The 56656-nt window shown below is 73.9% G+C and carries 52 protein-coding genes (1 of these 52 cut by a window edge); 22 read left to right on the forward strand and 30 right to left on the reverse strand.

Going from position 1 to position 56656, the window contains the following annotated elements; genetic code table 11:
- Positions 1-72: 72 nt before the first annotated feature.
- Positions 73-678, reverse strand: coding sequence for a TetR/AcrR family transcriptional regulator (locus O2W15_RS22720; protein WP_269181104.1), 606 nt, complete (start codon positions 676-678; stop codon positions 73-75).
- A 24-nt stretch (positions 679-702) separates the two neighbouring features.
- Between O2W15_RS22720 and O2W15_RS22725 the strand changes: the two genes are divergently transcribed.
- Positions 703-1866, forward strand: a complete 1164-nt coding sequence (locus O2W15_RS22725) for an MFS transporter (protein WP_269181105.1) — start codon at positions 703-705, stop codon at positions 1864-1866.
- Here the strand turns inward: O2W15_RS22725 and O2W15_RS22730 are convergent.
- Entirely contained in the window at positions 1841-2716 is an 876-nt protein-coding gene (locus O2W15_RS22730; RefSeq protein ID WP_269181106.1) for an oxidoreductase, read from the reverse strand. The two genes, O2W15_RS22725 and O2W15_RS22730, sit on opposite strands and share 26 nt — an antisense overlap.
- A gap of 53 nt (positions 2717-2769) precedes the next feature.
- Here O2W15_RS22730 and O2W15_RS22735 point away from each other — a divergent pair, with 53 nt between their 5' ends.
- The 4 genes from O2W15_RS22735 to O2W15_RS22750 all read left to right on the forward strand — a co-directional run bounded on the left by O2W15_RS22735 (position 2770) and on the right by O2W15_RS22750 (position 6282).
- On the forward strand, positions 2770-3894 hold the full coding sequence (locus O2W15_RS22735) for an amidohydrolase (RefSeq protein ID WP_269181107.1): 1125 nt from the start codon (positions 2770-2772) through the stop codon (positions 3892-3894).
- 101 nt (positions 3895-3995) lie between these two features.
- On the forward strand, positions 3996-5270 hold the full coding sequence (locus O2W15_RS22740; protein ID WP_269181108.1) for a YibE/F family protein: 1275 nt from the start codon (positions 3996-3998) through the stop codon (positions 5268-5270).
- The gene (locus O2W15_RS22745; RefSeq protein ID WP_269181109.1) at positions 5267-5890 is read left to right on the forward strand and encodes a class I SAM-dependent methyltransferase; all 624 of its coding nucleotides are present in this window, start codon (positions 5267-5269) and stop codon (positions 5888-5890) included. Before O2W15_RS22740 ends, O2W15_RS22745 begins: the two co-directional genes overlap by 4 nt.
- A 59-nt stretch (positions 5891-5949) precedes the next feature.
- Positions 5950-6282 (forward strand): TraR/DksA family transcriptional regulator, encoded by a 333-nt coding sequence (locus O2W15_RS22750; protein ID WP_269181110.1) that lies wholly within the window; start codon positions 5950-5952, stop codon positions 6280-6282.
- A gap of 13 nt (positions 6283-6295) precedes the next feature.
- On the opposite strand, the gene O2W15_RS22755 is transcribed toward O2W15_RS22750, so the two are convergent.
- Positions 6296-7735 carry a M1 family aminopeptidase gene (locus O2W15_RS22755; protein ID WP_269181111.1) on the reverse strand — a complete coding sequence of 480 codons (1440 nt, stop codon included), beginning with the start codon at positions 7733-7735 and terminating at the stop codon, positions 6296-6298.
- A gap of 371 nt (positions 7736-8106) precedes the next feature.
- On the opposite strand from O2W15_RS22755, the gene O2W15_RS22760 reads away from it, so the two are divergent.
- Positions 8107-9153, forward strand: coding sequence for a hypothetical protein (locus O2W15_RS22760; protein WP_269181112.1), 1047 nt, complete (start codon positions 8107-8109; stop codon positions 9151-9153).
- A gap of 88 nt (positions 9154-9241) precedes the next feature.
- Here the strand turns inward: O2W15_RS22760 and O2W15_RS22765 are convergent, their stop codons facing one another.
- The 3 genes from O2W15_RS22765 to O2W15_RS22775 are packed head-to-tail and all read right to left on the reverse strand — an operon-like array spanning position 9242 to position 15314.
- The gene (locus O2W15_RS22765; protein ID WP_269181113.1) at positions 9242-9949 is read right to left on the reverse strand and encodes a BPL-N domain-containing protein; all 708 of its coding nucleotides are present in this window, start codon (positions 9947-9949) and stop codon (positions 9242-9244) included.
- A 2-nt stretch (positions 9950-9951) separates the two neighbouring features.
- Positions 9952-11304, reverse strand: a complete 1353-nt coding sequence (locus O2W15_RS22770) for a heparan-alpha-glucosaminide N-acetyltransferase domain-containing protein (protein WP_269181114.1) — start codon at positions 11302-11304, stop codon at positions 9952-9954.
- A 2-nt stretch (positions 11305-11306) separates the two neighbouring features.
- Positions 11307-15314, reverse strand: coding sequence for a Pls/PosA family non-ribosomal peptide synthetase (locus O2W15_RS22775; protein WP_269181115.1), 4008 nt, complete (start codon positions 15312-15314; stop codon positions 11307-11309).
- A gap of 390 nt (positions 15315-15704) precedes the next feature.
- Here O2W15_RS22775 and O2W15_RS22780 point away from each other — a divergent pair, with 390 nt between their 5' ends.
- Together O2W15_RS22780 and O2W15_RS22785 are read left to right on the forward strand one after the other, a co-directional pair.
- Positions 15705-16439: a 4'-phosphopantetheinyl transferase family protein gene (locus O2W15_RS22780; RefSeq protein WP_269181116.1), complete on the forward strand. Its 735-nt coding sequence runs from the start codon at positions 15705-15707 to the stop codon at positions 16437-16439.
- A 223-nt stretch (positions 16440-16662) separates the two neighbouring features.
- Positions 16663-17271 (forward strand): TPM domain-containing protein, encoded by a 609-nt coding sequence (locus tag O2W15_RS22785; protein WP_269181117.1) that lies wholly within the window; start codon positions 16663-16665, stop codon positions 17269-17271.
- A 16-nt stretch (positions 17272-17287) separates the two neighbouring features.
- On the opposite strand, the gene O2W15_RS22790 is transcribed toward O2W15_RS22785, so the two are convergent.
- The 5 genes from O2W15_RS22790 to O2W15_RS22810 form a co-directional block, all read right to left on the reverse strand.
- Entirely contained in the window at positions 17288-18223 is a 936-nt protein-coding gene (locus O2W15_RS22790; protein WP_269181118.1) for a glycosyltransferase family 2 protein, read from the reverse strand.
- Positions 18220-19071, reverse strand: coding sequence for a glycosyltransferase family 2 protein (locus tag O2W15_RS22795; protein WP_269181119.1), 852 nt, complete (start codon positions 19069-19071; stop codon positions 18220-18222). The genes O2W15_RS22790 and O2W15_RS22795 overlap by 4 nt, the downstream gene beginning before the upstream one ends.
- Before the next feature lie 63 nt (positions 19072-19134).
- Positions 19135-20196 (reverse strand): prenyltransferase, encoded by a 1062-nt coding sequence (locus tag O2W15_RS22800; protein WP_269181120.1) that lies wholly within the window; start codon positions 20194-20196, stop codon positions 19135-19137.
- Positions 20189-20962 (reverse strand): class I SAM-dependent methyltransferase, encoded by a 774-nt coding sequence (locus tag O2W15_RS22805; RefSeq protein WP_269181121.1) that lies wholly within the window; start codon positions 20960-20962, stop codon positions 20189-20191. Before O2W15_RS22805 ends, O2W15_RS22800 begins: the two co-directional genes overlap by 8 nt.
- Positions 20956-22230, reverse strand: a complete 1275-nt coding sequence (locus O2W15_RS22810) for a glycosyltransferase family 4 protein (protein WP_269181122.1) — start codon at positions 22228-22230, stop codon at positions 20956-20958. Before O2W15_RS22810 ends, O2W15_RS22805 begins: the two co-directional genes overlap by 7 nt.
- Positions 22231-22294: 64 nt before the next feature.
- Here O2W15_RS22810 and O2W15_RS22815 point away from each other — a divergent pair, with 64 nt between their 5' ends.
- Both O2W15_RS22815 and O2W15_RS22820 read left to right on the forward strand, forming a co-directional pair.
- On the forward strand, positions 22295-22588 hold the full coding sequence (locus O2W15_RS22815) for a Dabb family protein (RefSeq protein ID WP_269163856.1): 294 nt from the start codon (positions 22295-22297) through the stop codon (positions 22586-22588).
- Between the two features lie 152 nt (positions 22589-22740).
- Positions 22741-23841: a DUF4192 domain-containing protein gene (locus tag O2W15_RS22820; protein ID WP_269181123.1), complete on the forward strand. Its 1101-nt coding sequence runs from the start codon at positions 22741-22743 to the stop codon at positions 23839-23841.
- A gap of 29 nt (positions 23842-23870) precedes the next feature.
- Here O2W15_RS22820 and O2W15_RS22825 read toward each other — a convergent pair whose 3' ends face one another.
- Together O2W15_RS22825 and O2W15_RS22830 are read right to left on the reverse strand one after the other, a co-directional pair.
- Positions 23871-25967: a S9 family peptidase gene (locus O2W15_RS22825; RefSeq protein WP_269181124.1), complete on the reverse strand. Its 2097-nt coding sequence runs from the start codon at positions 25965-25967 to the stop codon at positions 23871-23873.
- Between the two features lie 92 nt (positions 25968-26059).
- The gene (locus O2W15_RS22830) at positions 26060-26779 is read right to left on the reverse strand and encodes a metal-dependent transcriptional regulator (protein WP_269163859.1); all 720 of its coding nucleotides are present in this window, start codon (positions 26777-26779) and stop codon (positions 26060-26062) included.
- Positions 26780-26974: 195 nt separating this feature from the next.
- Between O2W15_RS22830 and O2W15_RS22835 the strand changes: the two genes are divergently transcribed.
- A complete protein-coding gene (locus tag O2W15_RS22835; protein ID WP_269181125.1) occupies positions 26975-28159 on the forward strand; it encodes an acetoin utilization protein AcuC in 1185 nt (394 codons plus the stop codon).
- Between the two features lie 94 nt (positions 28160-28253).
- Entirely contained in the window at positions 28254-30929 is a 2676-nt protein-coding gene (locus O2W15_RS22840) for a bifunctional acetate--CoA ligase family protein/GNAT family N-acetyltransferase (protein WP_269181126.1), read from the forward strand.
- A gap of 103 nt (positions 30930-31032) precedes the next feature.
- Here the strand turns inward: O2W15_RS22840 and sigB are convergent, their stop codons facing one another.
- Together sigB and dtd are read right to left on the reverse strand one after the other, a co-directional pair.
- Positions 31033-32016 carry an RNA polymerase sigma factor SigB gene (gene sigB / locus O2W15_RS22845; RefSeq protein ID WP_206330605.1) on the reverse strand — a complete coding sequence of 328 codons (984 nt, stop codon included), beginning with the start codon at positions 32014-32016 and terminating at the stop codon, positions 31033-31035.
- A 263-nt stretch (positions 32017-32279) separates the two neighbouring features.
- On the reverse strand, positions 32280-32711 hold the full coding sequence (dtd, locus tag O2W15_RS22850) for a D-aminoacyl-tRNA deacylase (protein WP_269181127.1): 432 nt from the start codon (positions 32709-32711) through the stop codon (positions 32280-32282).
- A 176-nt stretch (positions 32712-32887) separates the two neighbouring features.
- Between dtd and O2W15_RS22855 the strand changes: the two genes are divergently transcribed.
- Both O2W15_RS22855 and O2W15_RS22860 read left to right on the forward strand, forming a co-directional pair.
- On the forward strand, positions 32888-33841 hold the full coding sequence (locus O2W15_RS22855) for a DUF808 domain-containing protein (protein WP_269181128.1): 954 nt from the start codon (positions 32888-32890) through the stop codon (positions 33839-33841).
- A 39-nt stretch (positions 33842-33880) separates the two neighbouring features.
- Complete coding sequence (locus tag O2W15_RS22860) at positions 33881-34636, forward strand: hypothetical protein (protein ID WP_269181129.1); 756 nt, start codon at positions 33881-33883, stop codon at positions 34634-34636.
- Positions 34637-34649: 13 nt separating this feature from the next.
- Here O2W15_RS22860 and O2W15_RS22865 read toward each other — a convergent pair whose 3' ends face one another.
- The 3 genes from O2W15_RS22865 to O2W15_RS22875 all read right to left on the reverse strand — a co-directional run bounded on the left by O2W15_RS22865 (position 34650) and on the right by O2W15_RS22875 (position 37562).
- Positions 34650-35264: a DUF305 domain-containing protein gene (locus tag O2W15_RS22865; protein WP_269181130.1), complete on the reverse strand. Its 615-nt coding sequence runs from the start codon at positions 35262-35264 to the stop codon at positions 34650-34652.
- A 244-nt stretch (positions 35265-35508) separates the two neighbouring features.
- Positions 35509-36888 (reverse strand): sensor histidine kinase, encoded by a 1380-nt coding sequence (locus O2W15_RS22870; protein ID WP_269181131.1) that lies wholly within the window; start codon positions 36886-36888, stop codon positions 35509-35511.
- Positions 36885-37562, reverse strand: coding sequence for a response regulator transcription factor (locus O2W15_RS22875; protein ID WP_269181132.1), 678 nt, complete (start codon positions 37560-37562; stop codon positions 36885-36887). The genes O2W15_RS22870 and O2W15_RS22875 overlap by 4 nt, the downstream gene beginning before the upstream one ends.
- 168 nt (positions 37563-37730) lie before the next feature.
- Here O2W15_RS22875 and O2W15_RS22880 point away from each other — a divergent pair, with 168 nt between their 5' ends.
- Positions 37731-38264: a PepSY domain-containing protein gene (locus O2W15_RS22880; RefSeq protein ID WP_269181133.1), complete on the forward strand. Its 534-nt coding sequence runs from the start codon at positions 37731-37733 to the stop codon at positions 38262-38264.
- Between the two features lie 99 nt (positions 38265-38363).
- On the opposite strand, the gene katG is transcribed toward O2W15_RS22880, so the two are convergent.
- Positions 38364-40625: a catalase/peroxidase HPI gene (katG, locus tag O2W15_RS22885; protein WP_269181134.1), complete on the reverse strand. Its 2262-nt coding sequence runs from the start codon at positions 40623-40625 to the stop codon at positions 38364-38366.
- Positions 40622-41098, reverse strand: coding sequence for a Fur family transcriptional regulator (locus O2W15_RS22890; protein ID WP_269163870.1), 477 nt, complete (start codon positions 41096-41098; stop codon positions 40622-40624). The genes katG and O2W15_RS22890 overlap by 4 nt, the downstream gene beginning before the upstream one ends.
- Positions 41099-41253: 155 nt before the next feature.
- Between O2W15_RS22890 and O2W15_RS22895 the strand changes: the two genes are divergently transcribed.
- On the forward strand, positions 41254-41409 hold the full coding sequence (locus O2W15_RS22895; RefSeq protein WP_269181135.1) for a hypothetical protein: 156 nt from the start codon (positions 41254-41256) through the stop codon (positions 41407-41409).
- Positions 41410-41531: 122 nt separating this feature from the next.
- Positions 41532-42401, forward strand: a complete 870-nt coding sequence (locus O2W15_RS22900; protein WP_269181136.1) for a DUF368 domain-containing protein — start codon at positions 41532-41534, stop codon at positions 42399-42401.
- 175 nt (positions 42402-42576) lie between these two features.
- Here O2W15_RS22900 and O2W15_RS22905 read toward each other — a convergent pair whose 3' ends face one another.
- Positions 42577-43224: a TetR/AcrR family transcriptional regulator gene (locus tag O2W15_RS22905; RefSeq protein WP_269163873.1), complete on the reverse strand. Its 648-nt coding sequence runs from the start codon at positions 43222-43224 to the stop codon at positions 42577-42579.
- 62 nt (positions 43225-43286) lie between these two features.
- Between O2W15_RS22905 and O2W15_RS22910 the strand changes: the two genes are divergently transcribed.
- The 3 genes from O2W15_RS22910 to O2W15_RS22920 all read left to right on the forward strand — a co-directional run bounded on the left by O2W15_RS22910 (position 43287) and on the right by O2W15_RS22920 (position 45108).
- A complete protein-coding gene (locus O2W15_RS22910) occupies positions 43287-43892 on the forward strand; it encodes a class I SAM-dependent methyltransferase (RefSeq protein ID WP_269181137.1) in 606 nt (201 codons plus the stop codon).
- A gap of 118 nt (positions 43893-44010) precedes the next feature.
- Positions 44011-44610, forward strand: a complete 600-nt coding sequence (locus O2W15_RS22915; protein ID WP_269163876.1) for an HhH-GPD-type base excision DNA repair protein — start codon at positions 44011-44013, stop codon at positions 44608-44610.
- A gap of 162 nt (positions 44611-44772) precedes the next feature.
- Entirely contained in the window at positions 44773-45108 is a 336-nt protein-coding gene (locus O2W15_RS22920; protein ID WP_269181138.1) for a DUF3099 domain-containing protein, read from the forward strand.
- Position 45109: 1 nt separating this feature from the next.
- Here O2W15_RS22920 and O2W15_RS22925 read toward each other — a convergent pair whose 3' ends face one another.
- Together O2W15_RS22925 and O2W15_RS22930 are read right to left on the reverse strand one after the other, a co-directional pair.
- Complete coding sequence (locus O2W15_RS22925) at positions 45110-45994, reverse strand: carbohydrate kinase family protein (protein WP_269181139.1); 885 nt, start codon at positions 45992-45994, stop codon at positions 45110-45112.
- A gap of 8 nt (positions 45995-46002) precedes the next feature.
- Positions 46003-46941, reverse strand: a complete 939-nt coding sequence (locus O2W15_RS22930) for a pseudouridine-5'-phosphate glycosidase (protein WP_269181140.1) — start codon at positions 46939-46941, stop codon at positions 46003-46005.
- A gap of 70 nt (positions 46942-47011) precedes the next feature.
- On the opposite strand from O2W15_RS22930, the gene O2W15_RS22935 reads away from it, so the two are divergent.
- Complete coding sequence (locus O2W15_RS22935; protein WP_269163880.1) at positions 47012-47242, forward strand: DUF3039 domain-containing protein; 231 nt, start codon at positions 47012-47014, stop codon at positions 47240-47242.
- Positions 47243-47315: 73 nt separating this feature from the next.
- Here O2W15_RS22935 and O2W15_RS22940 read toward each other — a convergent pair whose 3' ends face one another.
- The 5 genes from O2W15_RS22940 to ppgK all read right to left on the reverse strand — a co-directional run bounded on the left by O2W15_RS22940 (position 47316) and on the right by ppgK (position 54181).
- A complete protein-coding gene (locus tag O2W15_RS22940) occupies positions 47316-48401 on the reverse strand; it encodes a YihY/virulence factor BrkB family protein (RefSeq protein ID WP_269163881.1) in 1086 nt (361 codons plus the stop codon).
- A gap of 55 nt (positions 48402-48456) precedes the next feature.
- Complete coding sequence (locus O2W15_RS22945) at positions 48457-50934, reverse strand: VanW family protein (protein WP_269181141.1); 2478 nt, start codon at positions 50932-50934, stop codon at positions 48457-48459.
- 146 nt (positions 50935-51080) lie between these two features.
- Positions 51081-51305, reverse strand: a complete 225-nt coding sequence (locus tag O2W15_RS22950) for a DUF7455 domain-containing protein (RefSeq protein WP_231558401.1) — start codon at positions 51303-51305, stop codon at positions 51081-51083.
- Between the two features lie 482 nt (positions 51306-51787).
- Positions 51788-53134, reverse strand: a complete 1347-nt coding sequence (locus O2W15_RS22955; RefSeq protein ID WP_269181142.1) for an RNA polymerase sigma factor — start codon at positions 53132-53134, stop codon at positions 51788-51790.
- Between the two features lie 303 nt (positions 53135-53437).
- Complete coding sequence (ppgK, locus tag O2W15_RS22960; RefSeq protein WP_269165215.1) at positions 53438-54181, reverse strand: polyphosphate--glucose phosphotransferase; 744 nt, start codon at positions 54179-54181, stop codon at positions 53438-53440.
- A 63-nt stretch (positions 54182-54244) separates the two neighbouring features.
- Between ppgK and O2W15_RS22965 the strand changes: the two genes are divergently transcribed.
- Positions 54245-55072 (forward strand): inositol monophosphatase family protein, encoded by an 828-nt coding sequence (locus tag O2W15_RS22965; protein ID WP_269181143.1) that lies wholly within the window; start codon positions 54245-54247, stop codon positions 55070-55072.
- A gap of 18 nt (positions 55073-55090) precedes the next feature.
- On the opposite strand, the gene O2W15_RS22970 is transcribed toward O2W15_RS22965, so the two are convergent.
- Entirely contained in the window at positions 55091-55639 is a 549-nt protein-coding gene (locus tag O2W15_RS22970; protein WP_269165213.1) for a LytR C-terminal domain-containing protein, read from the reverse strand.
- 58 nt (positions 55640-55697) lie between these two features.
- A protein-coding gene (locus O2W15_RS22975) for a phosphotransferase family protein (RefSeq protein WP_269181144.1) crosses the window boundary here: on the reverse strand, positions 55698-56656 show its 3' portion. Its footprint extends 88 nt past the window's final position; 959 of the gene's 1047 nt are visible here — the last part of the coding sequence; the start codon falls outside the window, past its right edge — the gene reads right to left on this strand; the stop codon is at positions 55698-55700.

Genomic DNA, 56656 nt, shown 5'->3' on the forward strand with positions numbered 1-56656 from the left:
CCACGGCATCCCGGTCGCGCACCACGCGAGGTCGGCCGTGCGTGCACCCCGGCCACGAGGTGGCGGCGTGGCTCAGGCAGCCGGGGTGTGCCCGCGCATCGCGAGCCAGGCGGCGGCGAGCTCGCGGGCTCGCTGGATCGGGTCTCCGGCGTGGAGCTCCGGGGTGGTCCACTCCCGGGCCGAGCGGGCCAGTGCGCCGTCGTAGCAGAGCAGCACGGTGGCGGCGGCCTCGTCCGGGTCGGCCAGCCCGGTGGCGACGGCGAACTCCCGCAGCCGGTCGGTCAGCAGCCGGGAGTCCGCCTGCAGCCACGCCTGGCCCGGGTGGTCGGCCGGTAGCTCGGTGGCCGCCGCGAGGAACCCGCACCCGCGCCTGCTGCCCTCGCGTTCGCGGTACCGGACCACGGCGTCGAAGAGCGACAGCAGCCGGTCGACCGGGTCGGTGCGCTCGGCGAGGACCTCGTCCCAGGTCCGGCGCCACACCTCGTACCGCTGCTCCAGGTAGGCCGCCACCAGCCCGTCCTTGCCGGCGAAGTGCGCGTACATCGTCGCCGGGGCGACCTGTGCGCGGGCGAGCACCGCGTCGACCCCGGTCGCGGCGATGCCGGACTCGTAGAAGAGCTCGCCGGCGGCGGCGAGCAACCGATCGCGCGCGGGCCGGGTCGCGGAACGTGGGGTCATGCGCCTACTGTAACGCTCGTTATGATGAAACGATCGTTACAGTCACCGTCGGAGCACCGGTCGGCCGCCCTGGTCGTGCCCGGGCTGGCGGTCATCGCCGTCACCTACGGGCTGGCCCGCTACGGCTTCGGCCTCTACCTGCCGCAGTTCCGCGCCGCCTTCGGGTTGTCCCCGGGGACCGCGGGGGCCATCGCGGCGGCCAGCTACCTGGCGTACTGCCTCGCCGCCCATGTCAGCCAGCGACTGGCCGGGCGCGCCCGGGCGCGACAGGCGCTGTGGCTGGCCGGCGGTACCGCTGCCCTGGGCTCGCTGCTAGTGGCTGCCTCCTGGTCGGTCCCGGCCCTGGCGGTCGGGGCGCTCGTCGCGGGCAGCGGAGCCGGGGCGGCCAGCCCGGCGCTGGTCGCTGCTGTGGCCTCGACCGTGCGGCCGGAGGCGCAGCCGCGTGCCCAGGCCCTGGTCAACAGCGGCACCGGGGCCGGCGTCGTCGTCGGCGGGCTGCTGGTGCTCGCCGTGCCGGACGCGTGGCGGGCGGCGTGGGCCGGGTTCGCCCTGGTGGCCGTGCTGGTCACCGCGTGGGCCGACCGGAACAGCCGCTGGCCCACCGTCCCGGAGAGCCGTCCCGAGGCGCCGCTGCGCGACCTCGTCCGGCCGCTGGTCGCCGCCGGACTGGCGGGCGCGGGCTGCGCCGCCGTGTGGACCTTCGGGCGGGACCTGATGACCGTCGCCGGCGGGCTGTCCGCCGGCACCACCGGGCTGCTCTGGTGCGTGCTCGGCGGTGCCGGCCTGATCGGTGGGCTCAGCGGCGACCTGGTGCTGCGGGTCGGGCTGCGCCGGGCCTGGGCGTGCTCGGCCGGGACCGCGGCGGCCGCCACCCTGGCCCTCGCCGTCCTGCCCGGGTCACCCGCCGTCGTGGCACTCGCGCTGGCCGGATTCGGTGCCGCGTTCGTCGCGCTCAGCGGCGTGCTCATCGTCTGGGGTGGCCACCGGCTGCCCGCGGCAGCGCCGCAGGCCGCGGCGGTGCTGTTCATCGGCCTCACCGTGGGACAGGCGGCCGGTGCCCTGGTGCTCGGCGCGGTCGCGGACGCGACGAGCACCCGGACGGCGTTCGTGGTGGCCGCGGCCCTGGTCCTCGCGGCGGCGCCGGCCGCGGAACGGGCGGTGGTCAGGTCGGGGAGTCGACGCCGGTGAGCTCGACGGACGCAGTCCACAGCCGGCCGGCCATCACCGGGTCCGAGGCGGCGGGGCTCCGGCCGGCCAGCGTCGGCGCACCGCGCATGGTGGTGCCGTCCGGCCCGGCGAAGCTCCCACCCGGCAGGTCGGCGACGGCGGCGAACAGCGTGGGAAGCGCGCCCTGCTGGGCGCTGGTGGCCAGCGCGCGGTTGGCGACCGCCATCGCGGCGTCCTTCACCCGGTTGCCCGTGCGGCCCTGCAGGTTGGTGGCCGCCCAGCCCGGGTGTGCCGCGAGGGCGCGCACCGTCGAGCCCGCCGCGGTCAGCCGGCGCTGCAGCTCCAGGGTGAACAGCAGGTTCGCCAGCTTGGACTGCCCGTAGGCGCCGGTGGCCGAGTACGTGCGGCGCTCCCAGTTCAGGTCGTCGAGCACGATCTCCCCGGACCGGTGCAGCATCGAGGAGACCGTGACCACCCGGTCGGTCAGGTGCGGCAGCAGCAGGTCGGTCAGCGCGAAGTGACCGAGGTGGTTGGTGCCGAACTGCAGCTCGAAGCCGTCGGTGGTGCGCCCGGCCGGCACCTGCATGATCCCGGCGTTGTTGACCAGGACGTCGAGGTCGCCGGTCCACCCCGCGGCGAACTCCCGCACCGAGGCGAGGTCGGCCAGGTCGAGCCGGCGCACCTCCACCTCACCCGGCAGGTTCGCCGCGGCCTGGGTGCCGCGGGCGGTGTCCCGCACGGCCAGCACCACCCGGGCGCCGGCCACGGCCAGGGCGCGCGCGGTCTCCAGGCCTAGGCCGCTGTTCGCGCCGGTCACGACGACGGTGCGACCGGTCTGGGAGGGGATGTCCGCGGTGCTCCAGGAGGGCATGCCCCGACTGTAGGCAGGCGGCGCGCGGCCGGCGCGCGGTCCAGACTGGCCCGGTGAGCGACCTGGACCCCGACCTCGCCGGCCTGCCGCTGGTCGACCACCACTGCCACGGTCTGGTGCGCCGGGACCTGACCCGGGCCGGGTTCGAGTCGATGCTGACCGAGGCGGCCGGGCCGAGCGCGCTCGGTGGCTCGCTGTTCGACTCGCAGGTCGGTCTCGCCGTCCGCCGGTGGTGCCCCCCGGTGCTCGACCTGCCCGCGCACGCCCCGGCCGAGGAGTACCTCGACCGTCGGGCCGAGCTCGGCGCCGACGAGGTGAACCGCCGCATGCTCGCGGCGACCGGCACCGGCACGTTCCTGGTCGACACCGGGTACCTGCCCGAGCCGATCACCTCCCCGGCCGAGCTGGCCGCGCTGGCCGGCGGGCGGGCACGGGAGATCGTGCGGCTGGAGGCGCTCGCCGAGGAGGTGCTCGCCGACGGCGGCGCAGCCGCGGACTTCCCCGAGCGGCTCCGCACCCGGCTGGCCGCCCGCACCGCCGAGGCCGCGGGGGTGAAGTCGATCGCCGCCTACCGGGTCGGGCTGGCCCTGGAGGGCACCCGGCCGGACGACGCCGAGGTCGCCAGGGCCGCCGACCGGCTGCTGGCCGGGGGCGGCCCGGTCCGGATCGCCGACCCGGTGCTGCACCGGTTCCTGATCTGGTCCGGCATCGACCTGGGGATGCCGGTGCAGTTCCACGTCGGGTACGGCGACGCCGACGTCGACCTGCACCGCTGCGACCCGCTGCTGCTGACCGACCTGCTGCGGGCCACCGAGCCCGCCGGGGTGCCGGTGATGCTGCTGCACAACTACCCGTTCCACCGGCACGCCGGTTTCCTCGCCCAGGTGTTCGGCCACGTCTTCGTCGACGTCGGGCTGGCCACCCACAACGTCGGGCACCGGTCGGGGGCGCTGCTGCGCGAGCTGCTCGAGCTGGCGCCGTTCGGGAAGGTGCTGTTCTCCTCCGATGCCTTCGGCCTGGCCGAGCTCTACCTGCTGGGCACGCTGCTGTTCCGCCGCGGGCTGGGCCGGTACCTGGCCGAGGGGGTCGCCGAGGACGCCTGGACGACGGCCGACGCCGTCCGGATCGCCGGTCTCATCGGCGCCGGCAACGCCGAGCGGGCCTACCGGCTCGGCTGACCTGCGGCGCCGCGGGGGGACGCCCGGGAGGCGAGGGGCGGGTGCGACGCCGTCCGCCCGTCCGGCCGGAGATCGGCCGACCGGCCACCTAGCCTGTCCGGGTGTCGGCCCACTCCCACGTCCACGGACCCGAGGGCGAGGTCCGCCCGCCCGACCCGGCCGCGGTCGCACGTCGCCGCACCGCCGTCCGGCTGATGCTCCTCGTGCTCGTGCCGGTGGGCATCGCCACGCTGGTCGGCCTGCTGGTGCTGTGGCCCAGCAGCGAGCAGACCGCGGCGCAGCGGGCGGCGGAGTCGTTCCAGCCGCCGGGCACGACCTACCCGGAGGCGACCATCGTCTCGCTGGAGACCTACGAGTGCGCCGCGGCGACCGGCAACGCGCCCGCGCAGGTCTGTGCCCGGGCGGTCCTGGTCGTCGCCGAGGGCGACAGCTCCGGGGACTACGTGCAGGTCGAGCTGTCCTCGGAGGTGGTGGCCGAGGGCATCGAGGTGGGCGACGAGCTGGTGCTCAACCGCGACCCCGGCATCGACACCGGGCAGGTCACGTACTCCTTCCAGGACTTCCCGCGCAGCACCCCGATCATCACCCTGGCGCTGGCGTTCACCCTCGTGGTGGGGGCGGTGGCCCGGTTGCGCGGCCTGCTCGCCCTGCTCGGCCTGGTGTTCGCGTTCTTCATCCTGCTGCAGTTCATGCTGCCCGGTCTGCTGGCCGGGTCCTCACCGATCTGGGTCAGCCTGGTCGGCTCCTCGGCGATCATGTACGTCGTCCTGTACCTGGCGCACGGCTTCAACGCCCGGACGACGACGGCGCTGCTGGGCACCCTGTTCGGGCTCGCGCTCAGCGCGGTGCTCGGGACGATCGCCGTCGCCGCCGCGCACCTCACCGGCCTGGCCAACGAGGAGGCCGTGCAGCTGCTCCAGTTCGACCCGACCCTGGACTTCTCCGGCCTCGTGCTGGCCGCCCTCGTCGTGGCCGGGCTGGGCATCCTCAACGACGTCACCATCACCCAGGCGTCCGCGGTCTGGCAGCTGCACGAGGTCTCGCCGGAGATGGGCTGGGTGCAGCTGTTCCAGCGCGGCATGGCGATCGGGCGCGACCACATCGCCTCGACGATCTACACGATCGTCTTCGCCTACGCCGGCGCCGCGCTGCCGCTGCTGCTGCTGTTCGACATCTACGAGCGCCCGTTCTGGACGACGCTGACCGGCTCGGTGGTGGGCGAGGAGGTCGTCCGTACGCTCGTCGGCGGGATCGCGCTCGTGCTCGCCGTCCCGGTGACCACGCTGATCGGCGCACTGGTCGCGGCCGCGGCGACGTCGGCGACCCCCATGGCCGCCGAGCTGCCGGCCGACCGCAGCGGAGGAGCCGCCCGATGACCACCGACCTGCTGGCCGCTGCGGCCGCCGCACCGGGGTTCATGCCGCCGGACGAGGGTCGGGCGCTCTACGCCGCGGCCCGGGCGGTGCGGGTGCCCGGGCCGCTGCTGGAGATCGGCAGCTGGCTGGGCAAGTCGGCGCTGTACCTGGCCGCCGCCGCCCGGGAAACCGGCCGGCAGGTGGTCACCGTCGACCACCACCGCGGCTCGGAGGAGCACCAGCCCGGCTGGGAGTACCACGACCCGTCGCTGGTCGACCCGCTGGTCGGGCGGATCGACACCCTCCCGGGCTTCCGGCGCACCGTCGCCGCCGCCGGCGCGGAGGACGTCGTGGTCGCCGTCGTCGCCCGGTCGGAGGCGCTGGCACCGCTGTGGTCGACCCCGCTGGCGCTGCTGTTCCTGGACGGCAGCCACACCGAGGAGTCCGCGCGCCGCGACCAGGACGCCTGGGTGGCGAAGCTCGCCGTCGGCGGCACGCTGGCCGTCCACGACGTCTTCCCGGACCCGGCCGACGGCGGGCAGGCGCCGTTCGGGGTCTACCAGCGGGTGCTGGGGTCGGGGGAGTTCACCGAGCTGCCCGGCACCGGCTCGCTGCGGCTGCTGCGGCGCACGTCGTCCTGACGGGCCACGTCCTGACGGGGCCACGTCCTGACGGGGTCACGGTGCGCGACGATGGCGCGATGACGGTGACCGACGAGCTGGCCCGCGCCCGGGCCGAGACCCTCGCGCAGATCGACGCGCTGAGCCGGGAGTTCGACGAGGTGGTCGCCGCGTCCCGGTCGTCCAACGCCGACGACGAGCACGACCCGGAGGGCGCGACCATCGCCTTCGAGCGCCAGCAGGTCGCGGCGCTGCTGGACCAGGCCCGCCGTCGGCTGGCCGACGTCGACGACGCCCTGGCCCGCGCGGAGACCGGGGACTACGGCCGGTGCGCCGACTGCGGGCAGCCGATCGCCCCGGAGCGGCTGGCTGCCCGCCCGCAGGCCCGCACCTGCATCGCCTGCGCCCGCTGACCCGGGCCGCGGGTCAGGGGAGCGCGCCGACCTGCTCCAGCTCGGTGAGCACGTCGGGCAGCTCGGCGAAGGCCTCCTGGACGTCGTCCGGGGTGGCGATCGACCAGGCGTTCGCGCCCAGGTAGTCCTGCAGCGCGGCGTCGAAGGCCTCGGCGCCGACCCGGTCCCGGGCGGTGACCAGGGTCGCCCCGCCGACGGTGTAGACGGTGTCGTAGTAGGTGGCGCTCGGCCGGCGGAACTGCTCCCAGTACTGGATCGGCTCGCCCACGCCGTGCCGGCGGGACCCCGGCAGGTCGGCCATGCTGGCCGAGCCCTGCCCGTGCACGACCATCTGCGCGAAGGTCGCGAACGACTCGTCGAGCCAGGGGTGCACGGCCTGGTTGTTGCCGACCAGGCCGTAGAACCACATGTGCGCCAGTTCGTGGGTCACCAGCGCCCGGCGGAAGTCCGGGTCGGTGTCGCCGAACTGGATCGCCCCGGGGAACTCGATGCCGCTGGTCTGGCTGGACAGCACCGAGACCCAGAGGTCGTCGTAGGGGAAGGGGCCGAGCAACGCGACGAGGGCGGCCATCGACTCCTCGAGCCGGGCCAGCCACTCCGCCGCGCTCGCCTCCTCCACCCCCTGGTCCAGGCCCACGTGCACCCGGACGCCGCCGATCTCCGCCGACTGCACGTCGAGCTCCCCGACGGTCACCGCGACGTCCCGGACGGACGGGGCGGTGAACTCGTGGACCGTGGTGTCGCCCGGGCCGTCGGAGGTGCCGACCGCTTGGCCGGTGCCCAGCACCTCGTACCGGGAGTCCGCGACCACCTCCAGCGAGGCCAGCTCGAAGTCCTCGCTCACCGCCATCTCGCCGGCGACGGCGACGGCGGGGCTGCGGTCCCATCCCCGCCCGCGCTCCCAGGCGAGCAACGGGAAGGCGGTGGCGAACCAGGCGACGTCGACGTCGCCGGCGGTGCCCACCCGCTCGTTGACGTCGGTGCCGAGCTCGACCTCGAACTCGAGGTCGATGGTGATCTCTTCGCCGGGCTCCGCGCACTCGGTCAGCGGCACCTCCTGCAGCGTGCCGGCGGGCGCGCTCTCGGGGGCTCCGGCCGGCACGTCGCGCACCTCGGCCGGTTCGCCGTCGACCCGGACCTCGGACACGGTCAGCCCGCTGCCCGCCCGCGCGGTGGCCGGCTTGTTGGGCCAGGAGCGGAAGACCAGCACGCAGGTGTCGAGATCAGGGGTGAAGACCACCCGTTCCGCACCGGCGATCGTCTCCAGGTCCTCGGCGACGTCGAAGCGCAGGTCGACCACCGGCCGGTCGGCGCGGGGCTCGGGCCAGCCCGCGGCGTCCGGGGTGGACGGCGGCCGGGGCGCGGGGTCGGGGGAGTCGCTCGTGGAACAGCCGGCGAGCAGCAGGGCTCCGGTGAGCGCGGCGGCCGCGGCCCGACGACGACCCGCGCGCATCACTGCCCTTCGAGATGGACGACGGGATCCTCCCGTCTCGTCCCATTCTCTCGGTTGTGCGCAACTCGGGCCAACCCGCTGTCCTCGGCAGTGCCGGGCGACGGGGAGACCCCACTCACGAGGCGGTTGTTACTGCTGTGACGAACGAGTCAACTGTGAACCGAGCGTGACCTTACGGATGCACAAAGTGCGTGTAACGATCAGTTCCGTAATCACCGCACACCGTCCGCACCCAGATGGCGGACGCTCGGAGAGGGCTCTTCTTGTCCAGACGTCACACCCGGAGTGGCCATGGCCGCCGCTTCCTGTCCGCCCTCACCACCCGCAGCGGCCGGCGTGCGCGGACCGGCCTCGCCGCCGCCTTCCTGTGCGTGACCGCCACGTTCGGGGCCACCAGCGTCGCTGACAACTCACCCGTCGCGTCGCCGGTGAGCAACGTCCAGCCGCAGGCGGAGACCGCGGTCCAGGTCGAGGCCGCCCGAGCCGAGAAGCCTGCGCGGAACTCCGAGCGGGCACGTCGGGGCACGCAGAAGCCGGCGCCCACGGCGACCGCCCCGGCCCCGGCTCCGGCACCCGCCCCGGCTCCGGCCCCCGCCCCGGCCCCGGCTCCGGCCCCGGCACCCGCCCCGGCCCCGGCCCCGGCTCCCGCTCCGGCACCCGCCCCGGCTCCGGCCCCTGCCCCGGTCGCCACCACCCCGACGAAGTCGGCTCCCACGGCGCCGCTGACCAACCGGACGACGTCCTTCAGCGCCGCCGGGTACACCGCCGACTACCGCGTCTTCGCCGAGGGCATCGACCCCGCGAAGCCGATCGGCCTGCTCGTGTACGCCGACGGCACCGGCGAGTACGGCGTCGAGAACCCGACCCAGTCCTACGCGATCGGCGGGGCGAAGGGGCTGGCCGCCGTGGCCAAGGCGCGCAACATGGTGCTCGTGGCGCCGTTCAGCCCGAACCGTTCCTGCCAGTGCTGGGAGCAGGGGGACGCGGTTGGGTACGCGAAGTACCTGGCGGCGCTGATCGCCGAGACGAAGGCCCAGTACGGCGCCGGAGAGCTGTGGTTCTCCGGCTACTCGTCGGGTTCGCAGGCGGCGACCCGATTCGTCTTCCCCGCCCACCCGGGGTTGTGGTCCGGCGGCGGCGGGGTCATCGCGATCGGCGGCGGTGGCGCACCGGCAGGTCGGGTCACCATCCCCGCGGACGTGAAGGCGAAGGTCGCGCTGCGCTGGGACACCGGCGCCCTGGACACGGGCGCCGGCGGTGGGTTCAACGCGCTGTCCGGTCCCTACGGTGCGCAGGCCGGGGAGCGGTGGTACGCGGCCCAGGGCCTCGACACCCGACTGGTCGCCCCCGCCGGGGTCGGCCACAACCGGTCCGGGCAGTTCGGCGCCATCGTGGCCGCCTTCCTCGACGAGCGCTGAGCCGGCAGCTCCACCACGTCGCACGACACAGGCCACCGCAGGGAGCTCGGGCTCCTTGCGGTGGCCTGTGTGCTGTGCTGGGTCGTGCTCAGCGGGCCGGGGCGACCTGACCGAGCTGCATCACCCGGTCGACGAGGTCCTGGGTGAGGTCGGCCCCCAGGTCCGCCGGCACGGGCAGGCCACAGTCGGTGAACCAGTCCGGCGTCGCCTCCGGGTGCGGCCCCACGACGCCGACCGCACCGGCTCCGAAGGGTGCGACCACCGCGGCGGGCAGCCCGTTCTCGTAGGTGGCCAGCACCTCGGCCGGCCCCCGGGTGGGGTCGAGGTCGAACCAGGCGCCGTCCTGGAAGAACACCTCTCGGCGGCGGCCGTCCCAGATCACGGTGGCCACCGTGTCGTCGGTGTGCGTCGGCCACGCCCCCGGGGAGGCGATGAACTGGTCGGTGTCCCCGGGCAGGAGCCCGAAACCGGGGGTCTCCCCGGCGAGGTAACCGCCCAGGCAGAAGCCCAGGTAGCGGCCCCCACCGGCGACGTAGTCACGGACCGCCGGGGCCTGGCGGCGGAGCTTGCGCCAGGCCTTGTCCAGCTCGCCGCCGCCGGGCTGGGCGTACAGGACGGCGGAGGCGAGCACCGTCGGCTCCAGCGCGAGGCGCTCCTTGGGCCCGACGAACCGGACGTCGAGGTCCCACCGGCTCCGCGTCAAGGCACCGGCCACTGCCTCCGGGCACCCGGCCGTGGAGGCCGGGCCCCGGTAGACCAGCGCCAGCCGCCGGTCACCGCCGCCGCGCCCGAACACGATCAGCTGCCGGTCGTGGTGGCCGGCACTCGGTGGGCGCGCGATGACCCGAGCACCTTCCGGCGCACGGCGTCGGTGACCCGCCAGACGAGCTCCTCCAGGGGCCCGCGCAGGTGGCTCCGGTTCCAGACCAGGGCGAAGGCCACCAGGACGGCGACCTGCACGATCAGGTTGAGGACTCCGCGGGGCAACGGCGAGGCGACCAGCAGCAGGTGGGCGCTGTACAGGGTCAGCGTCATGCTGCCGGCGGCGGCCAGCGGGCGCAGCAGCGGCTGCAGGCCCCGGCCGAGCAACAGGCACGCGCCCAGCACCGCCAGCGCCACCCCGATGGTGAAGGCCAGGTCGAGCGGGCTGCCGCTGTGCGGTGCCATGGCCGCCAGCCACCACGGGCTGTTGGTCGGCGTCGCCCCGGACGGCCCCCAGGTCAACGTGTCCTGGTAGAGCTCGAACTCCATGGTCTGCAGCGCCTCCACGCGCAGCCGGCTGCCGAGACCGCCGGCGGTCAGCAGCAACATCGACACCAGGCTCGAGGCGAGTGCGAGCCCCAGGCCGATCAGGGTGAGCTGGCCGACGACCCGCCGCGAGGCGAGCACCGCCCGACCCACTGCCATGCCGGCCAGCAGGTAGGCGATCCAGACCAGGGCGGGGAACACCCCGGTGAGGGTGAGCCGCGACAGCAGCCCCAGCGGGTCGGTGACCAGGTCGGTCAGCGTCGGGTTGGCCTCGGCGACCGGCGTCATCTCACTGCGCAGCCCGTAGCTGACCAGCGGCATGACCGTCGCTGCGATGGCGGCCGCCACCACCAGGCCGCGGGTGGACAGCCGCAGGAACGGGATGGCGAGGGCGAACAGCACGCCGTAGTAGGCGAGGATCACCGCGGCGTCGCCCGTGCCGACGACGTAGCCGAGCGCGAGGCCGATCGCCGCGATGATCACGGCGCGGGTCAGCAGCGACAGCGCGCCGGCCCGCCAGGCCAGGCCACTCGGCGGCCGGCGCCCACCGGTGGAGAAGGCGATGCCGACGCCGGCGAGCAGGGCGAACAACGCCGAGGCCTTGCCGTTGGACAGCAGCCAGGCCCACGACACGTCCCCGTCGGCGGTGGCCGCGGGGATCAGGTGGACCGACATCATGCCCACCAGGGCGACGCCGCGGGCGGCGTCGATCCCGACCAGGCGCGCCTTCGGGCGCCGGGGCGCCGCGGCCGGCGGACCCGCGGGGGTGCCCTCGGCCGGGGTGCCGGCGACGTCACCCGGCTGCGTGGGGGCACAGCTGTGCGGCAGGGCCGCCGCCGTCGCCGTCGGGACCTCCGGGGGCAGCGGGGCCACGATGTTCTGGTGCGTGCTGGTCTGGGACACGGTCACACCTCCCGACTGTTCGACGCGGTGCTGAGCTGACGGCTCTCGGTGGTCGGGTTGTCGACCGCCGGGCTGTCGAGGGACGGGTCGTCCCGCACCGGCAGCGTGCTGGCCGGGGCGCGGCCGACCTTCTGGGCGGGGATGCCGCTCCAGGCGGTGCCGGCCGGCAGCACCTCGCCCTTCATGACCAGGGAGAGGTCGGCGATCGTGGCGTCCTCCTCGACGGTGGAGCCGTAGAGGACCACGGACTTGTCCCCGACGCTGGCCCGGTCCCGGATGATGACGTGGTCCATCTTCATCACCCGGTCCTCGAACAGGTGGGTCTGCAGCGAGGCGTTGGTGCCCACGGACACGTCGTCGCCCAGGGTCACCAGGTCGAACTCGGTGAGGTAGGTGGTGTCGATGAGCGTCCGCCGCCCGATCTTCGCCCCATAGAGCCGCAGCAGCGGGCCGAGCAACGGGGTGCCGGTCAGCCAGGTCAGCAGCGCCGGGACGGCGGCCGCCTCGTATATGCCGGTGACGAACTCGGTGCGGCGCACGAACCCGCTCCAGAGGGGACGGACCCGCGGCTTGTACCGGCCGACCATGGCCCACTTGAGCAGGGCCACCGCCACCACGACGGTGAGGCTGGACAGCAGCGCGATCAGCGGTGCCACCACCACGGTGACGAACGCGTTCTGGTTCGCCGCGAGCAGTGAGACCCCGTACAGCGTGGCGAACATCGCCAACGCGAGGATCGAGCTGGGCAGCACGATCCGCAGGAACTCGATGGCGTACCGAGCGCGGACCCGGCGGCGGCTGGGCGTGAAGGTCTGCGCCTCGGTGTACTCCTCGAACATCTCCCGGCGCGGCAGGTTGATCGGCGGGGAGCCCAGCCAGGAACTGTTCGCCTCGACGCCGGTGGTCGGCGGCACGCTGCGCACGCCGATCAGCGAGCCCTCGCCCAGGTGCGAACCGGAGGGGATGAAGGCGGCGTTGCCGACGAAGGCGCGCGCGCCGACCTCGGTGACCTGGAAGGCCACGTGCCCGTTGGCGTAGGTGGCGCTGCCGACGCTGGCCATGTCGGCGACGAAGCTGCCCTCGCCGAGGGTGAGCAGGTCGGGGTCGATGTTGGCGATCGTGGAGACCTCGGCGCCACGACCGACCTTGGTGCCCATGGCCCGCAGCCAGATGGAGGTGTACAGCGTCGCGTACATGCTGTTGTTGAGCATCAGGCTCATCTCGAGGAGCTTGTCGCCCAGCCACTTCTCCAGCCCGAGCTTGGAGCGCACGTGGTGCACCCCCGGCGGCGTCTCCGTCAGGGCGAGCCGACGGGAGCCCAGGATGAGCGCGCAGGAGGCCGCCACGAAGACCGGCCCCGACAGCGCGGTGGCGAGGATGGCGGCGCCCAGCCCGAAGGTGAGCAGCACCCACCAGACCAGCGCCACCACCGGCAGCAGCACGAGGAAGGGCAGCAGCTCCAGGAGCCCGATGCCGGCGGCGAAGCCGGTCCGCAGCTGACGCGACCAGGTGGTCGGTGCCGCGGTGCAGCCGGTCATCAGCGCGAGCACCGGGTCGGTCGGCTCGGTCGAGGCCTGGGCCGGTGACCCGGCCCAGGTCGCCCCGGCGGGGACGACCTGGCCGGCGGGTAGCAGCGACTGCTCGCGCAGCATGCCGCGGTCCTCGACCGCCGAGCCGGCCTCCAGCAGCGACTGCGAGCCGAGGGTCGCACCGGCACCCACGGAGACGACCCCGAGGGAGAGGACGCCGTCGGCGATGCGGTGGCCGTGCAGCTGGGTGCCGTAGCCGAGGGTCGCCCCGGGGCCCACGTCCAGCATCGCCGGGATGCTGATCTCCGACGTCCCGATGTGGCAGTCGTCGTCGATCCGTGCGCCGGCCAGGCGCAGGTAGGTGGCCGCCCACGGCGATCCGCTCAGGACCGTGAGGGGGGAGATCACCATCAGCTTCTGGATCGTCCAGACCCGCAGGTGGGTCCAGCTCCACAGCGGGTGGTCACCGGGCTGCAGGCCACGGGAGAGCAGCCGGGAGCCGACGACCGGCAGCACCCAGCGGACGACGAGGAAGAACGCCGGCAGTGCGAGGGCCAGCTGGAGCACGAGGGCGACCGAGGGCTCCCCGTCGTTCACTGCGTAGACCACCGCGGCCGGGAACAGGAAGAGCAGGACGATGCCGTAGAAGGTGGCGAGCTGGGCGCTGCCGAAGGCGGCGACCCGGCGGCGGGAGGACTGCACCGGGCGGCGCAGGTGCGGCTCGGCAACGGCCTCTCCGGCCCGGGCGTCCTCCTCCAGGTGCGCGGCCAGCGAACGGACCGTCGGGTGCCGGTAGAGCTCGAGGATGGACAGCCCGGCGCCCAGGTCGCTGGAGCGCATCGTGGAGATGATCCGCGCGGCGAGCAGCGAGTGGCCACCCAGCGCGTCGAAGAAGTTGGCCTCCACCGACACCGATCCGCCAGGCAGACCGAAGGCCTCCTCCCAGATCCCGGCCACCCACGCCTCGGTGGGGGAGTCCGGGGGCACGTGGGCCCCGGTGTCCCGCATCAGGCGCGGGCCCTGGGGCTCCGGCAGCGCCTTCCGGTCGGCCTTGCCGCTCGGCAGCATCGGGATGGTGTCGACGACGTCGAGGAAGGCCGGGACCATGTAGGGCGGCAGCTGCGCCAGGACCAGGTCGTGCAGCTCGGCGACGAGGCCCTCGGCATCGTCCCCAGGGCGGGGGATCACGTAGGCGGCGAGCTCCCCGCCGGTCTCCGCCTCCAGCAGCGTGACGACCGCGGCGGTGACCCGGTCGTGCTGCAGCAGCATCCCCTCGATCTCCTGGAGGTCGACGCGGTGGCCGCGGACCTTGACCTCGCTGTCGGCGCGGCCGAGGTACTCCAGCTCCCCGTCGGGCAGGAAGCGCCCGAGGTCGCCGGTGCGGTAGAGCCGCTCGCCGGGGAAGCCGTTCGGGTCGGGGAGGAAGCGGTCGGCCGTCAGGTCGGGGCGGTTGACGTACCCGAGAGCCACCCCGGGGCCGCCGACGCAGATCTCGCCGACCTCACCGTTGGCCACCGGCCGGCGCTCGTCGTCCAGCAGGGTGACGCGGTAGGTGGGCAGCGGCCGCCCGATCGTCACCGGCTTGCCGGGGTACAGCTCGGCCATCGTGCAGGTGACCGTGGTCTCCGTCGGCCCGTAGGTGTTCAGGATCCGGCGGCCGGGGCCCCACCGGTCGACGAGCTCGCGCGGGCAGGCCTCGCCGCCGACGTTCACCGTGCGGATCAGCGGGAGCGTGCGGTCGAGGGTGGCCAGCACGGTGGGGACGCAGTAGATCATCGTGATCTCCTGCTCGGCCAGGAAGTCGGCCAGCCCCGAGCCCACCCGGCGCCCGTCGGTGGGCCCGGCGACGAGGGTCGCGCCCACCGCCCAGGTCGGCCAGATCTCCTCGATGGAGAAGTCGAAGGCGATCGTCATGCCCTGGTAGACCCGGTCGGTCGGCTCGACGCCGTACAGGACGGGCACGATGCCGATGAAGTTGCAGATGCTCGACTGGGCGATCTCGACGCCCTTGGGGCGGCCGCTGGAGCCCGACGTGTAGATGATGTAGGCGACCGGGTCGCCGCCGGTCTCCAGGCCGGGGCGCCAGCTCGGGGCACCTGCGAGGGCGCCACCCAGCTCGTCCAGGTACACGGGCGGGCAGGGGATCCCGGCGCAGGTCGCCGCGAACGACGAGGTCGTGACCACCATCCCGAGTTCGGAGTCCTCGGCGATGTACTGCACGCGGTCTGCCGGGGCCGCCGGGTCGATGGGGACGAAGGTCGCCTCGGTCTTCGTCACCGCGAGCAGGGCGACGTAGGTGTTGACCGAGCGGTCCAGCAGGATGCCGACCCGGACACCGGCCCGCACACCGAGGCCGAGCAGGTGGTTGGCGAGCCGGTTGGCCCGCTGGTCGAGGTCGGCGTAGCTCAGGCGCTCGCCGTCGCACTCCAGTGCCGTCGCCGAGGGTCGCTCGTCGCAGGTCCGCTCGAAGAACTGGGACATCCGCGTCGTGTCGTGCTGCGGTCGGGACGGAGCCCCAGCGACGTTGTCGGAGAAGGAGAAGCGTCGGCTCGTGGAGTCGACTCCCGGGTCTCTGGGGGTGGTGAAGCCTGGGATGAAGTCCCGGCTGTCGCTCTCCGTCGCCATCGACTCGCTCTCATGGTTGACAATCAGGAATTGTGTCCGACGCTAGGGAGAAGCACAGGCTCCTGCCACTCATTCCGGGTGAACTCACATTTATTTCTGCCGTGTTAACTCACCGTGTTCGACCAATTCCTGAGCGTTCAACTTCCTTAAACACAACTGTGAAGATCAATCCTTTTCGCAATTGACCGTGTTCGTACAGTCACAGCACGCGTCGCTGCGCCGACGTGTCGGCCGGGAGGGGGACTGGTGTTCGCTCGCCTGCGCCGGGCACCTGCTCGGCGACCCCTGGTCGTCGTGGCCACCCCCACCGAGGTCCTCGCAGACAGCGACGCCTGCCTGCTCGGAGCCGCCGAACGGCAGCGCAGTGCGTCCCTGCGGGACCCGGCGGACCGGGCCGCCTACGTCGCCGCGCACCTGCTGGTGCGCCGGTGCGCCGCTGCGCTCAGCGGACGACCGGTGGTCGACCTGGCCGTGCAGCAGTGGTGCGCCGACTGCGGGACGGCGGGACACGGACGTCCCTCGATCGCGGGCTCCCCGGACGTCCACGTCAGCTGGGCGCACAGTCGCGGCGTGGTGGTGGCGGCTGCGTCGTGGCACCCGGTCGGGGTGGACGTCGAGACGTTCCCGCCGAACGGGTCCGTGGTCGGCCGGTTCCCCGGGCTCACCCCGGCCGAACAGTGGCAGCTGCGCTCGGCGGCGGACCCGTCCCTGCTCGCCCTCCGCCACTGGGTCCGCAAGGAGTGCTTGGTGAAGGCCGGGGCGGCGACGCTGGACGGGGTGCACCGGATCGACCTGTCCCGGGTGGTCGAGCGCCACGACCGGGCCGGACGGTCGGTGAGCCGGTACCGCGGCCTGCGCCTGGTCGACTGGTGCGACCCGACGCGACGGGCGCTGGTGGCCGTCGCGGGGGCAGGCGTCCCCGCGGTCCGTCCATCCACCGATCTGGCGGCGGTGCACCGGAAAGGACCCGTCGGGCACTGAGTGAGCCCGGGCACATTACCAGGACATTTCGCTCACTGGTGGTCACCGAATGCTGACTCGATTGCGCGGGCGCTCCGCGTGTTCGCGAAATGGACGACCATTCGCTGCAGCGCACTCCGCAGTCGATCAGGCTCGCCGACAGGGGAACGACCTCTCCGGCCGCACGTCGCCGAGAGCCGTCGTCCACCCCGCTGTCCGTTCCATCGATCCAGAGGAAGTGTGTGTGCGCACGCGCATCGCGTTGTTGGTCGTCCTGATCACCGGGTCGTTGCCCGCCGGGATCGCGATGGCCGAGCAGCCGGTGGCGGTCGACGCACCGATCACGGACGAGGCGGGCGTGCTCGGCGCGGACGCCCGAGCGGCCGAGCGCGCCGTGGCCGAGCTCCGCCGGGAGGCCGGCATCGCGCTGTCCGCCGTCTTCGTGCCCTCCTTCGACGGCGCGACCGACGACGCCGACTGGGCCGAGCTGACCGCGATGCGGTCCGACCTCGGTGCCGAGGAGGTGCTGCTGGCCGTCGCGACGGACACGGCCGCCTACGAGTGGTGGATCGGGGAGGAGTCGACGTTGCAGCCGGACGCCGTCGAGGCCCTGATCGACGAGGACGTCGAGCCCGCCGTCGTGGCGGGGGACTGGTCCGGTGCGGTGGTGGCGCTGGCCGACGGGCTGCAGTCCACCGACGTCGTCGACCCGGCCATGCCGTCGTGGTCACCGGCGAGGACGGCAGTGGTCGTGGTCGTCCTGGCCGGCGTGCTGACCGCGCTCTACCTCGTCTCCCGTCGCGGCTCCCCGGCGGGCCGGGACTCCGACGCCACGGCGGCCCAGCCGAGCTGACCGGCTGGGTCGTCGCTCAGCTCACGTAGCGGCGCGCGCTGGAGCTGCGCTGAGCGTGTTCCAGGGCAGCGAACCGGGCCTCCGCGTGCGGGGGCAGCACCCTCCGCTCGCGCAGCACCCAGGGCAGGCCGCGGGCCGCGGCGAGCAGCCCCCGGGCGGTGACCCGGTCGCGGGGGACAGTGCGCAGCAGGTGCACGGTGCGTCGCAGTGCTGGCCAGAACGGGCGGCGCAGCCACGTCGTCCACAGCGTGTTGCGGATGCCGTCCTGCCTCCGCTTGTGCGGGTCGCGGGCGGTGCTGGCCTGGTGGTGGATCGCGATCGTGGACAGGTAGCAGAGCTCCCAGCCGGCCGCGGCCAGATCCCCGGCCATCAGCTCTTCCTCGCCGCCCAGCCACAGGCGCTCGGAGAAGCCGCCGACCTCGGTGAACGCCTCCCGGCGCAGCACGCTGGCACCGGCCAGGAAGCTGCCCAGCGCCGGTCCGGGCAGCCAGTCGGCGCCGACCACGGGGGAGTCGCGCAGCTCGGCGACGATCGGGTCCTCGACACCGCCGGGCTCGACCAGGATCCGGGCGGTGACCACGGCCAGCCGCGGGTGGGCGTCCAGCGCGTCGGCCGCGGTGCGCAGTGAGCCCGGGTCCCACCAGGTGTCGTCGTCGCAGAAGGCGACGTACGGGGTGTCCAGCCGGGCCACGCCCAGGTTGCGGCCGACCGCACCCAGGTTCTCCGGGCTGGCGATCAGCTCGACCCAGGCGTGCTGGGTGCGCACCGCGTCGGCGGTTCCGTCGGTCGAGCCGTTGTCCACGACGACCACGTGCGGCTGCTCGGGCAGCTCCCGCAGCCGGGACAGCGCCAGCACCAGCTCGTCCCGGCGGTCGTGGGTGATGACGACGACGGCGACGCGGGGGTCCCGGCCGCTGTCCGGGGCCACCGGTCCGGTCGGCTCGCTCGTCATGCCGCCAGCTCCCGGACCCCGGCCATCACGTGCCGGGGGAGCACCCGCCGGTTGCGCAGGGCGGCCGGGACCCGGGGGACCGCCCCGGCGAGTCCCCGCCAGCCCGGACGGCCGGCGCGCGCGCTCCTGACCAGCTGGCCGGCGACGTCGCGCAGCGGGTAGCGCATGAGTGCGGTGAGCACGCGGCTGCGCCAGATGCCCGCCTGCCGGGCGGTGCTGGGCTCCCGGTGGGTGGAGGGGTGGTGGTGGACGGTGACCTCGTCGACGTAGGCCAGGCCCCAGCCGGAGGCCGCGAGGTCCAGCGCCAGCCGCTCCTCCTCGCCGGGGAAGCGGACGACCCGGTCGAAGCCGCCGACCGCGGTGAACGCCTCGGTGCGCACCAGCGCGGCGCAGGCGACGAACCCGAGCAGCGACGGGCCGGGCAGGTCGGGCTCGGTGCCCAGCGGACTGTCGGCCATCTCGGTGCAGACCGGGTCGAGCTGCTCCGCGGAGCCCACCAGGATCCGGGCGGCCAGCAACCCCAGCCGCGGGTGCGCGCGCATGATCTCCACGCCGCGGGCCAGGTCGCCCGGTGCCCACCAGGAGTCGTCGTCGGTGAAGGCGACGAACGGCGTGCCGGCGCGGGCGACGCCGAGGGTGCGGGCGACGGCGCCGGTGTTGCGGTCCAGGGGGACGACGGTGACCTCCGGGTGCGCGGCCCGCACCGCGGCGACCGTGTCGTCGGTGGAGGCGTTGTCGACCAGCACCACCGGGGCCTCGTGTCGGGGCAGGCTGGCCAGCAGGTCGTCGCGGCGGTTGCGGCTGGCCACCACGCAGGTCACCGCCGAGGTCCCGGGCTCTGTGCGCACCGGGTGATCGTGCCCGACGGGTCGGAGCGTCAACCCAGGGCCTCCGTCACCCGAGGGCCTCCGTCACCCGAGGGCCTCCGTCACCACAGCGCGGTCCAGCGCAGCCGGGTCGGCGAACAGTGCGGCACCCGGCCCGGTGCCGGCGATGGCGTCCGCGGCCAGCACCACGGCGGCCGCCGTCCAGGTGGTGCGCTCGACCGGCCAGCGGGCGTCGTCGGCGTAGACCAGGCCGGTCCAGTACGAGCCGTCCTCGGCCCGCAGGTGCTGCATGGCGGCCAGCTGCTCCGTCGCGTCGGCCGGCCGGCCGGCGGCGGCGAGCGCCAGCGCCAGCTCGCAGGTCTCCGCACCGGTCACCCACGGCCGGTCGGCGACGCACCGCACGCCGAGCCCGGGGACGACGAAGGTGTCCCAGCCGGCGGACAGTCGCGCCTCGGCCGCGGGACCGGTGAGCGCACCGGCGAGCACCGGGTAGTACCAGTCCATCGAGTACCGGGACCGGTCGGCGAACGCAGCGGGCTGGTGTCGCAGTGCCCGGCCGAGGTCCGCGGCGGCCAGCTCCCAGTCCGGCCGGGCCGCACCGACCAGTTCGGCCAGGGCGATCCCGGCGCGCAGCGCCTGGAACAGGCTCGCGTTCCCGGTGAGCAGGGCCGTGTCGTCCGGCGTCCCGTCCGGGCGCAGCGCCCAGCTGATCGCCCCGGTGGCCAGTTGCATCGTCGTCACCAGGTCCAGTGCCCGGCGCACCGTGGGCCACAACCGGTCGACCGTCCCGGCGTCACCTGTGCACAGCCAGGAGTGCCAGACCCCGACGGCGAGGTAGCCCGCGTGGTTGCTCTCCACCGCCGGGGCGACGACGGCGCCGTCCCGGTACTCGGCGGCCCAGGAGCCGTCGGCGCGCTGCCGCCCGGCCAGCCAGTCGTAGGCGGCGACGGCACGGTCGTGCTCCCCGCCGACGTCGAGCGCCATCGCCGCCTCGACGGAGTCCCAGGCGTCCAGCTGCCCACCGCGGAACCACGGCAGGGCGCCGTCGGCGGACTGCTCGGCGGCGATCGCCGCCACGGTCCGGCGCACCTGGTCGGCGGTGAGCACGCCGGGGACCTCGGGCAGCGCCGGTGTGCCCTCAGGCACTCGCGAGGGCCCCGCCGGTGGTGGCGGCCTCTCCCGCGGCCGTCCCCGCTGCCGAGGCTGCCGGCTTGTCGGCGTAGAGGACGAGGCTCTTGCCGAGCAGCGGGTCCAGCAGCCGTTCGGCGGTCCGGGTCAGCCAGGGGCGGCGCACCAGGTCCCAGACCAGCAGCCGGTGGTAGCCGCGGACGAGCGCGGTGTCCCGGTCGACCCCGACCGCGCACTTGAGCCACCAGTACGGGGCGTGCAGGGCGTGGGCGTGGTGGGTGTCGGTCGGCCGCAGCCCGGCGCCGGCGAGCCGTTCCCACAGCTGGTCGCCCCGGTAGATGCGGATGTGCCCGCCCTCGTTGGCGTGATAGCCGTCCGACAGGGCCCAGCAGATCCGCTCGGGGCCGTACCGGGGCACGCTCACCGCGACCCGACCACCGGGCTTGAGCACCCGGGCGATCTCGGCCAGGGCCGTGCGGTCGTCGACGATGTGCTCGAGCACCTCCGAGGCGATGACCCGGTCGACGCTGGCATCGGGGACCGGCAGGCAGCGCAGGTCGCCGCGTGCCACCCCGGCGGACGCGCCCGCTGGGGCCTCGCCGGCGGCGGCGATCGCACCCAGCCACTCGGCGGTGGTGACCACCTCCTGCTGCCCCCAGTCGACCGCGAGGACGCTCGCCCCGCGCCGGTAGGCCTCGAACGCGTGCCGGCCCTCGCCGCACCCCAGGTCCAGCACCCGCATGCCCGGCCGGACGTCGAGCAGGTCGTAGTCGACGGTCAGCACGGACGGCCTCCCCGGGTGGTCGCGAGCGCTCGGCGGTCGAGCACCTCGCCGTACCACTCGGCCGTGCGCTCGGCCGTACGCCGCCAGGTGTAGGAGCCCAACACCCGGGACCGCCCCGCGCGGCCCAGCTGGTCGCGCAGCGACGGGTGGTCCAGGACCAGCCGCAACGCCTCGGCGAGCCGGCCGACGTCACCCGCCGGCACCTGCACCCCGGCGTGCGACCCGACGACCTCCGGGAGGGCGCCTGCGTCGGTCGTCACCAGCGGCGTGCCGCAGGCCATCGCCTCGACCGCCGGGAGCGAGAACCCCTCGTACAGCGACGGGATGGCCACCACGGTGGCGGTCTGCAACAGCCGTACCAGCTCCTCGGTCGGGATGGACCCGGTGAAGTGGACCGCATCGGTCAGGCACAACCGGTCCAGCGCGGCGGCCGCGGGCCCGCCGGGCCGGGCCGTGCCGACCACGGTGAGCCGCACGTCCTGCTCGGTGCGCAGCTTGGCCAGTGCCTCCAGCAGGTGGACCAGGCCCTTGAGCGGGACGTCGGCGCTGGTGGTCACCACGATCCGGGCGGCCTCCCGGACGGCGGGCTCGGCCGGGGGTCGGAACACGTCCGGGTCGATGCCCACCGGGATGACCTCGACGTCGGCGGCCGGGACGCCCATGTGCCGGGTGATGTCCCGGCGGGAGCTCTCCGAGACGGTGGTGAGGCCGTCGAGCCGCTGGGCCACCCGGCCCTGCATGGTGGTGAAGCCGTACCAGCGGTGCAGCGTCAGCCGCCGGCGCAGGCCGGGCGCCGCGGCGAGGTCGAGGTCGCGGTCGATGGCGACCGGGTGGTGCACCGTGGCGACGGTGGGCAGCCCTCGGCGACGCAGCTGCAGCAACCCGTAGCCCAGCGACTGGTTGTCGTGCACCAGGTCGAAGTCCGCGGTGCGGCGGCCCAGGAGCCGGGCGGCTCGCAGGCTGAAGGTCAGCGGCTCGGGGAAGCCGGCCGTGCACATCGCCAGCCACTCGGCCACGTCGACCGGGCTGGTGAACTCGCTGGGCCGCGGGGTCCGGAACGGGTCGGGCTCGCGGTAGAGGTCCAGGCTGGGCACCCGGGTGAGCGGCACACCGTCGGCCAGCTCCGGGTAGGGCTGGCCGCTGAGCACCTCGACCCGGTGCCCGAGCTCGCGCAGCTCCCGCGACAGCGCCTGGACGTACACGCCCTGCCCGCCGCTGTGCGGCTTGCTGCGGTAGGACAGCAGTGCGACCCGCAACGACCGTCCCATGACCGGACTGTAACGAGGGCGCTCCGGTTGGCCGGTGCCCGGACCGGCCTGGCAGGGTGCGCTCATGCTGCGCCACGTCGTGCTGTTCACCTGGACCGAGGACACCTCCCCGCAGACGCGCGAGGCCACGGTCGCCGCGCTCGGCCGGTTGCCCGAGGAGGTCGGTGGGATGACCTCCTTCGCGGTCGGTCCCGACGCCGGGCTCGTGGACGGGAACGCGCACACCGCACTGGTGGCCGACTTCCCCGACGTCGAGGCGTTCCGCGCCTATGCCGCCGACCCCCGGCACCTGGCGGTGATCGCCGAGCACGTGAAGCCGCACCTGGCCAGCCGGTCGGCGGTCCAGTACGAGGTCTGAGGCCGGCAGCCCGGCCGCTGGGGTGAGGTGCACGCCGGGAGGGTGCGCCGCGCGGTGGCCGTGCTGCCGGCCGCCGTCCACAGTCCGCGCCGCCGTCCACAACCTCGCTCCGGCGGGCCCGGATCGGCACCGAGCGCACCAGGGTCGAGCTCATGGCCGATCCGCAGGAGCCCCTGACCATCCGTCTCTCCGACCCCGGGGAGGTGGTCGCGGCGCTCCCGCACTTGCTCGGCTTCCGGCCGCGCGAGTCACTGGTGCTGATGAGCCTGCGCGGGTCGCCGGACCAGCGGGTGGGGCTCACCGCCCGGGTCGACCTGCCGCCGCCCGAGCACCGCAACCAGGTCGTCTCAGGCCTGGTGCGCTCGCTGCTCACCGACGGGCCGACGGCGGCGCTGCTCGTGGTCGTCTCCGAGGCCGCCGACGAGCCGGCGACCCCGCTCGGCCGGCCTGACGCCCTCCCTCAGGCCCCAGCCGAGGACCTCGCGCACCGGGACCTCGTCCACGAGGTCGTGCTGGCGCTGGACGCCGTGGACGTCCCGCTCCGTCAGGCTCTCCTGGTCCGGCGGGAGCGCTGGTGGTCCTACGACTGCCCGGCGGCGTGCTGCGCGCCGGAGGCAGGCACCCCGCTGCCCACCGGCACCAGCGAGCTCGCCGTGGCCAGCGTGGTCGACGGGCAGGTGGTGGAGGAAGAACGGGCAGCGCTGGTCCGGCGGATCGCGCCGGTCGGCTTCCTGGCGGCGGAGGCGATGGCCCGGGCCTGCGACGAGGTGGGCGACGCGCTGGCGCGGCGGACTGCCGAGCTGGGCTGGGACGTCCTCGTCGAGGAGGGCTGGGCGGCCGTGCTGGCGGCGGTCGAGGCAGCCGGCCCCGGCGAGGAGGGGGGTGCGGGCGCGCGGCTGTCGGACCACGAGGTGGCCCGGCTGGCCTGGGGTCTGCGCGACCACGACCTGCGGGACCGGGCTCTCACCCTCGCGCTGGGGGAGTCCGCGGCAGCCGCCGAGGCGTTGTGGACCGAGCTGACCCGGCGGTCGCCGGCGCCGCTGGACGCGGCGCCGGCGACCCTGCTGGCGGTCAGCGCATGGGTGCGGGGTGGCGGAGCGCTGGCCAACGTCGCGCTGGAGCGAGCCCTGCGGAGCGAACCCAGCTACACCTTCGCCGGGTTGCTGCGTTCAGCGCTGGACGCCTGCCTCGCACCGGCCGAGATGCGCCGGCTCATCCGGCAGGCCAGCGCGCCGCTCGACACCCGGTGGTGAGCGGCGCGCTGGCCTCGGACGCGCTGCCCTCAGAGCAGCTCCGGACGCCGCCACTCCTCGCCGAGCACGTGCTCGGCGAGGAAGGCCAGCACGGTCTCGTACCAGACCGCCGCGTTCCCCGGCGTGAGCACCCAGTGGTTCTCGTCCGGGAAGTACAGGAACTTCGACGGCACTCCCCGCTTCTGCAGGTCGTACCAGAGCCGCAGACCCTCGCCGATCGGCACGCGGTAGTCCTTGTCACCGTGGATGACCAGCATCGGCGTCCGGATCGCGTCGGCGTAGCGGTGCGGGGAGTTCTGCTCGTACCGCTTCGGCTCGGTCAGCGGGTCGCCGAACTCCTTCTCCCAGTAGTACGCAGCGTCGGTCGCCCCGACGAACCCGTCCAGGTGCCACAGGCTGGCGTGGGTGACGATCGCCCGGAAGCGGTCGGTCTGGGTGGCGATCCAGTTGGCCATGTAGCCGCCGAACGAGCCGCCCATGGCCGCCGTCCGGGTCTGGTCGATCTCCGGGAGCGCCTCCGCGGCGTCCACCGCCGCCATCAGGTCGGTGTACGGCGCGTCGCCCCACTCACCCCAGCCGCGCCGGACGAAGTCCTGGCCGAACCCCTGCGACAGCGCCGGGTTGGGCAGCAGCACGGCGTACCCCCGGGCGGCGAGCACCCACGGCGTCCAGCGCCAGGACCAGGAGTTCCAGCTCATCAGCGGGCCGCCGTGCACCCACAGCACCAGCGGCGCCGGGTTCGTCGCGTCGGCGCCCTCGGGGAGCACCAGCCACGACTGGACCCGGGTGCCGTCGGCCGCGGTGGCGTCCAGCTCGCGCAGCGTCCCGGGGAAGCTGCTGATCGTGCCCGGGTTCGGCAGCGCGGCCGGGTCCTGCCCCGGGGCGTGCGGGTCCAGCCGCACCGGCACCGGCGGGGTGTCGTAGCCGGAACGCAGGGCGTAGAGCGCACTGCCGTCCCGGGCGACCTGCAGGTCGCTGTAGGCGCCCTGGTCGGTCAGCCGCACCGGGGCACCGTCCTCCAGTGCGTCGCCGTCGGCCGCCACCCGGAAGACGGCGTGCCGGCCGTCGTCGTCGGCCAGGAAGTACACGGCCGTGCCGTCGGCGGAGAACTGCGGCGCGCTGGGCCAGCGGTCGAACCCGGGGGTCAGCTCCCGGGTCGCGGCGGTGGCGACGTCGACCAGCAGCAGCGTGTGGTCCGGCGGCTCGGCGTAGGTGGAGGCGGACTCCCGGTCGCACACCACCCGCCGGGAGTCGGGGGAGAAGCGGGCGGCGGAGATGTCGGCCAGCGGGTCGTCGACGAGGACCCGGGTCTCCCCGGTCGCCACCTCGATGAGCACCAGCCGGGACCGTCGCCCGGCCGGGCCGTCGGGCAGCTCCTCGCTGCGCGCCACCCACCGGCCGTCGGGCGAGACGGCCAGGTCGGTGCCCGAGCCCAGCGGCGGGCCCGCCTCGGGGGTCAGGTCCCGCCACTGCGGCGCGGCCGCCGACGTGCCCGGGACGGTCTCCGCCGGGAGCTGGCCGATCCAGTACACGTGCGGCACCGCAGGGCCCAGGTCGTGGTCCCAGTAGCGCACCGGGTAGCTCTCGTGCAGCAGTGCGCTGACGCCTGCGTCCTTGCGCCGGGTGCGGAGCTCCTCGTCGGCCTCGGCGTCCGGGGCGCCGGGCATCGTGCTGGCGACGACGACCACGTCACCGGTGTCGGCGGCGACCGCGACACCGGTCACGCCGGCGCTCCGCTGCAGCACCAGCCGAGCCTCACCGCCGTCGGCCGGCAGCGCCCACAGGGCTGGTTTCGGGTCGCCGCCGTCCTTGGCCGCGGTGGGATCGGGCCGGGTCGAGGTGAACAGCAGGTCGCCGGCGGGGGTGAACACCGGCGAGGACTCACCGCTCGCCCCGCGGGTCAGCCGCCGGGCGTCCCGCTGCCCGGCCGGGTCGACCTCCCAGAGCGCGGACTGCCACTTCTTGCCCTCGGCGTCCAGCGTGGCCACCGAGGTGACCAGCCGGCTGCCGTCGGGGGAGAGGGCCAGGCCGCCGAGCCGGGGGAGGGCGACGAAGTCCGCGGTCCGGTGGAACGGGCTGGGCGGGGTGTCGTCGCTCTGCTCGAGGGGAGCTGCGGTGTCGCTCACCGGGGCCTTCTCTCTGCGCGTCCGGACAGGTCGCACCGGAGCCTAGTGAGAAGGGCGCGAGTCGTGAGCCCAGCGAACGACCTCCCCTGCGGTCAGCCGACCCCGGCGGTCGCCTCTGCCGCCTCGACCGGGGACAGCTCCTCGTCGACCGCGCTGACGAAGACGTGCTGGGCGACCCCGGGCTGCAGGGCGACGCCGTCGACCAGCACCCCACCGTCGGTGAGCGTGGCGGTGACCGTCGAGCCCGGCCGCACGCCGTGGTCGGCCAGCGAGCGCAGCAGCGGGGCGTCCTCCTGCAGCTGCTCGCTGATCCGCCGGACGACGACCTGCCGGCCCTCGGGGGTCGCGGTCGCCGACAGCAGGGTCAGCGCGTCGAGCACCGCCGAGGTGTCGCCGCCCAGGGCGTCCAGGCCGGGGATCGGGTTGCCGAACGGCGAGACCGTCGGGTTGCCGAGCAGGCTGAGCAGCTTGCGCTCCACCGCCTCGCTCATCACGTGCTCCCAGCGGCAGGCCTCTTCGTGCACGTCGGCGTAGTCGAGCCCGATGACGTCGACCAGCAGGCACTCGGCCAGCCGGTGCTTGCGCATCACGGCCGTGGCGAGCTCGCGGCCCTCGTCGGAGAGCTGGAGGTGCCGGTCGCCCTGGACCGAGAGCAGGCCGTCCCGCTCCATCCGGGCCACCGTCTGGCTCACGGTCGGGCCGCTCTGGTGCAGGCGCTCGGCGATCCGGGCCCGCAGCGGGACGATCCCCTCTTCCTCGAGCTCGAAGATGGTCCGGAGGTACATCTCCGTGGTGTCGATGAGGTCGTTCACGTCCACACTCCTCCGTCAGGTTCGCCCCGATCCTACGAGGGTCGGGGCACTGGACGGGCGGATCTCATGCGTTCGGGTCGGGCGGGCGCGCTGCCCGGGCCGCAGCGGTAGCGTCGGGCAGGTGATGGAGCTCGCCCGCTCGACGAGGAGCACCGCAGCGCCGCGCCCCGGCCGGCCCCGGCGAGGGGAGCGCCCGTGAGCGACGCCGTGACCGTGATCTGGGACGACGCCCTGCTCGGCTACACCATGGGCGGTGACCACCCCATGCACCCGGTGCGGCTGGACCTGACCATGCGGCTGGCCGACTCGCTCGGCGTCCTGGACTCCTCGCGGATCGAGGTGGTCAAGCCCGAGCCGGCCGGCCCGGAGCTGCTCACGCTCGCCCACGACCCGGCCTACCTGGAGGCCGTCCGCCGCGCCCCGGACGACCCGTACGGCGTCGGCCACGGCCTGGGCACTCCGGACAACCCGGTGTTCCCGGGCATGTACGAGGCGGCGGCCCTGATCACCGGGGGCAGCGTGCTCGCCGCCGAGCTGGTCTCCAGCGGTCGCGCCCAGCACGCGGTCAACATCGCCGGGGGGCTCCACCACGCCATGCGCGACCAGGCCTCGGGCTTCTGCGTCTTCAACGACGCCGCGGTGGCCATCGCCTGGCTGCTGGGTCAGGGCTGGGAGCGGATCGCCTACGTCGACCTCGACGTGCACCACGGCGACGGCGTCCAGGCCGCGTTCTACGACGACCCCCGGGTGCTCACCGTCAGCATCCACCAGACCCCGCTCACCATCTTCCCCGGCACCGGCTTCCCCGAGGAGACCGGCGGCCCGGGGAAGGCGCTGGGCAGCGCGGTCAACCTGGCGCTGCCCAACGGCACCGACGACTCCGGCTGGCTGCGGGCGTTCACCGCCGTGGTGCCCAGCGTGGTGCGCGCGTTCGACCCGCAGATCCTCATCACCCAGTGCGGCTGCGACGCCCACCACGAGGACCCGCTGGCCGACCTCGGGCTGACCGTCGACGGGCAGCGGGCCTCCTACCGCGCCGTGCACGACCTGGCGCACGAGGTGTGCGACGGCCGGTGGATCGCCCTGGGCGGCGGCGGCTACGGCCTGGTCCGCTGCGTGCCGCGGGCCTGGACCCACCTCCTCGCCGAGGCCGGCGGTGACCGGTTGGCGCCGGACACCGAGATCCCGCAGAGCTGGCAGGACGACGTCCGGCGCCGGGGTCTGCGCACCCCGCCGCCGGGCTCGATGACCGAGGGCGGCTACGTCGGCTTCCACCGCTGGGACCCGTTCACCGAGAACCGGGTCGACCGTGCCGTCCTGCGCACCCGCACCGCCTCCTTCCCCTACTTCGGACTCGACCCGGACGACCCCCGTGATTGACGAAGGACCCCTCAGCCCCCCACGACTCGCAGGCTCGCCGCGGGACCCTGCTGAGGGGCCGACCGAGGGGGTGACCGTGAGCGAGGAGACGCCTGTGAACCGCACTGCGCCCCCGCACTGGGAGGCCGACGTGGTCGCCGCCGACGGCGGCACCGTGCACCTGCGTCCGATCACGCCCGAGGACGCCGACGGGATCGTCGGGCTGATGGACCGCAGCTCCGACCAGACCCGCTACTACCGGTTCTTCGGGCCGATGCGGCGGCTGTCGGACAAGGACCTGCACCGCTTCACGCACGTCGACCACGACGCCCGGGTGGCCTTCGTGGTGCTGCTGGGCGACCGGCTGGTCGGCGTCGGCCGGTACGACCGCTACCCGGGCACCGACGACGCCGAGGTCGCCTTCCTGATCGAGGACGCCCACCAGCGGCGGGGGCTGGGGTCGGTGCTGCTGGAACACCTGGCGGCGGCCGCCCGGGAGCGGGGGATCAAGCGGTTCGTCGCCGAGGTGCTCAGCCAGAACAGCCAGATGGTGCGGGTCTTCCTCGACGCCGGGTACTCGGCCAAGCGGTCCTACGAGGACGGCGTGGTCCACCTGACCTTCCCGATTGCGCCCACCGAGCAGTCCCTCGCGGTGGCGCACGAACGCGAGCAGCGCAGCGAGTCCCGCTCCATCGGCCGGCTGCTCAACCCCGGCTCGGTGGCCGTGGTGGGCGCCAGCAACGACCCGGCCAAGGTCGGCCACGCGGTGCTGCACAACCTGCTCGAGTACGGGTTCGCCGGGCCGATCTACCCGGTGAACCCGGCGGTGCGGCACGTCCGCGGGGTGCCGGCGCACGCGTCCATCGAGGCCATCCCGGACGACGTCGACCTCGCCGTCCTGGCCGTGCCCGCCGACGAGGTGGCCGCGGTGGTCGAGGCCTGCCGGCGCAAGAACGTGCACGGGCTGGTGGTCATCTCCGGTGGCTTCGGGGAGACCGGGCCCGAGGGCAGGGCCGCCGAGCGCGCCCTGGTCGCCTCGGCGCGCGCGTCCGGGATGCGGGTGGTCGGCCCCAACTGCCTCGGGATCGTGAACACCGACCCGGACGTGCGGCTCAACGCCAGCCTGGCCCCCGACGTGCCCGGCCGCGGGCGGGTGGGCTTCTTCGCCCAGTCCGGTGCGCTGGGCGTCGCGCTGCTGGAGCGCGCCCGGGCCCGGGGGATCGGGCTGTCCAGCTTCGTCTCCGCGGGCAACCGGGCCGACGTCAGCGGCAACGACATGCTCCAGTACTGGGCGAGCGACCCCGGCACCGAGGTCGTGCTGCTGCACCTGGAGAGCTTCGGCAACCCGCGCAAGTTCGCCCGGCTCGCGCGCGGGGTCGGCCGCACCAAGCCGGTGGTGGCGGTCAAGAGCGGCCGGCACGTGGGCATGACCGCCGGGCTGGCCGGCACCAGCGTCGCCGTCCCCGAGCAGTCGGTGGCCGCGCTGTTCGCCTCCGCCGGCGTCATCCGGGTCGAGACGCTCGCCCAGCTCTTCGACGTGGGCACGCTGCTGGCCCACCAGCCGCTGCCGGCCGGCGACCGGGTCGCCATCGTCGGCAACTCCACCGCCATGGGGGTGCTCGTCGCCGACGCCGTCCTGGAGCAGGGGCTGGAGCTGGCCCACGAGCGGCCCGTCGACATCGGCACCCAGGCCGCGCCGGAGGACTTCCGGGCCGCGCTGCAGGCCGCGCTGGACGACGAGGGCGTCGATGCGGTGGTCGCGGTCTTCCTGCCGCCGCTGCTGCAGGGTGAGCAGCCCTTCGGCCGAGTGCTCCGCGAGGTCTCCCGCACGGCGGAGAAGCCGCTGGTGGCCAACTTCCTGTCCACCGAGGGCATCCCCGCCGAGCTGGTCGTCCGGGACGAGCACGGCATGCCGGGCCGTGGCTCGGTGCCGTCGTTCTCCACCCCCGAGCGGGCCGTCATGGCGCTGGCGAAGATCAGCGAGTACGCCCGCTGGCGCCGGCGGCCCCTCGGCGTCGTCCCCGAGCTCGGCGGCATCGACGAGGCGGCCGCCCGGGAGGTGGTCGAGTCCGCGCTCGGCGCGGCACCGGAGGGCCGTGCCCTCTCCGACGAGGAGACGATGGCGCTGCTGGGTGCCTACGGGGTGCCGATGCTGGGCACCCGCCGGGTCGAGGACGTCGAGGCGGCCGTCGCGGCCGCCGAGGAGATCGGCTACCCGGTGGTGCTGAAGTCGACGGCGCCGTGGCTGCGGGACCGCCGCGACCTCGGCGGGATGCGGTTCGACCTGGCCGATGCCGAGGACGTGCGCAGCGCGTTCGCCGCCATCCCGGCCGGTGACCCGGTCATCGTCCAGGAGCAGTCGGCTCCGGGCGTGGCGACCGTGGTCGACATCGTCGACGACCCGTCCTTCGGTGCGCTGGTGAGCTTCGGGGTGGGCGGGGTCGCCACCGACCTGCTCGGCGACCGGGCCTACCGCACCCTGCCGCTGACCGACCTGGACGCCGCCGAACTCGTCCGCGAGCCGCGGGCCTGGCCGCTGCTGAACGGCTACCGGGGGAGCGCGCCGGTCGACACCGCGGCGCTGGAGGAGCTGTTGCTGCGGGTCGCCCGGCTCGGTGACGACCTGCCCGAGGTGCTGTCGCTGACCCTGGAGCCGGTGATCGTCGGCCCCGCGGACGCCTGGCACGGTGGCCGGTCGCTCGTGGTCGCCGGTGCGACCGTCCGGATCGGCCAGCCGACGGCACGGGTGGACACCGGCCCCCGCCGGATGTTCCGCCCGGCCACCCCGTGACCCTCCGGCCACCCGACCGTCGAGACGCAGAGAGCCGGGCCGCCGTGAGGCGACCCGGCTCTCCGCATCGGTGTCATCGCGGGGCGACGACGGTGCGCACCGCTCAGCCCAGGTAGTCCCGGAGGGCGTCGGCACGCTGCGGGGCCCGCAGCTTGGTCATCGTCTCGCGCTCGATCTGGCGCACCCGCTCGCGGGAGAGCCCGAAGCGCTTGCCGATCTGCTCGAGCGTCCGCGGCTGCTCGCCGTCCAGGCCGAACCGCATGATGACGACGTCCCGCTCGCGGTCCTCCAGGGTCTTCAGGACGTTGCGCACGTCGCCCTTCATCATCTGGAAGGCGACGGCGTCCTCGGCGACCGCGGCGTCGGCGTCCTCGATGAAGTCACCGAGCCGGGACTCCTCGTCGGCACCGACGGTCTGGTCGAGGGAGACCAGGTCGCGGGAGTACTCCAGCAGCTCGGTGATCCGCTCGGGCGTCAGGTCGAGCTCGAGACCCAGCTCCTCGGCGGTGGGCTCGCGCTCCAGCTCCTGGTGGATCCGGCGGCGGGTGCGCACCACCTTGTTGACCTGCTCGGCCAGGTGGACGGGCAGCCGGATCGTCCGGCCGGAGTCGGCCATGGCGCGGGTGATGGCCTGACGGATCCACCACGTCGCGTAGGTAGAGAACTTGAAGCCCTTGGTGTAGTCGAACTTCTCGACGGCCCGGATCAGCCCGACGTTCCCCTCCTGGATCAGGTCCAGGAACGTCATGCCGTGGCCGGTGTAGCGCTTGGCCACCGAGACGACCAGGCGCAGGTTGGCCTCCAGCAGGTGGGCCTTGGCCGCCTTGCCGTCAGCGGCCAGCAGCTTGTAGTCCCGCTTGACGGCGGGGGTCAGCTGCCGCTCGCCCAGCAGGCGGTCGGCGTAGAGGCCGGCCTCGATCCGCTTGGCCAGCTCGACCTCCTGCTCGGCGGTCAGCAGCGCGGTCTTGCCGATGGTGTTGAGGTAGACGCGCACCAGGTCCGTCGACACCAGGCCACTGGTGTCCGGGGCACGGCGCGGCGAGCGCACCTCGAGGGTGTCGGTGGGGGAGGACTGCAGCACGGTCACGATGAGTCTTCGTCCTTGCTTCGGGGTCTGGATGCGCCGCGTCGTCGATGTGCGGTGCACCCCGGTGGAGGTCAGAGCGTCGGCCCGGCGTCACCGGGTGGCTCTCCAGCCGTTTCTGTCCGTGTGGTACATCGTGTGCAACGGACCCGGGTGGGTCGGTGTTCCGGAGCGGCTCAACTCACAGGGAACGTCCAGGTGTGGCGCTCCGCGGGCGAGTGGCGAGCACGCGGGGGACGACGATGTGGTACCCGGGGACGCCGGGGCTAGACCTCCAACTGCAAGGTCATCGGGCCCTCGTTCACCGAGGCGACCGCCATCCGCGCCCCGAACCGCCCGGTGGCGACCTCCGTGCCGCGCCTGCGGAGGTCGGCCACCACCTCCTCGACCAGTGGCTCGGCCAGCTCGCCCGGGGCGGCGTCCGCCCAGGACGGGCGGCGACCCTTGCGGGTGTCGGCGTAGAGGGTGAACTGGCTGACCACCAGCACCGGCAGCCCGAGGTCGCTGACCGAGCGGGCACCGTCGTCGGTGGGGAACACCCGGAGTTCGTGCAGCTTCCGGGCCATGGCGCGTGACCGGTCGGCGTCGTCCTCCCGGCCGACCCCCAACAGGGCCAGCAGGCCCGGGCCGATCCTGCCGACCACCTCGTCGTCCACCGTCACCGATGCCTGGCTGACCCGGCTCACCACCGCACGCACGGCATGATCCTCGACCGACGGTCCTCGCCGGTCGCGGCCAGGGTGCGCCGGCTGGGCAGAGCGGGTGCTCCACACTGCTCTCGGCGCGGGACGTCGCGTGGTGCGCCGTCCGGCCGCACCAGTCACCATGACCACCCAGACGGCACGCGCGTGCCGACCGACCGGAAGGACCTCCCGTGGCGGGTGGACTCGTAGCTCTCCTCGACGACGTGGCCGTGCTGGCGCGTGCCGCCGCGGCCTCGATCGACGACATCGGGGCGGCGGCCGGGCGGGCGAGCATGAAGGCCGCCGGTGTCGTCGTCGACGACACCGCGGTGACGCCGCAGTACGTGCACGGTCTGAACGCCGAGCGCGAGCTGCCGATCATCCGGAAGATCGCCCTCGGGTCGCTGCGCAACAAGCTGCTGATCATCCTGCCCGCGGTGATGCTGCTCAGCGAGTTCCTGCCCTTCCTCCTCACCCCGATCCTCATGGTCGGCGGCGCCTACCTCTGCTACGAGGGGGCGGAGAAGATCTGGCACCGGCTGCGGCCGCACGAGGAGACCCACGCCACGGTGGAGGACGCGCTGCCGGACGAGAAGACCATCGTGTCCGGGGCCGTGCGCACCGACTTCATCCTGTCGGCCGAGATCATGGTCATCTCGCTGAACGAGGTGGTCGACCAGGGCTTCTGGTCCCGCGCGATCATCCTCGCCGTCGTCGCCCTGGGGATCACCGTGCTGGTGTACGGCGTCGTCGGCCTCATCGTGAAGATGGACGACGTCGGCCTGCACCTCTCCCAGCGCCCCAGCAAGGGCGTCGCCCGGTTCGGGCGCGGGCTGGTCAAGGGGATGCCGAAGCTGCTCAGCGCGCTCACCGTGGTCGGGACCGCCGCGATGCTGTGGGTGGGTGGGCACATCCTGCTGGTCGGCACCGACGAGCTGGGCCTGACCTTCCTCTACGACGTCGTGCACCACCTGGAGGAGGCCGCCGCGGAGGCGACCGGGGCCCTCGGGTCGGTCGTGGGGTGGCTGGTCAACACGCTCGGCAGCGCGGTCCTCGGGCTCGCCGTCGGCGCCCTGGTCGTGCTGGTCATGACCCTCACGTTGCACCGCCGCGGGAAGTCGGCGGGCGAGGGCGGGGCGCACTAGCCGAGCGCGGCTGTCCGAGTCCGGAGCGAGCCCCGCTCGATGAGTGCTGCCCAGACGGCCGCGGGCGGGGTGCCGCTCGCGGCCCTGGCGGCCGCCGGTGTCCTCGTGGCGGTGCAGCTGCTCGTGCCGCGGGTCCGCCGGCGCGTGTCACCCGGGTCGGCCAGGTTCCAGTCGTTCGCCGGCGGCCTGGCGATCGCCTACGTCTTCGTGCGCCTGCTCCCGGATCTGGCGCAACCCGTCACCGGGGCCGGCCCGGCGCAGGGGCTGCTCGGGCTGCTGGCGGAACGCCCGTTCCTCGTCGCGCTCGCCGGCCTGCTGCTGTACTACGCGGTCCTCGACTGGGCCCAGGACGCGGACCGCCGGGAGCAGCGCCGGCACGGCGGCACACCGATCCCGTGGCCGTTCTGGGTCAGCGGCGCCCTGTACCTGGTCTTCAACCTCTTCGTCGGGTACCTGCTGGTGCACCAGGTCCGCCCCGGCCCGACCGAGCTGGTCCTCTACACGGTCGCGTTGTCCGCCCGGTACCTCGTCGGGGAGATCGCGCTGCGCGACCAGGACCCGCGCGCCTACGACCGGCTGGGGCGGTGGGTCCTGGCCGCGGCGGTCCTCGTCGGCTGGGGGATCGGCGCCGCGGTGGACCTCGGCGACGCGGCCGTGCGGGTGTCCTCCGCGCTGCTGGCCGGCTCGATCGTCCTCACCAGCCTCAAGCAGCAGCTGCCCGGATCCGGACGGGCGCACGTCCCCGTGCTCGTGGGCGCCTGCCTCGCCTTCGCGGCGTTGCTGCTCGCCCTCTAGTCCGCTCCTCGGCTCAGGCCGGGGGGCAGTCGCGCAGCGCGGAGCCGTCGAAGTCGGGGACGGGCCGGGCCTGCGCCTCCGCCAGCGTCTCGGCCTCGCCGTTCTCCTCGATGTCGGCGATCAGCCACTCCATCTCGCTGATCTCCCGCTCCTGGGCCTCGATGATCTCGACGGCGAGCTGGCAGACCCGGACGTCGGTGATCTCGGCGCGCTCGGACCGGGTGATGGCCAGCGAGTGGTGCGGGATCATCGCGCTCATCCAGGCGGTGTCCTGCACGGTGGCCTGGCTGCGGTCCAGGGCGATGCCGCCGCCCAGCAACAGCAGGCTGACCGCCACGATGGCGATGTTGCCCTTCATGTCCTTGTACATGTTGAGCATCCAGGCGAGCATGATCAGCCCCATGGTGCCGCCCATGGTGAGCGCCATGAACAGGCGGCTCTCGCTCCACTGGACGTGGCTCCACTCCCACGTGCCGGCGAACATGGTCCAGTACATGACGACCATGGACGTGGTGATCATGGCGGCGAAGCGCAGGTACATCTTCGTCTGGTGCGACATCCCGCCGCCGTCCTCCTGGCCCTTGCTCTTGTCGTTCCTGTCCTTGTCGTCCGTGTGCATCGAAGCCATGGCCGGGATCTCCGTTCTCTCGTCAGTCGGGGCGGGTCGCCACGCCTCGTGGGCCCTCACCGCCGGGCCTCGGGACGGGCGCTGCGCCCGTGTCCGTCGAGGAGTGCCCACAGGGCGGACGGAGGCGCCGGCGGACGCGGGCGTCACCCGCATGCCCGCACGGTCGTCCGGATAAACGGCATCCCTTGAGACGTCGCCGGATGCCCTGCGGGGTCGCCGGGGCCGCGGAGGGGTCGTCGTGCTGTCAGCCCGTCAGCGGCAGTCGGACGACGAACCGCGCGCCGGGGCCGGCGTCCTCGATGCTCACCTCACCGCCGTGCTGTCGGACGACGTCGCGGACGATCGCCAGGCCCAGGCCGGTCCCGCCGACGTCACGGCTGCGGGCGTCGTCGAGGCGGGTGAAGCGGTCGAACACCCGTTCCCGCTGGTCGGCGGGGATGCCCGGGCCGTCGTCGGTGACGGTGAGCACCGCCCGGTCGGTCGCGGTCAGCCCGACCGCCACGGTGGTGCGGGCGTGCCGGAGCGCGTTGTCGAGCAGGTTCTGCACGACGCGTGCAAGTGCGTCCCGGTCCCCGGTGGCCCGGGCAGCGGACACCGTGGAGGTGTCGATGTCCAGCGCGGTGTGCCGGCGGGCACGCGCCGCCGTCTCCAGCAGGATGTCGTCGAGGTCGACCTCGTCACGGGCGAGGGGTGCCCGGGCGTCGATCCGGGCCAGCCGGAGGAGGTCCTCGACCAGCCGGGACAGTCGCTGGGCGTCCTCGGTCAGCGCGGGGAGCTGCGCCCGCCACGACGGGTCGTCGTGGAGGGCGGCGACCTCCAGCTGGGTGCGCAGGGACGCCAGCGGGCTCCGGATCTCGTGCGCGGCGTCGGCGACGAACTCCCGCTGCCGCCGGGTGGCGCCCTCGGCCCGGCCGAGCAGTGCGTTGAAGGTGGTGGCCAGTCGAGCCAGCTCGTCTCCGCTGGGGGGAACGGCGAGCCGCCGGTCGAGGGCGTCGCCGGGGATGTCGGCCGCCTGCCGGCGCAGCGCCTCGACCGGGCGCAGCGCCCGCCCCGCCAGCAGCCACGTCAGGACGGCGAGGACGGCGACCACGGCCGGCACGCCGATGGCGAGTGCGGAGGTCAGCTCCTCGACGCTCTCCTCCGTGTCGTCCAGCGGCAACCCGACCTGGACGACGACCCGCTGCCCGTCCGGCGTGGAGACCGGGAGGGTGAACACCCGATGGGGCTCGTCCTCCTCACCGGGGAGGGCCAGTCCGTCCTGGGTCACCACCTCCGGGCCGTTGCCCGTCGGCGTCGTCAGCAGCGGCCGGCCGCCCCGTGGTCCGACGGAGGAGGCCAGCACGGCTCCGTCGCCGTCGAGGAGCTGGACGACCTCGTCGTCGTCGACGGCGAGCAAGGACTCCGTGGACCGGGCGGAGCTGATCGCCGCGGCGATGCGCTCGGCCCGGTCCCGTGCGGCCCCGTCGATGCCTCCGACCAACGCCGACTCCAGTCGGACGACGAGCAGGACGGCGGACAGCGAGATCGCCACGGCGACGACCGCGACCGCGGCCGCGGTCAGCCGAGCGCGCAGGGAACGGCGGCGCACCCACCCGGTGAGGCCGGGCGGTCGTCGGGCGATCATCCGCCGGCGGCGTCGATGCGGTAGCCGACGCCGCGCACGGTCTCGATGCTCTTCCGCCCGAAGGGGACGTCGATCTTGCGCCGGAGGTAGCCGATGTAGACCTCGACGATGTTGGGGTCCCCGGCGAAGTTCTCGTCCCACACCTCGGTCAGCAGCTCGGACTTCGGCACTGCGTCGCCGACCCGTCCCATCAGGTGCTCCAGGAGCGCGAACTCCCGGGCCGTCAACGCCAGCTCGGTGTCCCCCCGCCAGGCCTTGTGGGCCGCAGGGTCGAGGACCAGGTCCGCCACGACCAGCTGCGCCGGGCGCTCCGGTGCCCCACGGCGCGCCAGTGCGCGCAACCGGGCGACCAGGACGACGAAGGGGAAGGGCTTGGTCAGGTAGTCGTCGGCGCCGAGGTCGAGTGCGTCGGCGATGTCGTACTCGCCGTCCTTAGCCGTGAGCATCAGCACCGGCGTCCACACCTGGCGTGCCCGCAGCTCGCGCAACACGTCGTACCCGGATCGGCCCGGCAGCATGATGTCCAGGACGATCGCCGCGTGGCCACCGGCCAGCGCGCGCTCCAGACCGGACACCCCGTCGCCGGCGACGTCGACGCCGAAGCCCTCGGCACGCAGGCCCCGGGCCACTGCGGCCGCCAGGTTCGCCTCGTCCTCCACCACCAGTACCCGCATGCCCACCTCCGCCGTCGGCAGGTCCGTCCCGCCGGCCTCTTGTCTGCCAGTCGAGTGCTGAGAACGAGCTGAGAGGGGCCCGCCGGCTCTCAGCGTCGCCTCAGCTGGTCCGGTCGACACTCGGGACATGCCCCAGACGCGGGGCTGCCACGGATCCCAGGAGGAGACATGAAGAAGAGCACTCGGTGGATCATCGGCGGCGGCGCGACCGTGGCGCTGCTGGCCGGCGGCGGCGGCGTCGCCCTGGCCGTGAACGCCGACTCCGAGGACGACCGCCCGGACGTCGCCCTCACCGGCGACGCCCTCGAGCAGGCCAGTGACGCCGCCCTCTCCCACGTCGGCGGAGGTGCGGTCACCGACAGCGAGGTCGGCGACGAGGAGGGCGCCTACGAGGTCGAGGTCACCCTCGACGACGGCAGCGAGGTCGACGTCCACCTCGACGAGGGCTTCACCGTGCTCGGCGACGAGCGCGATGGCGACGAGTCCGATGAGCGGGACGAGCAGGTCACCGGCCGCGATCGTGACGAGGCCGCCGCTGCTGCCCTGGAGGCGGCCGGCGGCGGCACGGTCACCGAGGTCGAGATCGCCGACGACGGCGACACCGGCTACGAGGCCGAGGTGCAGCTCGACGACGGCACGGTCGTCGAGGTGGCCCTCGACGGGGACTTCACCGTCACCGCCGTCCAGAACGACGACGACTGACGTCCGTCGCTCGCCGGGCCGAGGTGGGTGAGGTCCCCTGGCCCGTCCCCCGACACCCCGGTCCGCACGAGGCGGGCCGGGGCGTCGGGGGACAGGCGCTCACCGCAGGTCGTAGCGGTCCAGCTCCATGACCTTCACCCAGGCGGCGGCGAAGTCCTCGGCGAACTTCTCCTGCATGTCGTCGCCCGAGTAGACCTCGACGATGCCGCGCAGGATGGAGTTGGAGTTGAGGACCAGGTCCACAGCGGTAGCCGTGCGGACGACGTTCCCGTCGGCGTCCAGGCCCTCGTAGACGTCCTCGTCCTGCACCGAGGTGCGCCACTGGACGCCCAGGTCCAGCAGGTTGCGGAAGAAGTCCTGCGACAGGACGCCCGGCCGGTCGGTGAACACGCCGTGCTGTAGACCGCCGGTGTTGGCCCCGAGCACCCGCAGGCCGCCGAGGAGCACCACCATCTCCCGCGCGGTCAGCTCCAGCATGTAGGCGCGGTCGATCAGCAGCGTCTCCGGCTCGAGCTTGCTGCCCGGCTGGAGGTGGTTGCGGAAGCCGTCGGCCCGCGGCTCCAGCCAGCGGAAGTTCTCGACGTCGGTCTGCTCCTGGCTGGCGTCGGTGCGGCCGGGGGAGAACGGCACGGTGAGCTGCACGCCGGCGTCGGCCGCGGCCTTCTCCACCGCCGCGGTGCCACCGAGCACGATCAGATCGGCCAGCGAGACCTTCTTGCCGGTCTGGGACTCGAAGTCGCTCTTCACCTGCTCCAGCACCGGCAGCACGTCGGTGACGCCCTGGTTGGCCGCCCAGTTGACCTGCGGCTCCAGGCGGAGCCGCGCACCGTTGGCCCCACCGCGCTTGTCGGTGCCGCGGTAGGACGCCGCCGCCGACCAGGAGGTGTGCACCAGCTGCGACACGGTAAGCCCCGAGCCGAGCAGGCGGGCCTTGAGGTCGGCGATCTCCGCCTCGCCCACGAGCTCGTGGTCGACGGCCGGGACCGGGTCCTGCCAGATGAGCTCCTCGGCCGGCACGTCGGGGCCGACGTAGCGGCTCTTCGGGCCCATGTCGCGGTGCAGCAGCTTGAACCACGCCCGGGCGTACTGGTCCGCGAAGTACTCCGGGTCGTTGTAGAACCGCTCGGAGATCTCGCGGAACCCGGGGTCGGCCATGAGGGCGAGGTCGGTGGTCGCCATCATCGGGGCGTTCTTCTTGCCCTCGATGTGCGCGTCCGGGACGAGCTCCTGCGCCTCGGGGTTCTTCGGCTTCCACTGCTTGGCGCCGGCCGGGCTCTCGGTGAGCTCCCAGTCGTAGCTGAACAGCATCTCGAAGTAGGTGTTGTCCCACGTCGTCGGCGTCGGGGTCCAGGCGCCCTCGAGGCCGCTGGTGATGGTGTCGGCGCCCTTGCCGGTGCCGTACTGGCTGACCCAGCCGATGCCGTTGCCGTGCACCGGGCAGCCCTCGGGCTCGGGGCCGACCAGCTCGGGGTTGCCCGCGCCGTGGGTCTTGCCGAAGGTGTGGCCGCCGGCGATCAGCGCGACGGTCTCCTCGTCGTTCATGCCCATCCGGCTGAAGGTGACGCGGATGTCGTGGGCCGAGGCCAGCGGGTCGGGCTTGCCCTGCGGGCCTTCCGGGTTGACGTAGATCAGGCCCATGGTGACGGCGGCGAGGTGGCCGTCGTCCAGGTCCAGCGGGGCGTCGTCGGCGTAGCGCTCGTCGCCGAGCCAGGTGTCCTCCGGGCCCCAGAAGACCTCACCGGGCTGCCAGTTGTCGGCGCGGCCGAAGGCGAAGCCGAAGGTCTTCAGCCCCATGTCGTCGTGCGCGACGTTGCCGGCGAGCACGAGCAGGTCGGCCCAGGAGAGCGTGCGGCCGTACTTCTGCTTGACCGGCAGCAGCAGCCGGCGGGCCTTGTCCAGGTTGGCGTTGTCCGGCCAGCTGTTCAGCGGGGCGAAGCGCTGCCCGCCCTCGCCACCGCCACCGCGGCCGTCGGCGATGCGGTAGGTGCCCGCGGCGTGCCAGGACATCCGGATGAACAGCGGGCCGTAGTGGCCCCAGTCGGCCGGCCACCAGTCCTGCGAGGTGCGCATGACCTCGACGACGTCGCGCTTGACCGCCTCGACGTCGAGCGTGGCCACGGCGGCCTTGTAGTCGAAGTCGGCGCCGAGCGGGTCGGAGTCCTTTGAGGTCTTGTTCAGCACCTGGACGTCGACCTGGTTGGGCCACCAGTCGCGGGTGGTGCGGGGGCGCCCGTTGGTGGCCGGCTCCGGCGCCTTGATCGCCGGGTTCTCGCTCTCGCTGGTGCTCTCCGACTGGGCCTTGGCGACCTCGGTCTTGTCGTAGTCGGCCGTGCTGACCTGGGACTTGTCGTGTTCGGTCACGGGTTGCCTCTCTCTGCGGGACGGGCGGTGGTGGACGGGGCGGCCGGTGCGGTGGCGCAGGAGCGGCACCGGCCCCAGTAGATGACCTCGGCCTCGTCGACGACGAAGTCGGGTGGCGCGTCACCGGACGGCATCAGGCACGGCGCCGCACCGGTGGCGCAGTCGACGTCGACGATCACGCCGCAGTCCCGGCAGACCAGGTGATGGTGGTTGTCGCCGACGCGTGCCTCGTAGCGGGCGACCGAGCCCTGCGGCTGGATGCGCCGGACGAGGCCCCGGTCGGTGAGCACCCGCAGGACGTCGTAGACCGCCTGGTGGGAGACCGCGTCCAGGCGGGTGCGCGCGGCGCCGATGAGGGCCTCGGTGTCGAGGTGCGGGTGCGCGTGGACGGCGTCCAGGACCGCCAGGCGGGGGCGGGTGACGCGCAGGCCTGCGGTCCGCAGGTCGCGCTCCAGCTCCGCAGGGTCGGGCACGGGCTCATCGTGGCCTGCTCCCTTGAAGCAGTCAAGAAACGCCCGGCCCGTGACGCCCCGTCGCGGTCATGGCGGTCGTGTGACGATCGCGCCGACCACGTGTCCGACGGCAGACGGACGGGCACATCCTCCGGGACAACGGAGAGGGGATCCACATGCTCGGTTTCATCGCACTGCTGCTGGTCCTGTGGCTGGCGTTCGTGGTCATCGGTGCGGTCGTCGAGGGCTTGTTCTGGCTGCTCGTCATCGGTGCCGTGCTCTTCCTAGCGACCGCCGCCTTCGGCTGGATGAAGCGCAACACCAAGGTCTGACCGGACCAGTGCACGGCGGTAGCCTCCGGTCGATGCACCCAGCGGAGCACACCAGTTCCAGTCCACCGGCCCCGGGAGCGGGGCTCGCACACGCTCCCGGCCACGTCCTCCGCGGGATGGCGATGGGCGCCGCCGAAGTCGTCCCGGGGGTCAGCGGGGGCACCGTCGCACTCGTCGTCGGGGTGTACGAACGGCTCATCGACGGTGCCGGGCACGTCGTGACGGCGTTGCGGCTGGCGCTCACCGGACGGTGGGCGCCGGCCCGCACCGAGCTGAACCGGGCGCACTGGCCCACGATCGCCCCGGTGCTGATCGGCATGGCCGTCGCCGTCCTCGTCGCGGCCAGGTTCCTCGAGCCGCTGGTCGAGGAGCACCCGGTCGGGGCGCGGGCGGTCTTCTTCGGGCTGGTGCTGTCCTCGATCGTCGTCCCCGCGCGGATGGTGGGCCGCTGGGCCGGGCGGGACGTCGCGATCGCTGTGCTGGGTGCCGTCGCGGCGTTCCTGCTGACCGGGCTGCCACCCGGAGGCGATGTCGATCCGCCGCTCACGCTGGTCGTCCCCGCTGCCGCGGTGGCCATCTGCGCGCTGGTGCTGCCCGGGGTGTCCGGCTCCTTCCTCCTGCTGACCGTCGGGCTGTACCAACCGACCCTGGCGGCGGTCAACGACCGGGACATCGGCTACCTGGGTGCCTTCGCCCTGGGGGCGGCGCTGGGACTGGGGCTGTTCGTCAAGGCGCTCCAGGCCGCGCTGCGTCGGCACCACGCCCTGACCCTGGCGCTGATGACCGGGCTCATGGCGGGGTCGCTCCGAGCGCTGTGGCCGTGGCAGGAGGAGGACCGCAGCCTGCTGGCCCCCGACGACGGCGCGCTGCCGATGCTCGCCCTCGCCGTCGGCGCCGGGATGGCGGTCACCGCCGCCCTGCTGGTCCAGGGGCGCGTCGAGCGCCGCGCCGCGGCCGCACTCCCAGCGGCGCCCGGCCACACCGATCGCTGACCGCCCGGGTCCCGCGCGGCGGAGGACCCGCTGCCGACTCTCCGCATCGCCCAGCACCCGGCCGCCGACGAGCTGCTGAGCCGCGACCCGCTCGCACTGCTGATCAGCATGCTGCCCCGGGACCAGCAGACGCCCCGCTGCGCCACGTCCCGTCCGTTGGGCTGCGCTCGGCCCGTCAAGGCAGCAGACCGTCTTCCAGCGTGGTGCGCAGCCAGCGTTCGTACCGGTCCGGAGGCCAGCCGCAGTCGACCCGGAACATGTGGTGCAGCTCGGGGCTGGTGAGCGTCCACAGGATGGCGGCTGCCTCCTCTACCGGCATCGCGTCCCGCAGAGGGCTGTTCGACGCGATCCAGCCTGCGATGGTCGTCATGGCCTGGCGCCGCTGGCGATGGTGCAGGTCCTCCCGCAGTGCGGCGACGTCGGCGTCGACCGCGGCAGCGCTGCGCAGCATGTCGTCGACCGGGGCGATCCGCTCGAGCTGGCCGAGGATGCCGTGGGCGAACAGTGCGATCTGCCGGCGTGGATCGGTCTCGGCCCGCATCGTCTGTGGATCAGGTCGCTCCAGCAGCGGGACGTCGGCGTCGTCACCACCGATCACGGTGTCCATCGCCGCCTGCAGCAGCCCGCGCTTGCTCCCGAACAGGTGGAAGACCGTGTCGACCGACACCTGGGCCCCGGCGGCCACCGCGGCCAGGGTCGTGCCGGCGTAGCCCCGGGCGAGGAAGAGCTCGACGGCCGCCGCGATCACCCGGCGACGGGTCGCCCTCGCCCGCTCGGCCCGCAGCGGTGAGCTGTAGGACCGCCGGTTGACAGGCTGCGGCATGGCGAGCACGCTACCTGTATTCGTCCTAGTCCAACTAGGACCGAACTGATGAGAGGTGCCGCATGAGCACCGGATACGCCCTCGCCTACCGCCTCGGCATCACCCCCTGGGAACGCGCGGGACGGGGCGCTGCGGCTCAGTTCACCGCCCTGGTGCACCGGGAGGAGGCCGAGCGGACCCCGCCCTACGGGCTGGCGCTCGACCTCGGCTGTGGGACCGGTGGCCACTCCCTCCAGCTCGCCCAGCGGGGGTGGCGCGTGACCGGGATCGATGCCGTGGGTGCCGCAGTCCGGCAGGCCCGGGCGAGGGCTGCGGAGGACGGGCTGGACGTCAGGTTCCTCGAGGGCGACGTCACCGACCTCCGCCTGGACGAGGTGGGCGAGGTCGCGTTCTTCCTCGACGTCGGGTGTTTCCACGGCTTGACGGAGAGCCAGCGGGCGGTCATGGGAGAGCGGGTCACCGCTGTTGCCGCCCGCGACGCAACGCTGCTGCTGCTGGCCTTCCGGCCCGGACGGCGCCCGCTCCTGCCACGCGGTGCCGGCCGCGGCGACGTCGAGACGGCCTTTCCCGGCTGGACCCTCGCGGACGACGAGCCCGCCGACGTGACCGGGATGCCCGGCCCGCTCAAGCGCACCGCGCCGCACTGGTACCGCCTGCGGCGAGCCTGACGGGGTCGCAGCGTCGGCCGTGCTGCTGGCGCCCGGCAGTCGTCGACCGGGCGAGGACAGCCGGGTCGCGGTCGCGGCGGGTGGGTGCGTCCGGGTCGCGCTGCGGCACGATCTCCGTGTGCCGACCATCCGCATCGCCCAGGACACCGCCGCCGACGAGCTGCTCAGCCGCGATCCGCTCGCGCTGCTGATCGGGATGCTGCTGGACCAGCAGTTCCCGATGGAGCGGGCCTTCGCCGGGCCCCGGCTGCTGGCCGACCGGCTGGGCGTGGAGACGCTGTCGGCGGTGCAGCTCGCCGAGTGCGACCCCGAGGTGCTGCAGCGGCACTTCGCCGGCCCGCCGGCGGTGCACCGCTATCCCGGGTCGATGGCCGGCCGTACCCAGGAGCTCGCACGGGCGCTGGTCGAGCGGTACGACGGCCGGGCCGACGCCGTCTGGGCCGACGTCCCGGACGGTGCCACCCTGCTCCGCCGGCTGCGCGAGCTGCCGGGCTTCGGCGCCCAGAAGGCGGCGATCTTCCTGGCCCTGCTGGGCAAGCAGTGCGGCGTCACCCCGCCCGGCTGGCGCCAGGCCGCCGGCGACTACGGCGAGGAAGGGGCGCGCCGGTCGGTCGCCGACATCACCGACCCGGCGTCACTGGCCGAGGTGCGCACCGTCAAGCAGGCCGCCAAGCAGGCGGCCAAGGAGGCGCGGGCCGGGAAGGCCGGGACCGACTGAGGGGCAGCACGGACGGTCCCGCCGGACCCCTGCATCGCGCACGATCGAGTGGCACCATGGGTCGCAGGAGCCGGGGGCTCCGGGGGCCGGTCGCACCACCCGCATGGGCGATCCAGCCGACCACCGCCGCCCTTCCCCCGGCCGGTCCAGGGAAGGGCGTCCGTGGCCTCCAGCCAGTCCAGCAGCCGCAACGAGCCGGTCCTCATCACCGAGGCCGAGCCCAGCCAGGTCGACCAGCACGCCGCTCGGAAGAAGCGCTACGCGATCACCATGGCGATCCGTGGGGTCAGCCTCGTCCTCGCGGCCATGACCTACACCTACTCCATCTGGTTGATGTCGGTCTTCGCCGTCCTCGGCACGGTGCTGCCGTGGGTCGCCGTGGTCATGGCCAACGACCGGCCGCCGAAGAAGAAGATCGACATGAACCGCTACCGACCGCCGGCGCCGGACCGGATCCTGGAGTCCGGCAGCAGCAGGGCCCGCGTCATCGACATGTGAGTCAGCGGGCGCCGGGCCGTCCCACCACGGTGGCGGCCCGCGCCAGGCCGGCTTCCAGGACGGCCGTCGGGTCGGGGTCCCCGCCCGCCGCCGTCCACGCCGTCAGCACCCCCGCGGTGAAGGCGTCGCCGGCGCCGGTGGTGTCCACCACCGTGGCCGGGTGTGCCGGCCGGTGCACCAGGAGGTCGCCGGCTGCCCACAGCGCGCCGTCGGCGCCCAGGCTGACCACGACCACCGGGTGCCGGGCCGCCAGCTCCCGCGCGGCCGCTGCCGGGTCGGCGCAGCCGGTGAGCAGGCGGGCCTCGTCCGCGTTCGGCACCAGCAGGGTCGCCGCCGCGGTGTCGGCGAGCCACCGGTCGACCCCGTGGCCGGTGAGCGGGCCGGTCGAGGCCGGGTCGACCGAGATCGTGCAGCCGGCCTGCTGCGCCGCCGCCAGGGCGGCCAGCCCGGCGGCGCGCGGACCGGCGTCCAGCAGGGTGTAGCCCGACAGGTGCAGGTGCCCGCCGGTCTCGGGTGCCGGTACGTCGGCGGGCCGCAACGCCAGGTTGGCGCCGCGGTCGGCCAGCATGCTCCGCTCCCCGCCGGGTTCGACCAGGCTGACGATCGTCCCGGTCGACGCCGAGTCGACCACGCGCACCGCCAGGGCCACTCCCGCGGCCGCGAGCTCACGGCGCAGTGTCTCGCCGGCGACGTCCGCGCCCACGCAGCCGACGAGCTGCACCGGGGTTCCGAGCGCCGCCAGGTGCGCGGCCACGTTGGCCCCGGCGCCGCCGCCCCGCGTGGTGATCGACGCCGGCCGGTCCGAACCCGGTGCCGGTGCACTCGCGAGCAGGACGACGACGTCGGTGCAGACGTCGCCCACGACGACGACCGGGGGCGTCGCCACGGCCGGGATCAGCGGGGGAGCGCGGCGAGCTCGGCCGCGATCTGCCCGGCCAGCTCGGCGTTGCGCAGCACCAGTCGCACGTTGACCTCCAGGCTCGCGCCACCGCTGGCCGCGTGCAGGTGCCCGAGGACGAACGGGGTGACGTCCTTGCCGCGCGCCCCGGCGGCGTCGGCCGCGGCCAGCGCGTCGGCGATGACGCGGTCGTGCAGCGCCGGGTCCAGCTGCTGGTCGACCGGGAGCGGGTTGGCCACGACCACCGCGCCGGGAGCGAGCTCCCGCCGGGCGGCGAACACCCGTGCCGCCTCAGCGGCGGAGGCCACCGACCAGTCGACCGGGGAGCCCGAGTCGGCGACGTAGAAGCCGGGGAACCGGTGCGTGCGGTAGCCGACGACGCTGACCGACAGCGACTCCATGCGCTCGAGCGTGGCCGGGACGTCGAGGATCGACTTCACCCCGGCACAGACCACGACCAGCGAGGTCCGCGCCAGCGCCACCAGGTCCGCGGACTCGTCGAAGGTGTCGGCGGCGTGCCGGTGCACCCCGCCGAGCCCGCCGGTGGCGAAGACGCCGATGCCGGCCCGGGCGGCGAGCAGTGCCGTGCTGGAGACCGTGGTGGCCCCGCTGCGCCCCTGTGCGATGGCGATCGGCAGGTCGCGTACCCCGAGCTTGGCGAGCTCCGGGTCGGCGCAGACCCGGTCGACCTCCGCCGCGGTCAGCCCCACGTGGGGCACGCCGTCCAGCACGGCGATGGTGGCCGGCACCGCACCTCCGGCCCGGACGGCGTCCTCGACCTGGTCGGCTGCCCTGCGGTTCTCCGGGCGGGGGAGGCCGTGTGCCAGCAGCGTGCTCTCCAGCGCCACCACCGGCCGGCCTGCGTCGAGCGCGTCGGCGACCTCCGGGGAGAGGACGGCGGTGGACGGGCTGGGGGAGCGGGGGGTCGACGGCACCCTGCCATCATGGGGGGCACCCCGTACGGACCGGACCCCGGTCCGGACCCCCGACCCGAGGGAGCAGACCGTGAGCAGCAGCGACATCCTCGAGCGCCCGGACGTCCGCGAGTCCGACACCGGCAACGCCAACGAGGTCTTCCACTACGTCAAGAAGAACAAGATCGCCGAGAGCGCGGTCATGGGGACGATGGTCGAGGCGCTGTGCGGCGAGGTCTTCCCGGTGACCAAGACCCCCAAGCCCGGCAGCCCGGTGTGCCCGGCCTGCAAGGAGGTCTACAACCAGCTCAAGAAGGAGTAGGAGGACCCTCGCTCCGCTCGGGCCGGGACCCTGCACGTGGGCCGGTCGAGCCCGTGCTGCGCGGACCGACCCGCTACCTCAGGCCGAGCTTCTGCGCCTCGAGCTCGATCTTCGCCGCCCGCCGACGCTGCCGGCGGCGATCGTGCCGGGGGCGCGGGGCCGGCCACCACGCCTCGATGGTGGCGTTCAGCTCGGCGCCCAGGAGCAGGGACATGCCGAGCAGGAAGCAGAACAGCAGCGCGGCGATCGGCGCGGCCAGCGCACCGTAGGGCAGGGCCACGGTGAGGATGTCGGCCACGTAGCTGCGCAGCACCACCGCTGCGCCGATGAAGAAGACGACGGCGAACAGCCCGCCGACCAGGTGCCGGTGCCACGGGAGCCGCCGCGGCAGGATCACGTGGTAGAAGCTCGTCAGCCCCAGGACCAGGGCGATGACGACCAGCGGCCAGTACACGGCGTTGACCAGCAGCGCGGCGGTGCCCTGCCAGTCGGTGGGCATGAGCGCGACCAGCGTCCCGCGGCCGAGCACCAGCAGCGGCAGCGTGAGCACGGCCAGCACCAGCCCGATGATGAACAGCCACAGCGCCATGAGCCGGGTCCTGATCGGGCCCCGCACGTCCCGCTGGTCGTAGGCGATGACCACGGTGTTGAGGAACGTCGCCGTCGCCGAGGACCCGGCCCACAGCGAGATCACGAAGCCGATGCTGACGATCTCCAGCCGGCCGGAGTTGAGGATGTCGTTCAGGGTCGGCTGCACCAGGTCGGCCACCACGCCGGGGGTCAGCGCCTCCGCGGACGCGCTGACCAGCTCCGTCTCGATCTGGCGCACCGCATCCTCGCCGATCCACGAGCCGAGGTAGCCCAGGGAGCCCAGCAGCCCGATGAGCAGCGGGGGGACCGAGAGGATCTGCCAGAAGGCCGCCTCCGCGGACAACCCCAGGATGCGGTCGTTCCACGCCTTGGCCAGCGTGCGGCCGAGCACCTGGAGCGGCACCCGCAGCGGCGTCGGCAGCCGGCCGACCAGCCCGCGCCGGGGTGGCTCCTGAGCGCTCCCGGACCTCTGCTCGGTGGGCTGATCGGTCACCGGTGGGGTCTCGACGGTGTCGCCGTCCAGGTCACCGGCGCGCGCCGGTGAGCTGCGGGGGACGACGGAGGCCACGGGTCCAGTGTGCACGGCCAGGCTGCTCGGAGTGCCTCGGTGTCCGCCCTCGACGTCAGCCGGCCGGGGCGGGCGGCGGGGTGGTCGGCGTGGTGGCCGGCGGGCCGGCCGGCGCCGCACCGCCTGCTGCCGGGTCCGCGGCAGCAGGGTCGGCGGGCGGCGCGGGCGGGGGCACGCAGTGGATGATCGCCTCGGCCGCGTAGCGGGTCTCGAAGTCCTCCCGGCGCAGCTCGGCCTGGCTGGCGAGGTCCCGGAACACCCGGGTCACGGTGATGTCGAAGCCGCGCGACCCCGACTGGGGCGTGCAGTTCCCCTCGTCCACCTTCTCCTGGACGGCGGGCTCCCGGATGTTGCGGCGCTCGCTGCTGATCGACTCGATGTCGTAGTACTTCGTGCCCCAGAAGGTGACCGTGAGGGAGCTGGGGGTCCACTCGGTCTGCACGTAGATGCCGGTGTCGGTGTCGTTGCGCCACTTGAGGTCGATCTGACCCTCGTAGACCGTGGCCTCACGTCCCGCCGGGTAGCGGCTGATGTAGAAGCTGTGCGGCTTGTGGTAGACGTCCTCCAGCCCCGCGAAGAACACCGTGTTGAACATGGTGGTCGCGAACTGGCTGATCCCACCGCCCACCGCCTTGGACAGCTCGCCGCCGCTGATCACCGCCGCCGGGACATAGCCCTGCGCCGTGCCGCGGGGACCGGTGTACCCGTTGAGGCTGAAGGTCTCGCCCGGTCGGACGAGGGCACCGTCGACCTCCGCCGCCACGACTCGGATGTTCGTGCCACTGGCCTGGTTGGTGAACTCGGTGGTGAAGGAGCTGACCTTCTCGGTGATCCCCAGCGCCTGCGCCTGCTCGGTCGTGAGGGAGGCCGGCACCGGGCCGAGCACGCCGGTGACCGTGCGCGGAGCCGGCTCGGTGAGCACCGGGAGCAGCTGGTCGGCCAGCTGGGCCGGGTTGATGCCCTGGCCGTCGACCGACGGGACGACGGCGATCGTGTCACCGGAGACCTCGAACCGGGCGTCCTGGGCGGGGGAGCCGAAGACGCCGAAGGCCTCGCCCATCTGCGCCTGCAGCGTCGCCGGGTCGACGGCGACGGCGAGGGTGCCGTCGTCCTGCGGGGTGAACGTCAGCGACGCGGCGATCGCGGTGACCGGGACCTCCACGGACTCCGAGCCGGCGGGGCCGACCACGGTGACCGGCGCCGAGAGCGCCGGGACGACCGTCTCCTCCAGCACCCGCGCGGCCTCCTCGGCCGCCACCTGCACCTCGGTCACGTCGACCGGGAGCTCGATCGGATCGTCGACCGCGCCACCGGCGGCCAGCGTCGCGGTGATCGCCTCTGCGGCGCCCGCCCGGTCGAGGGTGCGGCCGTCGACCGGCTCCACGAGCGTCGGTTCGGTGCCGTCGAGGGTGATCGTCGCGTCGACCGGCGCCCGGTCGACGGTGGCGGCGAGCTGCTCGACCTGTGCGGCCAGCGCCGTCTCGTCGGCGGTGAGGACGGCGTCGACGTCGCGATCGGTGAACAGCGAGGTGAGCCGGGTCCACGGGTTGAGGGGCTGGTCGTCGACGGCGTCCACGGTGGCCGGCACGTCCAGGGCGATCCCCGCCGACGCCGGGTGCAGCACGCCCGTCACGTCGTCGGCCACCACCGGGTGGTCGGCGGCGACCTTCGGCGCCAGGTCGCCCTCCAGCCGCTGTGCGGCGGCAGCGGGGGAGAGGCCGCTCACGTCGACGCCGCCGACGACCGTCCCGCGGGGGACGTCGCCTCCGGCGAGGGCCAGGTCGGCGCCGTAGAGGACGCCCAGGGTGAGGAGGACGGCCACAGGCACCAGCACCCTGCGTCGGCGCCACGCGGGGGCGTTGTCCCCGTCCCCGTCGCTGCCGTCGCTGTCGTCCCCGGCGCCGGTGGGGCGCGTCGGCGGCGGCCCGCCCGGAGCGCTCGGGGCGCCAGCGGGTGAGGACCCGGTCGGGGCCGTCGGGTGCGCCGCGTCGCCGTTGTCCGCGGGTCCGGCGGCTGGGGTGTCGACGCGGGGGACCACGGCGGTGTCCTCGACCGCGGACCCGACCACGGGGGCGTCCGCAGCCGTGGGGGAGTCGGCCGGCGAGGTCGTCTCGGCCGCTGGGGTGGGTGACCCGGGGACCTGAGGCTGCTCCGGTGCGGCGGGCGGCGGGGGGCCGTCTGCCTCGACGGGAGGGCCGATCACCTGGGTGTCCCCGGGCTGCGGGGAGTCCTCTGACGGCTCGCCGTCTGCGGGGGGCTGGGTGTCCACGGGCTGTCCGGGGTCCCCGGGCTGTTCGGCGTCCGCTCGCTGCTCGGCGTCTGCGGGCTGCTCGGCGTCCGTGGATGGCTGGGGGGCGGCGCCCTCAGCGGTGCCGGCGGGTGCCAGCGGCTCGGCCGCGGCCGAGGGGTCGGCGTCGGCGGGCCCGGCCTTGGTCGGGGCCGGCGGTGCGGGCGGCGCCGGGCGGCTGCTGCCGACGGTGCCGTCGGGCTGCAGGCGCACGGTGTCCGAGACCCCGCGGGGTTCCTGCGGCATCGGTCGATCTCCGGATCGCGGGGGACCGGTGGCCGGTCCCGACGACGACGAAGCCGCCGACCCCCCGGTCCCGCGGTGCGGGTCCGGGCTGTCGGCGGCTTCGTCGGGTGAGGGCTTCATCGCTGGCGCGACGATAGTTGGCCCACTCAGTTGGAGAGGCGCGCCTCGCCGTCCGTCTCGATGATGTCGGCCGCGATGTCGCGGAGCTTGTCCTCGTACTCGCGTGCGTGGTGTCCACAGAAGACGAGGTCACTCCCACTCGGGAGGACCACTCGCACCTTGGCCAGAGCACCGCAACGGTCGCAGTGGAAGGGAACGACGAGTTCTTCGGTGGGCGGGGTCGTCGTCAGCGTCTGGGTCATCTGGCTCATCACTCGCTCTCTACCGCACGGACCCGCGGCTGCGGATCGGCCTCCTGCACAGCGCCAGGATGGCCCCTCGTGTTCCCGATCCTGCGCCTGTTGTGCACGGACTCGCCGAATGAGATGCGGCCGTGACACTCGAGGTGCGGGTGGAGCGGGTCAGCAGGGGACGTCACTGGTTCGGAACTGGGTCCGGATGGTGCACGTGCTGGGTGGTGCTGTCACCGGCTGGCGGTGTGTGGGTCCGCTGCTGTTCTGACGTGCCCCACGCTACGCCGTCTACCCGATGCGTGCCGCCGCACACCGCCGCGTCACCCGATGGGAGCGGTCGACCCGCTCGCGCGCCGGACACGCCAGCGGCCGGTGACCCGTTCGGGTCACCGGCCGCAGCAGACGTGCTGGAGCGGCCCCGCAGGACGAGAGGGCTCCGCCCGGCCCCCTCCAGGGGCCCGCCCTGAGCGTGCGAAGGGTGGGGAGGAGGGGGTGTTCCCTCAGTCCAGGTAGTCGCGCAGGACCTGGGAGCGGCTGGGGTGGCGCAGCTTGGACATCGTCTTGGACTCGATCTGGCGGATCCGCTCGCGGGTGACCCCGTAGACCTGGCCGATCTCGTCCAGGGTGCGCGGCTGGCCGTCGGTGAGCCCGAACCGCAGCCGGACGACGCCGGCCTCCCGCTCCGACAGCGTCTGCAGCACGGACGTCAGCTGGTCCTGCATCAGGGTGAAGCTGACCGCGTCCACGGCCACGACGGCCTCGGAGTCCTCGATGAAGTCACCGAGCTGGCTGTCGCCCTCATCGCCGATGGTCTGGTCCAGGCTGATCGGCTCCCGGGCGTACTGCTGGATCTCCAGCACCTTCTCCGGGGTGATGTCCATCTCCTTGGCCAGCTCCTCCGGCGTGGGCTCACGGCCCAGGTCCTGGAGCAGCTCGCGCTGGATGCGGCCGAGCTTGTTGATGACCTCGACCATGTGCACCGGGATGCGGATGGTGCGGGCCTGGTCGGCCATCGCCCGGGTGATCGCCTGCCGGATCCACCAGGTGGCGTAGGTGGAGAACTTGTAGCCCTTGGTGTAGTCGAACTTCTCCACCGCGCGGATCAGTCCGAGGTTGCCCTCCTGGATCAGGTCCAGGAACGCCATCCCGCGGCCGGTGTAGCGCTTGGCGAGGGAGACCACCAAGCGGAGGTTGGCCTCCAGCAGGTGGTTCTTCGCGCGCTCACCGTCCCGGACGATCCAGTTGAGGTCCCGGCGCATCTGCGGGGAGAGCTTCTGGCCGTCCTCCTCGACCTGGCGGAGCCGCTCGGCGCCGTAGAGGCCGGCCTCGATCCGCTTGGCGAGGTCGACCTCCTCCTCGGCGGTGAGCAGGGCGACCTTGCCGATCTGCTTGAGGTAGGCGCGGACGGAGTCGGCCGACGCGGTGAGCTCGGCGTCCTTGCGGGCCTGCCGCAGCGCCTCGGACTCCTCCTCGTCGTCCCACTCGAAGTCGCCGCTGGTCTCGGCGTCCTTCTCCTCGGTCTCGGCGACGGCGACGCCGTCCTTGCCGGTCACGACGGTCTCGTCGAGCTTGAGGCCCGCGGCGCCGGCGTCGACCACGGCGACGGCCGACCCGTCGGAGGCGACGGCGGTCAGGACGGTGCCCTCGCCGGTGCCCGGGGAGGGGCTGATCGTCGGCTTGCGGGAGGCGGCCTTCTTCGCCGGGGCCCTCTTGGCCGGGGCCTTCTTGGCTGCCGCGGTCACCGGCGCGGTGGTCGACGACGCGGCGCTGGCACGAGCGGCGACCGTCCTGCTGCGACTCTGGCTGCTCACCGTGGTCGCGTCCGGTCCTGGCTGGTCGGCGGGCACTCGGGGTTCCTTCCCGTACTACTGCGGTGCGTTCCTGGAGGGCCGTGGTGGCCCGCGGGCAGCGGCCCGGACGATGCTCGGACGGTCACGGGGCCACCGACGGACCGGACGAGACACACGCCGTGCGGGGTTTCGACCGGGCTGCGAGTGGGGATGACCTACTGGCTGGGGGAGCTTCGCGGTGGGGCGTTCCCATTGTAACGACGGGCACGCGACGGTCCACTGGTTCTGTCCGCGCGCGGCTCGATGACCAGCACGGTCCCCGCCCCAGGCGGGCAGGGGACGGCCGACGTCAGACCGTCGTCACTGACCGATGTGCTGCTCGGCCGCGAGCGCCGCGCCGACGATCCCGGCGTCGTTGAGCAGCTCGGCGGCGACGACCCGGGTCCGGGTGGACAGCAGCGGCACCCACTTCTCCGCCTTCTTGCTCACCCCGCCGCCGACGATGATCAGGTCGGGCCAGAGGCTGGCCTCCAGTGTGTCGAGGTACCGGTCCACGCGCTTGGCCCACTGCGGGTAGCTGAGCCCCTCGCGCTCCCGGGCCGACGCCGACGCGCGCTTCTCGCCGTCCTGGCCGTCGACCTCGATGTGGCCGAACTCGGTGTTCGGCACCAGGGTGCCGTCGATGAACAGCGCGCTGCCGATGCCGGTGCCGAAGGTGAGCATCAGCACCAGACCGCGCTCGCCCCGGCCGGCGCCGTAGGCCATCTCGGCGATGCCGGCGGCGTCGGCGTCGTTGAGCGTCTGGACGGTGCCGGGGATGACCGCCTCGAGTCCGGCGGCCATGTCGGTGCCGATCCAGCTCTTGTCCATGTTGGCGGCGGTGAAGGCCTCGCCGTGCTTCATCACCCCCGGGTAGGTGACGCCGATGCGTCCCTCCCACCCGAACTGCCCGACGATGTCGGCCACGACGCCGTAGACCGGGTCGGGCAGGGCCGGCTGCGGGGTCGGGATGCGCACCCGTTCCCCGACCAGCTCGCCCCTGTCCAGGTCGACCACACAGCCCTTGATGCCGCTGCCACCGATGTCCACTCCGAAGCCCTGCACGGGAGGCAGGCTAGCGACCCGCGCCGCGGACGGCGCACAGGTCGGGCAGGATCGCTCTCCGTGATGACCTCCGGCACCCCCGTGCCCGACCTGTCCACCGAACTGCTGGAGCTGGCCCGGGCCACCGCCGAGGAGGCCGCGATCCTCGTCGGGGCGGGCCGCAGCAGCGCCGCGGAGCAGGTCGACACCAAGTCCAGCCCGGTCGACGTCGTGACCGCCGTCGACACCGCCAGCGAGGAGCTCATCGTGCGCCGGCTGCTCGAGGCCCGGCCGGACGACGGGGTGCTGGGGGAGGAGGGCGCGTCCCGTACGGGCACCAGCGGCGTCCGCTGGGTGGTCGACCCGATCGACGGCACCGTGAACTTCCTCTACGGCCTGCCCGCCTACGCCGTCTCCATCGCCGGCGAGGTGGATGGCCGCACCGAGGTCGGCGTGGTGCTCAACGTCGGCACCGGCGAGCTGTTCACCGCGGTCCGCGGTCGGGGCGCGTGGCTCACCGCCCCGGGGGCGGCAGCGATGCAGCTGCACGGCAGCTCGCCGGCCTCGCTGGAGCAGACCCTGGTGGCGACCGGCTTCGGGTACCGGGTGGAGCAGCGCCGCGCCCAGGGCACGGTCGTCGCGCAGCTGCTCCCCGAGGTGCGGGACATCCGCCGCTGGGGGTGCGCCTCGCTGGACCTGTGCGCGGCAGCGGCAGGCCGGGTGGACGCCTACTACGAGCTGGACCTCAAGCCCTGGGACCACGCGGCCGGCGCGCTCATCGCCGCGGAGGCAGGGCTGGTCGTCACCGGGACGGGTGGCCGCCCCTTCGCCGAGCCGATGGCGGTCGCGGTGGCCGAGTCGGTCGCCGAGCCCCTGCTCGCGCTGCTGGACCGGCTGCACGCCGCCGGCTGACCGGGGACGCGCGGCGGGTCAGCAGTCCGCTTCGGCGCTCGCCGCCTCGAGCAGTGCGGCGGCGACCTCCTCCTCGCTGGCCAGGCCGGCGAAGTCCGGCCCGATCACGAAGTCGACGACGCCGGTGGAGCGGGTGTCGACGCGGTTGGTGGCGCCGGGCAGGTACAGCCGCAGGAAGTCGGCGGCCTCCCGTCCCGGGCCGGCGAACCGCAGCTCCCCGACCCCGGTCACGTCGGCGGTGCTGGGGTCGTTGGCGGTCTCGGTGACGACGAACCCGCGGCTCTCCAGGGTCGTGGTGACCTCACCGGCCAGTCCGGGGGTGTCCGTGGCGTTGTAGACCCTGAGCGACACCGTGGCCGGGTCCAGCTCGGTCGGCACGTTGCTGGCGCTGCTGCAGACGGCTTCCTCGGCCTGCTCCCGGGCCCGCTCGTCGCTGAGCACGTTCCACCACACGCCCATGGCGGCCAGGGCGAGCACCAGCAGGAACACCAGGGCGGGCACCGGCCGGCGGTTGCGGCGCGGGGCGTCGGTCCCGCGCTCGGCGGTGTCGTCGGCGAGCTCGGTCACTGGGTCCTCACGGCGGCCGGCACGTACACGCAGACGACCCTAGCGGCGTCCGGAGCGGCTACAGCGCACCGTCCTCGAGTGCGGCGCGTCCCAGCTCCACGCAGGGGTCGATCTTGTCGGCGTAGCCGGTGGTGTCCTTGCCGGCCATCGCGCCGGCCGCCGACCGGGCCACGATGCCGGCGACGATCGCGGCGAACTTGAAGTAGGCGAAGCCCACGTACCAGTTCAGGTCCGACAGGTCGGCGCCGCTGCTGGCGGCGTACCGCTCGGCCAGCTCCAGCCGGGTCGGGAAGCCGGGCAGCGTGGTGACCTGCGAGACCGAGACGGCCCGCTCCTCGCCGGCCTGCGGCCAGTAGACGAAGAGCATCCCCAGGTCGGTGAGCGGGTCGCCCAGCGTGGACATCTCCCAGTCCAGGACGGCGCGCACCCGGCCGGGGGTCTGCGGGTCCAGCAGGCAGTTGTCCAGCCGGTAGTCGCCGTGCGTGATGCCCGTGCGCCGGGTGGCGGGCACCGTCTCGGCCAGCCGGGCGGCCAGTGCGTCCAGCGCCGGCCGGTCGGTGTCGCGGGTGGCGTCCCACTGCTTGGTCCAGCGGCGCACCTGTCGCTCCAGGAACCCCTCAGGGCGGCCGAAGTCGCTCAGCCCGACCGCGGTGGGGTCGACGGCGTGCAGGGCGGCGAGGGTGTCCATCAGGCCGTCGGCGACCGCTCCACGCTGGACCGGCTCGTCGGCGTACCCGGGCGGCAGCTCGGTGACCACGTGCACGCCGACCACGCGTTCCATCACGTAGAACGGGGCGCCCAGCACGGAGGTGTCGGTGGCCAGGTGCAACGTGCGCGGCACCGGCACCGGGGTGCCGGCCAGCGCGGAGATCACCCGGTGCTCGCGCACCATGTCGTGGGCGGTGGCCAGCACCGCACCCGTCGGCGGCCGGCGCAGGATCACCGCGTCGTCCTCCGGGCCGCCCTCCGGCGTCACCACGTACGTGAGGTTCGACATGCCCGCGGCGATCAGCTCGA

This window comes from Modestobacter sp. VKM Ac-2979 (assembly GCF_026967995.1).
In the GTDB taxonomy this organism is placed as follows: domain Bacteria; phylum Actinomycetota; class Actinomycetes; order Mycobacteriales; family Geodermatophilaceae; genus Modestobacter.

Bases quoted from the DNA above. Each gene is read 5' to 3' on its own strand.
- O2W15_RS22810 (WP_269181122.1), bottom strand. From the start codon at position 22,230: ATGGGACGGTCGTTGCGGGTCGCACTGCTGTCCTACCGCAGCAAGCCG.
- O2W15_RS22910 (WP_269181137.1), top strand. From the start codon at position 43,287: ATGAGCACCGGATACGCCCTCGCCTACCGCCTCGGCATCACCCCCTGG.
- O2W15_RS22870 (WP_269181131.1), bottom strand. From the start codon at position 36,888: ATGATCGCCCGACGACCGCCCGGCCTCACCGGGTGGGTGCGCCGCCGT.
- O2W15_RS22725 (WP_269181105.1), top strand. From the start codon at position 703: ATGAAACGATCGTTACAGTCACCGTCGGAGCACCGGTCGGCCGCCCTG.
- O2W15_RS22865 (WP_269181130.1), bottom strand. From the start codon at position 35,264: ATGGCTTCGATGCACACGGACGACAAGGACAGGAACGACAAGAGCAAG.
- O2W15_RS22775 (WP_269181115.1), bottom strand. From the start codon at position 15,314: ATGTCCCAGTTCTTCGAGCGGACCTGCGACGAGCGACCCTCGGCGACG.
- O2W15_RS22945 (WP_269181141.1), bottom strand. From the start codon at position 50,934: ATGCCGCAGGAACCCCGCGGGGTCTCGGACACCGTGCGCCTGCAGCCC.
- O2W15_RS22965 (WP_269181143.1), top strand. From the start codon at position 54,245: ATGACCTCCGGCACCCCCGTGCCCGACCTGTCCACCGAACTGCTGGAG.
- O2W15_RS22790 (WP_269181118.1), bottom strand. From the start codon at position 18,223: ATGACGAGCGAGCCGACCGGACCGGTGGCCCCGGACAGCGGCCGGGAC.
- O2W15_RS22860 (WP_269181129.1), top strand. From the start codon at position 33,881: ATGAGTGCTGCCCAGACGGCCGCGGGCGGGGTGCCGCTCGCGGCCCTG.
- O2W15_RS22905 (WP_269163873.1), bottom strand. From the start codon at position 43,224: ATGCCGCAGCCTGTCAACCGGCGGTCCTACAGCTCACCGCTGCGGGCC.
- O2W15_RS22875 (WP_269181132.1), bottom strand. From the start codon at position 37,562: ATGCGGGTACTGGTGGTGGAGGACGAGGCGAACCTGGCGGCCGCAGTG.
- O2W15_RS22895 (WP_269181135.1), top strand. From the start codon at position 41,254: ATGCTCGGTTTCATCGCACTGCTGCTGGTCCTGTGGCTGGCGTTCGTG.
- O2W15_RS22900 (WP_269181136.1), top strand. From the start codon at position 41,532: ATGGGCGCCGCCGAAGTCGTCCCGGGGGTCAGCGGGGGCACCGTCGCA.
- O2W15_RS22750 (WP_269181110.1), top strand. From the start codon at position 5,950: ATGACGGTGACCGACGAGCTGGCCCGCGCCCGGGCCGAGACCCTCGCG.
- O2W15_RS22950 (WP_231558401.1), bottom strand. From the start codon at position 51,305: ATGAGCCAGATGACCCAGACGCTGACGACGACCCCGCCCACCGAAGAA.
- O2W15_RS22880 (WP_269181133.1), top strand. From the start codon at position 37,731: ATGAAGAAGAGCACTCGGTGGATCATCGGCGGCGGCGCGACCGTGGCG.
- O2W15_RS22815 (WP_269163856.1), top strand. From the start codon at position 22,295: ATGCTGCGCCACGTCGTGCTGTTCACCTGGACCGAGGACACCTCCCCG.
- O2W15_RS22720 (WP_269181104.1), bottom strand. From the start codon at position 678: ATGACCCCACGTTCCGCGACCCGGCCCGCGCGCGATCGGTTGCTCGCC.
- O2W15_RS22745 (WP_269181109.1), top strand. From the start codon at position 5,267: ATGACCACCGACCTGCTGGCCGCTGCGGCCGCCGCACCGGGGTTCATG.
- O2W15_RS22755 (WP_269181111.1), bottom strand. From the start codon at position 7,735: ATGCGCGCGGGTCGTCGTCGGGCCGCGGCCGCCGCGCTCACCGGAGCC.
- O2W15_RS22730 (WP_269181106.1), bottom strand. From the start codon at position 2,716: ATGCCCTCCTGGAGCACCGCGGACATCCCCTCCCAGACCGGTCGCACC.
- O2W15_RS22820 (WP_269181123.1), top strand. From the start codon at position 22,741: ATGGCCGATCCGCAGGAGCCCCTGACCATCCGTCTCTCCGACCCCGGG.